Below are 57,504 nucleotides of genomic sequence, written 5' to 3'. Positions count from 1 at the left end.
GCAGCGGGTGGCGTGTGCGCGGGCGCTGGTGGGCAAGCCGGAGATCATCTTCGGCGACGAGCCAACGGGCAACCTGGATTCGCATTCCTCGGGTGAGGTGCTGTCGATCCTGCGCGCCTCGGTCGACGAGTTCAACCAGACCGTGGTGATCGTGACCCACGATCCGCGCGCGGCCGCCTATGCCGACCGGGTCGTGTTCCTCGCCGATGGCCGGATCGTGGATGAGCTGCGTGCGCCGACTCAGGATTCGATCCTCGACCGGATGAAGGCGCTGGAAGCCCGATGAGTAACCCGATGCGCAAGGTCGCCTTGCGTAACCTCGCCGCGCACAAGGTGCGCTTGGCATTGACCCTGTTGTCGGTGGTGCTCGGCACCGCCTTCATCTCCGGATCGTTCGTCTTCACCGACACTTTGCAGCGCACTTTTGATGGGATTTTCGAAGGCCAGGCACGCGGCGTGGACGTGCGCGTGGGCCCTTCGGATCGCCAATCACTGGGTCTACCAACCAATATCGTCGACGCGCTGGCCAAGACCGAGGGTGTCGAACGGGTCGCGCCCGCGGTGAACGGCCCGGTCGTGTTGCTGGAACCCGACGGCAAGAAAGCCGTACAGACCGGTGGCGCACCGAGTTTCGGCCTGTCCTATATGCCGCCGGAGAAGGCTGTCGAAGCGCCGGACAAGTTCGTGGCGGGCGCGGCACCCATCCAGACCAACGAGATCGCGCTCAACACCGGCGGTGCCGAGAAGGCCGGACTGAAGGTCGGCGACAAGACCAAGGTGCTGATTCCGTCCAAGGGTGACCCGTTCGAGGTGACCCTGACCGGCATCTACGAGATGGCCGGGACCGACGGCGGCGGTCTGGTCGCGGTGATGTTCACCGAACCGCAGGCGCGGCAGCTGTTCACCGACGGCTCGCACGTCGCGTACGCGGATATCGCGGCCGCGCCGGGCATTTCGGCCGACGACCTGCGCGACCAGCTGGCCGCGGGCCTGCCCGATTACAAGGTGCAGAACTCCGAGCAGGTCCGCGAGGACATGAAGAAGCAGATCTCCGACGCGCTCACCTTCATCAATTACTTCCTGCTCGCCTTCGGCGCGATCGCACTGATCGTGGGCACGTTCATCATCTACAACACCTTCTCGATGATCGTGGCGCAGCGACTGCGCGAACTCGCGCTGCTGCGCGCGATCGGCGCCAGCCGTGCGCAAGTCGGACGGTCGGTGGTCGGTGAGGCCATCGTGATCGGTTTGATCGGCAGTGCACTCGGGTTGGCCGCGGGTATCGGGTTGGCGTACGGGTTGTCGGCGTTGCTCAACGCGTTCGATCTTGGGCTGCCCACCGGTTCGTTGACGGTGCTGCCGCGTACCGCGATCGTCGCGCTGGCCGTGGGTTTGATCGTGACCGTGGCCAGTGCGTACGCACCTGCCCGTCGCGCTTCGAAGGTGCCGCCGGTCGAGGCGATGCGGTCCGAATTCGCCAGTGCCGGTGACTCTTTGCGTGTCCGTACCGCGATCGGCGCGGTCATGGCCGTTGCCGGTGGCGTGCTCGTGTACGTGGGTGCGCAGGGCACCGGCAAGGGCGCGGCGGTGACCGTCGGTGTCGGCGCGCTGGCCCTGATTCTGGCGGTGCTGCTGGCCGCGCCCGCGTTGTCGCGGCCGATGGTGCTCGTGCTCGGTGTGCTCACCCGGCCGTTCGGTCCGATCGGGCAGATGGCGCGCAACAACGCCACCCGCAACCCACGTCGCACCGCCGCCACCGCGTTCGCGCTCACGCTGGGCCTGATGCTGGTCTCGGCGATCGGCATCTTCGGCGCCTCGGCGAAAACCAGCGTCGGTGAGCTCATCGACAAGGGCGTGAAGGCCGAATATGTGCTCGCCGGACCGCAGATGATCGGTGCGCCGATCGGCGCGGTCGAAGCGGTGCGCACCCAGGTGCCGGGGATCGGCGATGTCACCGGGGTCAGGGCCGTCGCGTTCAAGGTCGGCGACGACCAGACCATGGCTACCTCACCGGACGGTCCGATCGACCCGGTGATGGACATCGACATGATCAGCGGCACCAGCACCATCCCCGCGGGTGGCACGCTCGTCAGCGAGACCGAGGCCACCGATCGTGGGTGGAAGGTGGGCGACAAGGTCGGCATCACCAGCCTGGACAAGAAGCAGCTCGAGCTCACCGTGTCGGGCATCTACGCCGACTCGCAGCTGCTGGGCCCGATGGTCGTGGATCCCGGCGTCTACGAGCAGTTGATGCCACAGAGCCTGCGCACCAACATCTACGTATTGGTCAAGGCCGAGGCGGGCGCGGACCTCACGGCGATGCGGGCGAACCTGGAGAAGGCCACCGAACCGTTCGTGGTGGTGCAGGTCCAAGACCACGAGCAGTTCAAGGGCGCACAGGGCAAACAGATCGACACCCTGCTCGCCATTCTGTATGGCCTGCTCGCACTGGCCGTGGTGATCGCGGTGCTCGGCATCATCAACACCCTGGCCCTGTCGGTGGTGGAGCGTCGCCGCGAAATCGGCATGCTGCGCGCGGTCGGCACCCAGCGTGCCCAGGTGCGCCGCACGATCTACCTGGAATCCATGCTGATCGCCATCTTCGGCGCGATCGTCGGACTGGTGCTGGGCATCGCGCTGGGCGTCGGATTCCTGCGTACCTTGCGCGATATGGGCATCAACGAGATCACCATTCCGTGGTCGCAGTTGCTGATCGTGTTGGTCGCGTCCGGTGTGGTGGGTGTGCTGGCGGCGGTGTGGCCGGGTGTGCGGGCCGCGCGAACGCCTCCGCTGGCGGCTATCGCTGACCTGTAGTTCCGTTGAGACCGGCGTCATCGCACACTTCGCGGCCCGATAGTCAGAATTCTGACTGGGAGCCGACGAAGTGTGCGATTACGCCGGTTCTTCTATGCGGGGTAGCGGTCGTACCAGGTCTTGGTCGGCTGGCCGTTGGTCGTCGGTGGGGTGAGGCCGAATTCGGTGCAGTAGTCGGTGGCCAGCAGGTCGAGGATGCGGCGGGCGTCGACGGTGTGGGCCCAGGTTCGGGGCAGGGCGGAGTGGCCGTAGCGGGCGCCGAGCAGGCTGCCGGTGATCGAGCCGGTGGCGTCGCTGTCACCGGAGTGATTGACCGACAACAGCAGTCCGGTGCGGACGATGTCGTGCGGTGTACCGCCCAGGCCCTCGGCGGCCAGGGTCGCGAAGACGGCGATCGACAGGGCTTCGGGGCCGATCCAGCCTTGACCTAGGGTTTCGACGTCTTCCGCAGTGGGATAGCGTCTTTCGCGTTCGATGCGGGTGGCCAGTCGGTGTGCCGCGTTGAGGGCGGCCGCGGTTTCCTCGTGGCCGGGGTAATTCGCCAGTTCGATTCGGGCGCGCGACAACGCGGTGGCGGTGTCGGTGCCGCGCGACAGTTGGTAGATCAGCGCGGACAGCGTCCCCGCCGGGAGCCAGCCGCTGGGGTGGCCGTGCGTGAGAGCTGCTGCATCGCAACCCAATTCGAAGATCGCGTCGGTGACCGCACCGGAACGGTCTGCGGCGTAACCGAATCCGCACGGGGCCGCGCGCATCACCGCGCCACTGCCCTTGGAGTGGTTGATGGGCTGGTCGCGGGTGCCCAGCGGACTCGTCGGCGCTTGCCGGGCGGCCGCCTGACGCAGCGCGGAGTGGACCGAATCGGCCACGCCGCGTTGCTCGATCAGCTCGGGGTAGGCGCGCAGGGCGCTGTAGAGCGGGTTCGGTTGGTCCGGAAAGTCGGTGATCTGCCCGCGCAACCACACGAGCAGACCCTGCTGCAGCAGACCCATCGTGCCGCCGACGCCGGTCGCCCTGGCTCGCACCGAACCTCGGATGAGCGCTTCCACGGTGAAAGCCGTGAGCTGCGTTTCCTCGGAGATACGCAGCGGGTCCACGTCGGTGAGCCCGGCACGGCCGTAGACGTCTCTGATCTGGTGCAGTGCCATGGTTTCGATCGGGGCGCCAAGGGCGTCACCGATCGCGCCGCCGAGCAGACAACCGCTGACCCGCTGTGCCCACATCGATTCGGCCGTCGCCTGGCGCGGGGCATTGCCGTTGCGGACTTCCGAGCGCGACCCGGCGCTGGTCGGCAGGGGAGCCGAGGTCGTTGATCGCGGGGCACGGGTTTCGGGCTCGGTCTGCACACGGTGGATCGACGGCACCGGTTCACGTCCCGAGGACGGGCGTCGGCGCAGGGCGTCGGTGAGTGCGGTGGCGAAGGCGGTGCAGGTGGGGAAGCGGTGTTCGCGGTCTTTGGCCATGGCTTTGGACAGCACGGCGTCGACTGCGGTGGGCAGGGCGGTGCGGCGGCTGCTCGCCGCGGGTGGTGGGTTGTTGAGGTGGCCGAGCATGACCGTGGCGGGGTTGGCGGCGTCGAAGGGGCCGGTGCCGGTGAGCAGACGAAACACCGTGCAGGCCAAGGAGTATTGGTCACCACGGCCATCGAGCGGGGCGCTGCTGAGTTGTTCGGGGGAGGCGTAGGCGATGGTGGCGGTGAATTGGCCGGTGCGGGTCAGGCCGCCGGTGTCGCCGAGCAGTTTCGCGATGCCGAAGTCGGTGAGCACGACCCGTTCGTCGAAGCCGGCACCCACGCCCGCGGTGCGCGAGAGCAGGATGTTGGCGGGCTTCACGTCACGGTGCAGGACGCCCTGGCGGTGGGCGTAGTCCAGGGCGCTCGCGGTCTGGGTGACGATCTGGGCGATGCGGTCGATGCCGAACTGCTGCACCGGAACTGCCGAGGCGTCGGTGCCGTCGACGAACTGCATGGCGATCCACAGGCGTTCCTCGTCGACGCCGCGGTCGTAGACGGTGATGATGTTGGGGTGATCGAGCTGGGCGATCAGGTCGGCTTCGCGTTCGAATCTGGCCCGGATCTCCATGTCGGAGAACAGGTCTCGGTGCATGAGCTTCAACGCAGTCAGGCGCGGCAGCCTGCGGTCCCTGGCCGCGTACACCGCACCCATCCCCCCGCGCCCCAGTTCCCGTTCGATGACGAAACCGGCGAACACCGACCCGCGCCGCAACATCGCCCCACCCCGTTCATCGAACCTATCGTTGGCAGCCTAGTAGGCGCAGGCGCTGAACGCGTCCTAGTCTCGCGCACCCGGTCGTAGCGGACACCGGCCGCAGTCGTCGAGCGCGCGTGGTCAGCGCGGCCCGCTGAGGTGGCCCAGCGCCCGCGAGATCCGCGAGCTCACAGGATCGGCCGATGAACGTCGGCTACACCGCCGGGGCGTGGGTGTCGGCCCAGCGGGTGATGTCGCCGCGGTCCAGGGCCGTGGCCAGTAAGTCGGGGAACTTGTCCGGGGTGCAGGCGAAGGCGGGGATGCCGAGGGCTGCCAGGGCGGCGGCGTTGTCGTGGTCGTAGGCGGGGGCGCCTTCGTCGGACAGGGCGAGCAGGACCACTACCTGCACGCCTGCCTCTTTCATCGCGTTGCAGCGGCGCAGCATCTCGTTGCGGACGCCGCCCTCGTAGAGGTCGGAGATGAGCACGAACAGGGTGTCGGTGGGGCGGGTGATCAGGGTTTGGGAGTAGGCGATGGCGCGGTTGATGTCGGTGCCGCCGCCCAATTGGGTGCCGAACAGGACGTCGACGGGGTCGCTGAGTTTGTCGGTGAGGTCGACGATCTCGGTGTCGAACACGACCAGCGAGGTCTTCAACGACCGCATCGACGCCAGCACGGCGCCGAACACCGAGGCGTACACGACGCTGGCCGCCATCGAACCGGATTGGTCGATGGCCAGGACCACATCGCGCTGGATCGACTGCGATTTGCGGCCGTAGCCGACCAGGCGTTCGGGCACGATGGTGCGGTGTTCGGGCAGGTAGTTGGCCAGATTCTTGCGGATGGTGCGGTTGAAATCGATATCGCGCAGCTTCGGGCGGTGGGTGCGGGCGGCGCGGTTGATGGCGCCGGAGACCGCGGCCACGGTCTTGGCGGCGATGCGCTGCTCGATCTCGCGCACCACCTTCTCCACCACCATGCGCGCGGTGGCCTTGGTGGTTTCGGGCATCACGCTGTTGAGGCTGAGCAGGGTGCCCACCAGGTGCACGTCGGGTTCCACCGACTCCAGCAGTTCGGGTTCCAGCAGCAGTTGGGTGAGGTTCAGGCGGTCGACGGCGTCGCGCTGCATCACCTCGACCACGGTCGCGGGGAAGTAGTTGCGGATGTCGCCGAGCCAGCGGGCCACGCGGGGCGCTGAACTGCCCAGTCCGCCAGAGCGTTTCGACGACGCGCCGCCCTCGCCGGTGTTGTAGAGGGCTCCCAGTGCCTGGTCCATCGACTGGTCGGCGCCGGAGGACAGGCCGCCGAGTTGGTCTTCGGCTGCGGACCCGAGCACGAGACGCCAACGGCGAGACTGGGTTTCGTCGGGTGCGGTCATCGGTGCTCCTAGTTGTCGAGCGAGAGATCTGGATGCGGTGCCGGGCGCTGGGCCGCCCGCGATTCGCGGTGCGCGACCCTCCGTGGCGCTATGGGCCACTGGATTCGAAGTCGCGCATGGCCGGGCCACAGGTGAGGCGTCAGGTGGCTGCGGAGGCATGTCACCCTGCTGCTCCGAGGATTGCGGTCGCCGCGCGCAGTGCAAGTTGCCCGCGGATCGGGTCGATTGCAGCGGGTGAGGCGGCGGTGATCGATGCTGAGCCGGTATCTCGCAGGGACTGGCTGATGGCTCGGCGTTCGCCGGATTCGAAGGAGCCGAAGGTGCGGCGCAGCAGCGGGAGGGTGGCGACGAACTGGTCCTCGTCGAGGGCCCGAAGCCATTCGTCGATGCGGCGCAACAACTCTCGGTCGTGGACTAACAACAGCCCACGTCCGCCGAGGAAGCCGTCGATCCAGGCGGCCTTGGCGGCGGGGGTGTTGCCGATGGACAGGGCGGCGGCGAGGCGGCGGGCGGAGTCGGCGTCGTCGATGCGTTCGGCGTCGCACAGCAGGCGCACCGCGCGGCCGCCGATCGCGCCGTGGACGTCGTCGCGGTCGGCGATGCGCTGCAGGGTGGCCAGCCATTCGGTGGTGGCGTGCTCGTCGTCGCGGGTGCTGATGGCGGTGTGCGCGGCGTCGATCTGGGTGCGCAGGGCTTGCGCGGCGTCGGTGTCCAGGCCGGTGACCGCGCCGGGCAGACCCGCGCAGATCCGGACCAGCAGGCCGTCGGCGACGTGGATGAGTGCCTTGGTGTCGGTGCCGCGGACGTCGCCGTAGCGCAGGGTGCGGGTGAGGCCGGGCAGGGCGCTGAGCAGGTGGGTGACGTCGTGGTCGAGGGCGGCGGCCGCGTCGAGTCTGGTGATCAAACCGTCGGTGGCACCGCCCAAGTCGGCGAGTAGTGCGGTTTCCAGTGCGTCGGCCAGTTCGGTGACGGTGACGCCGTCGCGGCCGGCGGTGTCGAGGATTTTCGTTTCCGCCGCGGTGCGCAGGGTGGTTCCCCAGATCGCGGCTTCGACGATGCTGACCTCGAATTCGGGTTCCCAGCGCAGGGTCCAGCTCTCGCGGAACGTGCCGGTGCTGCGGACTTCGCCGACGGTCGGTGTGCCCCAGCCGATGCCGAGCAGGCGCAGGCGATGCAGCAGGTGCGAACGTTCGACGTCGCGTTCCTTGCGCAGGTCCAGGTCGAGATTGCGGGCAAGCGCCTCCTGCTTGAGCCGCAGGGTTTTGCTGCGCGCCCGCAGATCCGCCGCCAGCGGGACCGTCGGGGTGTCCTCGGGGACGCCCCCCAGTGTTTCGCCGACAACGAGTTCGTCGATGACCAGCCGCAGCATGGTCTCGTCGCCACCGCACATCACCGACCGCACAGCCTCGGTGACCTCGGACAAGCCGGGTAGTGGCCGCTCGCGCAACGCCGCCAGGGTGTCCGCCAGCCGCACCGCCTCGATGATGTGCGCGCTGGACACCGGCAGATCGTGCCTGCGCAACACCCCGGCGACCTTGGTCAGCCAGCGCGCCACCGGCCGCTCGGTCTCGGTGAACAGGTGGTGGTACCAGCCGGGCGAGGTGACACCCGCCCCGTAGCCGGAGCCCGCCGCCAGTCGCGAATGGGTCCACGGCACCCAGGTGAGTGCCGCCTTGGTCTTCGGTAGGCCCTTGAGCAGGCGCATATCCGGCGCGGCTGGGCCGAGTGGGCCGGTCAGCGCGGGTGCGTGCCACGCGCCGCACACCACTGCCAACCGCTTCGCACCGCCCTTGAGGACCTGTCGCATCACCTGCCGCATATGCGCCTCGCGCACCAAGGTGTGCTGATCGACGATCAGTGGTGCGAGGGTGGCAGCGTCTTCGTCCGATGGCATCGGGAGTTCGAATCCAGCTGTAGCTGAAGATGTTTCGAGCTGAGGCGTCGCCCCGCTCGACGGTGCCGCGCTGCCCGGCTGAACCGGGCCGCCTAGCTGCGTCGCATCGCCCGGCGGGGCAGCGTCGCGTGGCTGCGTTGCATCGCCCGGCTGTGTCGCGCTGCCGGGTGATTCCGTGTGGATGGCATCTTCGCGTAGTGCTGCCATTGCTTCGGTGATGGCGTCGAAAGCCGTGCTGTCGGGGACGGATTCGACGACGGCGTCCCACCAGCGTTCGGCGTCGTCGTAGCCTGCGGCGGCGGCCAGGGCGGCGAGAGGGTCGCCGCTGTTTGTGCGGGTGTCGTCTTCGGCGGCGAGGACGGTGGTGGCCGGGAGGTCGCAGAAGCGGACCGGGACGGCGTGGTCGACGCCGTAGCGCATGGCCTGCCATTCGGGGGAGAACACCGCGAACGGCCAGAAGGCGGCGCGTGCGGGGGAATCCGGGACGTAGGCGAGCAGGGCCACCGGTGGGGTCATCGTGTCGGCGGCCACGAACCCGACCAGGGGGTCGGCGTCGGAGGGGCCCTCGATGAGGATCGCGTCGGGGCGGAACTCCTCGAGCGCGTGGCGCAGCGAGCGCGCGGATCCCGGCCCGTGGTGGCGGATGCCGAACACCCGCGTCACGGGCGCCCCCTCGGTGTCTGGGCGGACGCCGTTGTCGGCTGCCGATGCGTCGGCGTCTGGCACCGATCGGGCGTGGCCGGTGTGTTCACTCATCGAAATCCCCATGTGCGCTGTGTGTTCCGTCCTCCCTCGGCGTCGGTTCTCAGTTCGAGATCTCGCGGCAGGCCCGGTAGAAGTCGGCCCAGTCGGGGCGTTCCCGGACTACGGCTTCGAGGTATTCGGTCCAGACGACCGAGTCCGCTACCGGGTCCTTGATGACCGAGCCCAGGACCGCGCCCGCGATGTCGGAGGCGCGTAGGACGCCGTCGCCGAAGTGGGCGGACAGGGCCAGTCCGTTGGTGATCACCGAGATCGCCTCGGCGGTGGACAGGGTGCCCGACGGGGATTTGAGTTTGGTGCGGCCGTCGGCGGTGATGCCGGATCGCAGTTCGCGGAACACTCGCACCACGCGGCGGACTTCCTCGGCGGCGGCGGGCACCGAGGGCAATTCCAGTGCGGCGCCGAGCTGTTCGACGCGGCGGCTGACGATGGCGACCTCGGAGTCCTCGTCGGCGGGCAGCGGCAGCACCACGGTGTTGAAGCGGCGGCGCAGCGCCGAGGACAGGTCGTTCACGCCGCGGTCGCGGTCGTTGGCGGTGGCGATCACGTTGAAACCCTTGGCGGCCTGCACTTCTCCGCCCAGTTCGGGGACCGGCAGGGTCTTCTCGGACAGGATGGTGATCAGCGCATCCTGCACGTCGGAGGGGATGCGGGTGAGTTCTTCGATGCGGGCGATGGCGCCGGTGCGCATGGCGGTCATGACCGGGGAGGGGACAAGGGCGGCGTCGCTGGGTCCTTCGGCGAGCAGGCGGGCGTAGTTCCAGCCGTAGCGGATCGCCTCCTCGGCGGTGCCGGAGGTGCCCTGCACCAGCAGGGTGGACTCGCCACTGATCGCGGCGGAAAGATGTTCCGATACCCAGGTTTTCGCCGTGCCGGGCACACCGAGCAACAGCAACGCCCGGTCGGTGGCCAGGGTGGCGACCGCGACCTCCATCAGCCGACGCGGACCGACGTACTTGGGCGTGATCACGGTGCCGTCGTCGAGGGTGCCCCCGAGGATATAGGTGACCACCGCCCACGGCGACAGCTTCCATGACGGCGGTCGGACGCGGTCGTCGACGCGAGCCAGGGCAGCCAGTTCGTCGGCGAAGGCCTGTTCGGCGTGCGGGCGCAGCAGGGTGGTGGACGGTTCGGTGGTGGTCATCGCAGCTCCTCGAGCATGGTGGCGCGGTCGGTGAGATCGTGGGCTAGCCGGTGGAAGGCCTGTTGCCAGGCGGGATCCTCGGTGGTGTCGGCCATGGCGGTGATGCGTTCGGCCAGGTCGATGGGCAGGTGCACGCTGGCCGCGGTGAGCAGCGCGCGGTCGGTGTAGACGCCCGCGCCGGCGTGCGGTTGGCGGGCAGTGGTGCGGGCGCGTTCGCTGAGGAGGCGCAGCACGTGGGCGGCCACGGGTTCGGGCCATGGGTGATCCAGGCCGGGCAGGATCGCGTGGAGTTCGTTGAGTTGGTGGGCGTCCAGGTCGAGGACGTGGTCGATCCGGTCGGCTGTATCGAGCAGGGTGAACAGTTCGCGACGGCGTAATACGGCCTGTTCGGTGGGGGTCGCGTGGGCGAATAGTGCACGGGCCCAGGCGGTGTCACGTTGGGCGAGGGTGCCGTCGACCCAGCCGTCCACGATCGCCTTGGCGTAGCGGGGTGGCAGGGACAGGCTCAACGCGGTGGTCGCGGTGGTGTCGCCGGTGGCGTGGACGATCGGTGCCCAAGCGCCCAGTGGCGTCGCGGCTATCGTTTGGTGGAGGGTCTTGATAGTCGAATCGGGTGTGTCCCAGCGCATTTTCGGCTGATCGGTGCCGTCGGTGATGCCGTCGCGGCGGGCCTGCGCATCGACCTCGGCGGGCACGGTTACTTCGACAGTGCCGTCGTCGTCCACTCGAATCCAGGACGCCACCAGGGTCGCCATCCGTGCGCCGAACGCTGCGTCGGGGAGCTTGTTCAGCAAGGTGGTGGCCGTGCGCCGGACATCGCCGCGTCGATCGTCCAGTGCCCGCTCGAGCAGGTCTTCGTCCGCGCGGCTGAGCCCGTCCTCGAGCAACGCCAGCAGCTCCGCCTTGACCGGGCCTGACTCCTTCGGCCACGCCGCCGTCAGCACGGCGAGTGCGGCAGCCGGGTCGGCCCGGCGGGTGCGCGCGAACCAGTCCTTGCGCTCACCGGCGGTGCCGAACAGCCAAACATCGTGTGCTGCAGGTGTTCCCGCATCAGCGCCCCCCGTCTCGGGCACTGGGTGGTCGGTCGACACATCCGAAAGGGACGTGGATGTGTCGCTGGGGAACTCGTCGACCAGTTTCGCCCAGGCGGGGTTGTGGGCGGCGAGCCAGCGGCCGCGGCGGCCTGCCAGGCGCAGCAGTGGTGCTCGCAGGGACGTGTCGGAGGCGGCGGCGAGTGCCTGCACGCACAGCACGTCAGGGAGTCGGAAGTCGAACGGTGTCGCCGCCGCGAACCATTCGGGCAGGAAGGGGGACTTCGCGGCCAGGAGGCGGCTGAGGCGGTCGGCGGCGGGGCGCGGGAGTAGTGGGCGCGGATCATCCACTGCCGGTTGGGGTTTCGAAGCGGTTCGGGGGAGTTGGCCGCCGCGTAGGTAGAGGTCTTGTAGCGCGGCGGTGTGGAGCAGGCGGGTGGCCGGTTCGCCCGCGTGCTGGGGTACGGCGGTCGCGACCGCGGAGTCGACAGCGATGTTGTCGGCGCTGCGGCGGGCGGTGCCCAGCAGGGCTACGGAAACGAGTTCAGCCAGTGCGGGGGTAGCGGTGGTTTCGGTGGGGAACTCGGTTTCCAGATCGCTCACCTCACCAGCGCTGAACACCGAGATCGGGTCGAACCCATCGGCTCGCCACTCCCCGCAGACCGTCACGGGGTGGCCGCCGGCGACCGCGATCAACCGCCACGGGTGCACGCCCGCGGGCAACGGCAGCGCGGTGCCGTCGGCGGCGACGAGCTGCCAGCCGGTGTCGTCGAGCACCGGCACGACATCGGCCAGCAGCGCGGGCCAGGATCGCAACCACGGATCTCGGCTCAGCGCGTCGGCGTACGCATCCAGTGCCGCATCGATCGTCGTGCCGCCGACCGCGGGGATGGTTGTGAAAGGTTCGGGTACGCCGTGGCGAGTGCCCCAGTGTGCGCGCAGGGATGCCGCGCCGGGGTAGTAGTGCAGGTCGGCATCCACCTCGTGGCCGGGCGCGGGCACTTCGCCGGTGAAATTCGGTGTGGCGAAAGAATGTTCGATCAGCAGCGCCCACCGACCGCTGGTTCGTCCGCGTAGCCAGGTGCGGCGGGTGTGCAGGCGTTCCTCCTCGCTCGCCCGCATCCCGAGCACCAGCCAGTGATCGCGCACCGCGGGCTCGGTCAGCACCGATTCGGCGGGGGTCGGGTACCCGATATGGGTTCGGATGCCCGCTTGCAACGGCTCGGGCAGCGCGTCGAGCCTGCGATGGGCCAACACCAGCAGGTGCAGGCGGGCGTACTCGCGCAGCAGCAGCTCGGGCCAGTGTTCAGTGGTGACCACGGCAGCCGGCAGCCTGCGCAGAGCTTCCGCGATGCGGGGCGCCTGCGCATCGACCATGCGTGCCGCGATCGACTCGTAGGCGGCGAACGAACGGTCGGTCTGAGCCAACCCCGTGCGGATCTGATCGGTCAACCAGACCTCGAGCTCGGTCAACCCGGCCGCCACCCGGGTGCGCCGCTGTTCGACGGTGGCCTGCGACGGCACTGCCTTGGCCTTCGGCGCAGGGGCGGCTTTCACAGCCCGCCCAGCCAACCACTCGGCCGCGAAATCGGCCGGCGCACGCAGCACAGGCACCTGCCCGCTCGACCACGACAGCAACAGCGACAACGTGTGCTTACACGGGAACTTTCGGCTCGGGCACGAGCACTTGTACGCGGGCCCGTCCAGATCGACGATCGCCTGATACGGCTTCGCGCCACTGCCCTGACACAGCCCCCACACCGCGTTGTCGGCGGTACCGCACTCGCGCCAGCGACCGGCCAGCTTGCGCGCGGCAGCCAGCGAGCTCGCATCGGGCGCCAGCGCACGGACCTGTTCCTCGGTCCACGGCGTGCGTTGCTCGGTCATCGGTTCCCCCGTTCTCTGTTGCCGAAATATCTACCGCAACCCACCGACAACAAACGGTGCCGACGACAAAACTCCTGGAAAACACTGCCGCAGCGATATTTTCACGCACCAGGGCTTGCCGTGCACGTCAACATCTGGCATTCTGACCTGTTCGGCTCGCCCGGACCGCCCGCGCTGCTCGACGCAGCGTATCGCGGGTGTGAACACCGCATCGAGCTGCCCGTAGGGGTGGGCGAGGGGTGGACATCGAGGGCCCGGCGCGGCAGCACGATGACCATTCCACTCCCGCGGGCAGATTCGTGCGGGACACTGCGCATCCCCTGGGCGAACGCCCGGCGATCGGGTAGCGTTTGCTCCCAGGATCGCCGCGTTGTGCGCGGGCGCGAAGGGGGATGCCGCAAGTGTGCTCGGATCGGATCGCGGAGGTGGTCGCGCGCGAGCTCGCCGCCGACCCGGCTGTGGAGGAACGGGTCGGCGACTGCGTGCTCGCCGCACTCACCGCTGTCGACAGTGGCACGGCCGCAACGGATTCCGGCGACACCGGGGTGTTCCTGCGGTCGATCACCGTGCAGGGTTTTCGCGGGATCGGGCCTGCGGCGACGCTGCGCTTGAACCCGGGGCCCGGACTGACCCTGGTGGTCGGTCGCAACGGCAGCGGGAAATCCAGTTTCGCCGAAGCCGCGGAGTTCGCGTTGACCGGCGGGAATCGGCGGTGGGACGGACGGTCGATCGCCTGGCGGGAAGGGTGGCGCAACCTGCACGAACCCGAGGACACCCGGATCGACGTCGAACTGCTCACCGCGGGCGAGCAACCCCAGCTCACCGTGAGTACCAGCTGGGACGCCAATGCTGAACTGGCACAGGCACAATGGATGGAGCAGCGAGGCCAGGAGTCGGCCACCTCGGTGGACCCGCGTGCCCGCAGACAACAGCTGGACCTGTACCGGCCCTTCCTGTCCTACAGCGAACTCGGCGCACTGGTCGACGGGAAGCCGAGCGACCTGTTCGACGCGCTGCACCGACTGCTCGGCCTCGACGAATTATCCGATGCCGCAGAACAAATCAGGCTCAGAAAGCTGGAACTCGAACGCGCGGTGCGTGATTCGCGTCAATCTCGAGCTGATCTGCTGGTCGAACTCGATGAAGCCGACGATGATCGCGCCCGCAGCGTGGCCGAGCTGCTGCGTGCGCCGGAACCCGATCTCGACGCGGTCGCCAAGGCGGTGGACGACTCGGTCCTCGGCATCGACGGACCGGAGGGCCTACGCGCGATCCTGCGGCTGACATTGCCCGACACGGCGCAAGTAACCACCGCCGCCGACCGGCTCGCCGCTGCGTGCAGGGAGGTGGCTGTTCACGCAACCGCTGATAGCGATGCCGACTTGCGGGTGCTCGAATTGCTCACGCGCGCACGCGAACACGTCACAGCCTCGGGATCCTGCGCCTGTCCGGTGTGTGGTCGCGGCGATCTCGACATCGAGTGGATTACTTCCGCGGATCGCGAAATCGAGGACCGTGCAAGTGAACTCGCGGCGCTGCGTGCAGCCACGGCGGAACGCGGTGCGGCTCTCGTTGCGGCACGGGCCCTGCCATCGACAGTGCCGGACTCCCTGCACAAGCTGCGCGGCGCCGTGTGGCACCTGTGGTCGGAGTGGGCCGCGCTGGCCACGGCTGACTGCGACGATCAGTTTCCAGATCGCCTGCGCACGGTTCACGCCGAACTCAGCACCGAACTCGCTGCGTTGCAAGCAAATACACGCACAGAACTGGATCACCTGGACGCGGTGTGGTCGCCCTTGGTCCCCCGCATCCTTGCCTGGCTAGATCCCGCCCGAGCCGTCGCCGACCACGCCAGCGAGCTGCGCATCGTCAAGAAGGCCGCCGACTGGCTCAAGTCCGCCACGGCGACGATCCGTGGCCAGCGGATGCAGCCCTTGGAGACCACTGCCCGCTGGGTGTGGGGCACCCTCCGCCAGCACAGCAATGTGGAGCTCGGAGCGATCCGCTTGCAGGGCAGTGCGGGCACGGCGCGACGGGTACTGCTCGATGTCACCGTCGACGAGGTGGACGGTGCCGCACTCGGAGTGATGAGCCAGGGCGAACTGCACGCGCTCGGGCTGTCGCTGTTCCTGCCACGGGCAACGGTGGCGGACAGTCCATTTCGGTTCTTGATGATCGATGACCCGGTGCAGGCGATGGACCCCGCGAAGGTCGACGGACTCGCGAGGGTGCTCGCGGAGGTTGCGGCCTCACGGCAGGTGGTGGTGTTCACCCATGACGAGCGGCTCGCCGAAGCGGTGCGGCGGATGCAACTCGACGCGACCGTGCTCGAAGTCCAGCGTCGCGAACGGTCGATCGTCGAGGTGCGCGTGACCGGCGACCCGGTACGCCGCTACCTCGACGATGCCCGATCCCTTTTGCGCACACCACAACTCCCGCCCGCCATCGCCGACGAACTCGTCGCGACCTGCTGCCGCTCGGCCATCGAAGCCGCCGGACTGGCGAAGGCACGCCAGGAACTCCTCGCCGCGGGTCTCGCGCACGGGGAAGTGGAACGGCGCGTGCGCAACGCCCACACCACCCGCGCGATGATCACCCTCGCCATCATGGGCGTCGGTGCGCGCGTGGACGACCTGAACAAGCACCTGAGCACAGTCGGCGGACGCTGGCTGGTCGGTGTGCTCAGGGACGCCACGGCGGGCGCGCACGTGCCGATCGACCGCCCGATGCGTGAATTGATCAGCGACACCGAACGATTCGTCACCTGGCTACGCGCACACGAGCCGAACGCGGTGCGTACGTGAACCGTCGAGGCAGGCCGTCGCGGGCGAAGTTCAGCCCGCGCCCCTCGGTGGCGGCCCGACTCGAAGCGGCCGAGAACTTGCTCGACGGCTCGGTGTCCGATGCCGGTGGCGTGTGGTCGCGGGCAGTGGCGTGGATTCTGCGATTGGCGCTCGAGCAGGCGGTGGACCAGTTGTGGGCACAGGTCGCGCCCGAGCTGATGCGCTGTCCGATGCGGGCGCAGCTGCTCGCGTTGCGCGTCTACGCCGGGCCGGAAACCGCTGGTCAGGTAGGTGCGGTGTGGGCAGCCCTGTCACGGGCGGCACATCACCTCGACTACGAGATGGCCCCCAGCGTCACCGACCTGCGGCGCTGGCGGGATCAGACCGCGGAGTTGGCGCGGGTGCTGGAACTGGCACCGCTGGCACACCAGCCGTTCGGATGATCTCCGCAGTGATAGTTTTGGGCCGCTACCTACTGATCACACGAGGACATGGGTAACTCCCCAACCACTTCCCGGCCGCCGCGCACTCGACGTCAGGCCGGGAGCCAACAATCGGGCTACTGAGCGCCCGCTGAATTCCCGGAGAGGCGGACCAGTGAAGGCGTGTCCGTGTCGACGCGGTGAGGCGTTCGAGGACTGCTGCGGACCGATCCTGGCGGGCGAGAAACCGGCACCGACCGCGGAAACGCTGATGCGCTCGCGCTACACCGCCTACGTCGTCGGCGATGTCGACTACCTGCGCCGCTCCTGGCACCCCAGCACCCGCCCCGCCGACCTCGAACTCGACGGCGACCAGCAGTGGCTGTTCCTCGAGATCGTCGGCACGCAGGCAGGCGGCCCGTTCGACGACAACGGCACCGTCGAATTCATCGCCCACTACAAACTCGACGGCGCGCGCGACGCCATGCACGAACTCAGCACCTTCGTGCGGGTCGACGGGGCGTGGGTCTACCTCGACGGGACCTTCCAGGCCTGAAACGGGGATACTGCAGAAGTGCCCCGCATCGCGATCGAATACTGCACCCAATGCCGCTGGCTGCTGCGTGCCGGCTGGATGGCGCAGGAACTGCTGACCACCTTCGCCACCGAGCTGGGCGAGGTCGCCCTGGTACCCGGCGAGGGCGGGATCTTCCGCATCACCCTCGACGGCGAACAGCTGTGGGAACGCAAAGCCGACGGCGGGTTCCCCGACATCGCCGTCCTCAAGCAGCGGGTACGTGACCGGATCGCGCCCGACCGCGACCTGGGGCACACCGACCGCCGCGAAGACGGAACCCAGCACATTCCCCGCTAACAATCGCGATGCCAACCCCTCCGAGGCTGGACGGCTAAGAGCCGGACCCGTCGAGCCCGCTGCACACCCCACCGTCGCCGCCGTGATGGGCGGCGATAACCACCGCCCACCTGTACCGCGGAGTAACTGTTACCTGCGGAAATGGTGCGTTGGGCGCGCGCATCCCCGGGTCACACGTACTCTCGTAGGAAGTCACCAGGTGCTACGACCGCCGGGAGCAAATGCTCAGGCACCCGCGCTGTCGTGCCGGCTAGGAGGTGTGCGATGAGCATGGAGACCGAACTCGACCACGATCTGCCCACGCGCGAGGCCGACCCACTGGCCGACACCGAGTACGGAACGGTCAGCGGAACCTGGGACGGACCGGTCGCGGTCTGGCGCAGCCTCCCCTACGCCGCCGCACCCGCGGGCCCCGCTCGCTTCGCCAAGCCGCAGCCGCCCAAACCATGGGACGGCGTGCGCGACTGCGTGGTCTTCGGCGACATCGCCCCCCAGGCCATGGGCGCGATGGTGCCCGTCGACTCGGACCTGCAGATGGGCGAGGACTGCCTGTGGCTCAACGTGTGGTCCCCGCGCCCCCAACCCTCCGACGACGAACCGCGCCCGGTGCTGGTGTGGATCCACGGCGGCGCCTACTGCCTCGGCACCGCCGCGCAGACCATCTACGACGGGCGCAAGCTCGCCGAGGCCGGCGACGCAGTGGTCGTGTCGGTGAACTACCGGCTCGGGGTGCTCGGATTCCTCGACCTGTCCAGCTTCGGCGAACAGTTCACCGCCAATCTCGGCCTGCACGACCAACTCTCGGCGCTGGCGTGGGTGCGCGACAACATCGCCGCGTTCGGCGGTGATCCGGGCAATGTGACGCTGTTCGGCGAGTCGTCGGGCGCGGGATGCGTTACGGCACTGCTCACTTCGCCCGCGGCGGCAGGTTTGTTCCACAAGGCGATTGCCCAGAGTCCGCCCGCTACTACCGTTTTCGGTCAAGAGCGCGCAGCGATTGTCGGGCAGCGCTATCTGGAACTGCTCGAACTCGGTGCGGGACACGCGAATCGACTGCTGGAGATGCCGATCGAACAGCTCGTCGAAGTCGGCGCGGTGCTGTTGGACGAGGTGCCGACCAAGGAACCCGGCAGGCTCGCGGCCGCGCCGGTGGTCGACGGAGATCTGTTGCCCGCGTACCCGATCGATCGATTCCAGCAGGGACGTTCGCATCGGGTGCCGTTGCTGATCGGCACCAATCGTGATGAGGCGTCGCTGTTTCGGGTATTGCGGTCACCGATCATGCCGGTGACACCCGACGCGGTGAACGCGATGCTGCGCGACGTGGCGGCCTCACACCCGGAGATGGCGCCGGAACGGATCGCCGAGATCACGTCGGCCTACCCGGATCTCACCAAAACCCGTGGGGCACTGGCGATGTCGACCGACGCGGCCTTCCGAATGCCCGCTGCCTGGGTAGCCGAAGGACACGCCCAGCATTCGCCGACCTGGATGTACCGCTTCGACTACGCGACCCCGATGTTGAAGGCCGCCAGGGTCGGAGCGGGTCACGCGACCGAATTGCCTTATGTCTTCGGCAATTTCGGCACATTCAACCACGACCCGACCTTCTGGCTCGGCGGTCGCAAGGCCTCGGTCGCGGTCTCGGGTCGTATGCAACGCCGGTGGTTGGCCTTCGCCGAACACGGTGTCCCCGCCGCCATCGACGGCTCCAAACACTGGCCGCACTATCGTCCCGCGGCGCGCACCACCCTGCTCATCGACACCATCGACCGCGTCGTGGACAACCCCGACGCCGACCTGCACAGCGCATGGGGAGATCAAGCCGTCGGCTTCAGCTAGAACAGCACAACGGCGGGCCACCAGCTGGTGACCCGCCGTGGCGAAGTGTCAGACGTCGGTCGAGAAGCGGATGCCGCCGTCAGGAATGACCACGCCCGGCCACACCCGCGCCCCACGCAACAGTTCACAGCGCGCACCCACATGGGCACCGTCGCCGATCACACCGTCACGCACCAGCGCACGCGGCCCGATCCGCGCACCGAACCCGATGATCGACCGCTCGACAGTCGCGCCCGCTTCGACCACAGCACCGTCGAAGATCACCGCACCGTCCAGCCGCGCGCCCGCACCGATCTCGGCACCACGTCCGACCACGGTCCCGCCGATCAGCAGGGCACCCGGCGCCACCCCGGCACCCGGATGCACCAGCGACTCACCACGCTGACCCGGCAGCGCGGGCGACGGAGCGATCCCGCGCACCAGGTCGGCGGAGCCACGCACGAAGTCCTCGGGAGTGCCCATGTCGCGCCAGTACGACGCGTCCACGTGACCCTGCACGCGCGCACCCTCGGCCAGCAGCGCGGGGAAGACCTCACGCTCGACCGACACCGGACGACCGGTCGGGATCTTCTCGATGTACTCGCGGCGGAACACGTAGCAACCCGCGTTGATCTGGTCGGTCGGCGGATCCTGGGTCTTCTCCAGGAACGCGGTGACCCGGCCGTTCTCGTCGGTGGGCACGCAACCGAACGCCCGCGGGTCGCTCACCCGCACCAGGTGCAGGGTGACGTCGGCGTTGGTCGACTCGTGGGTGTCCAGGATCGCGCCCAGATCGGTGCCGCCGAGCACGTCGCCGTTGAACACCATCACGTTGTCCGCGCGCAGCTTGGGCAGCACGTTGCGGATGCCGCCGCCGGTGCCCAGCGGCTCGGTCTCGGTCACGTACTCCAGGTCAAGACCCAGCTCGGAACCGTCACCGAAGTGCTCTTCGAAGACCTCGGCCTTGAACGACGTGCCCAGCACCACGTGGGTGATCCCGGCCTCGGCGATGCGCGCCAGCAGGTGCGTCAGGAACGGCAGCCCGGCCGTGGGCAGCATGGGCTTGGGCGCCGAGAGGGTCAGCGGACGCAGCCGCGTGCCCTGTCCGCCGACGAGAATGACCGCGTCGGTGCCTGCATTGCCTGCCATCGAGTTTCCCCTGTTCACAGTGATAAAGACGCCTGTTCAGGCGCCGGTTCGAGCTTGCTCACGCAGCGCCGATCGAACCGCAATCTTGGAGCGAACCGCAAGTCCGGCACGCAACGCGCCCCGAAGCGGTGCCTGCCACCAGTGTGGATGCCGGTCGGCCTGGAAGCGGTAGGCGCTGGCGTGGTGCGCGGGCAGCATGATCTCCGGGTGACGCCCCGCGGCATGACCCTTGGCGTGGGTCACCTCGGCGTCGGGGACGAACACATTGTGCCAGCCCGCCTTACCCATGCGGTCACCGAAGTCCACGTCCTCCATGTACATGAAGTAGCGCGAGTCGAAACCGTCGATGGTGTCGAACGCGGCGCGACGCACCAGCAGGCACGAACCCGACAGCCAACCGACCACCCGCTCGGAGATCTGCTCGTTCTCCTGACGGTAGCGCACCGACCAGGGGTTCTTCGGCCAGATCGAGCCGAGAATGGCGTGCCCGGCGCCATCGGCCAGGCCGGGAACCTGTCGTGCGGAGGGATAGATGCTGCCGTCGGGCTCGCGCACCATCGGCCCGATCGCGCCCGCGCGCGGCCAACGCTTGGCGGCCTCGAGCATCTTGTCGATGGAGTTCACGCCCCAGCGGATGTCCGGATTGGCCAGGATGACGAATTCGATCGACGGGTCGATCTCGGCCACAGCGCGGTTGATCGCACCGCCGTAGCCGATGTTGCCGCCGGTGTGCAGCAGCGTCACGTGTGAGTTGGCCTGCGCGACCAGTTCGGGCACGCCGTCGGTGGAACCGTTGTCGGCCAGGATCACCTGCGGCTTCTCGCTGGTGGCGTCGGCCAGGGTGGTGATGAAGTGGTCGAGGTGCTCGCCCGGCGAGTAGGTCACCGTGACCACGGCAAGGCCTGCGGGGGCTGGAGAATCGACTGCTTCGCTTGCGTTCACGACTGCGCAGCCTAGTCGGACAACCGTGCGAGTGCGTCGGTGAGTGCGATCCGCCAGGGGCGCAACGGGGTCAGACCCGCCGCGTTCCATGCCGCGGGTGACAGCACCGAATACGGCGGGCGGGGTGCCGGTCGGGGGAACGCGCTGGAAGGGCAGGGCAGCACGCGCGCGGGGTCGGCACCGAGGTCGGTGAAAACGGCCGCGGCGAGATCGAACCAGGTGGCGGTGCCGGAATTTGTGGCGTGCAGCACAGTCGGGGCATCGGGGCGGGTGCTCAATTCCAGCAGCGCGGCGGCCAGGTCGGCGGCGCTGGTGGGGGAGCCGAGTTGGTCGTTCACCACGGTGACGGTGTCGCGTTCGGCTTCCAGGCGGCGCATGGTCGCGACGAAATCCCCCTGGACACCGGAATACACCCAGGCGGTCCGCACGACATGCCCGCCCGCTTCGAGAACGGCCTGCTCACCGGCCAGTTTGGACTGCCCGTAGACCGTTTCGGGTCCGGTCCGGTCGTCGGGTTCATAAGGCGTGTGGGCGGTTCCGGGAAAGACGTAATCAGTGGAGACGTGAATCAGCCGCGCGCCCGCCTGCGCACACGCGGCCGCGAGCACGGCGGGTCCGGTCGCGTTCGCGGCGAAAGCGGCTTCTACGTCGGTTTCGGCGGCGTCGACCGCGGTGTAGGCCGCGCAGTTGATCACCACGGCACCCGGCGTGAGGACGGCATCGACAGCCGTCCGGTCGGTGATATCGAGTTCGGCCCTGCCCAAGCCACGCGCGGTGGGAGCCAGGCGCAGGATCTGGCGCCCCAGCAGACCGCGTGCGCCGGTTACGATCAAGGCAGCGGGGGCGGGGAAATCGGCGTTCACGCGGCCAGTTTGGCACGCCGGGGCACCTGCGGTGGTAACCATGCGTTAGCGTCTATCTCGAATTTCGTACTTCCCCGCCACCGACGCGGCAGAAGCTGGGGAATTTGAGTACATCACGACTGCCCGTAATACTTTGCAATGCTGTGGGTTTGACCGTGCCCCACACCGACGCTGCGTAGTGCAAGAACAATCTGTTTCTGTTTCACCCTGCGCGCGGTAGCGCTGCGGGACGCGAAATGCCCCGCGAAATTTCATCGCGGGGCATTTCGACAGTTCTACTTCGCTTCGACCGCCTGTGCTGGAACAGGTTTGGTGAGTTTGACTTGATCGATCTCGTGATCGTCGACCATCGTCTCCTCGTCGAACGGCAGTTCGCGATCGAGTACGCGCTTGGTCCGGTCGGCGTCCACCGTCTTGGTCCAAGTGCCGATCAGCAGCGTGGCCACGGCGTTGCCCGAGAAGTTGGTCAGGGCGCGGGCTTCGGACATGAAGCGGTCGATGCCGACGATCAGGCCGACCCCGTCGAGCAGGTCGGGCCGATGGCTTTGGAGGCCGCCTGCGAGGGTGGCAAGGCCTGCGCCGGTGACGCCCGCGGCACCCTTCGAGGCGATGATCATGAACAGCAGCAGGCCGATCTGTTCGCCCAGGTTCAGTGGTTTGCCCATGGCGTCGGCGATGAAGATCGAGGCCATGGTGAGGTAGATGGCGGTGCCGTCGAGGTTGAACGAATAACCGGTGGGCACAACAACTCCCACGGTCGTCTTCTCCACGCCCGCGTGTTCCATCTTCGCGATCAGTCGCGGCAGTGCCGATTCCGACGACGAGGTCGCCACGATCAGCAGGTACTCGCGCGACAGGTACCGGCACAGTTTCAGGATCGAAACACCCGACACCATCCGCAGGATCACGCCCAGCACACCGAACACGAACACCAGGCAGGTCAGGTAGAACGCGATCATCAGTGTCGCCAACTGCACCACCGCCGACCAGCCGGTGCGCCCGACCACGTTGGCGATCGCGCCGAACGCGCCGATCGGGGCCAGCCACAGGATCATCGACAGGATCCGGAACACCAGCTTCTGCATCAGCGAGACCGCGCGCAGGATCGGCGCGCCGACCTCGCCCATCGCCTGCACCGCGAACCCGACCAGCAGGGCCACGAACAGTGCCTGCAGCACGCTGCCCGCGGTCAACGAGGACACCAGTGTGGTGGGCACGATGTTCTGGATGAAGTCCCACGTGCCGCCGGCGCTGTGCGCTTGATCGGCGTACTTGGCCCCCACACCCGAGGCGCCGACGTTGAGCCCTTCGCCCGGATCGATCAGGTTGCCCACGACCAGGCCGATGCCCAGCGCCACGGTCGACATCACCAGGAAATAGCCGATGGCCAGGCCACCGACCTTGCCGACCGTGGCGGCGGCGCGCACCGAACCGATACCCAGGACTATCGTGCAGAAGATCACCGGCGCGATCATCATCTTGATCAGGTTCACGAATAGGGTGCCCAGCGGCGCCAGTGACTGACCGAACTCGGGTGCCACCCGGCCGACAATGACGCCGGCCACGACGGCGATGATCACCGCGATGTACAGCCAGTGGGTATGGTCGCGTTTCCGCGCTGCGGTGGTATCGCTCATGCGCACCAGCGTGAGCCACTATTGTGACGGCCGTCTCTTTGGTCCATAAGTTTCATTACGATGCATAACGTTCAATCAGATCCAGGTCGGAGGCAAGAGAGTGCGACGAGGACGACTGTCGCTCGCGGGACAGGCCTTCGTATGGCAGTTGGTGGTGTTGGCGCTGATGATCGCGGCCAGCACGCTGCTGGCTGTGCTCGATGCCAGGCGCGACCACGATGTGGCCGCGGAACTGCAGGTCAGGGACGTGGCAGTGACGGTGGCACGGTCGCCGTCGACCTTGGCCGCGGTGAACTCGCCGTACCCCAGCGGCCTGCTGCAACCGACCACCGAGCGGATCAGAGCCGCCACCGGCGTGGACTTCATCGTCGTGATGGCGCCCGACCGCACGCGCTACACCCACAGCAACCCTGACCTGATCGGCAAGCCGTTCGTCGGCAGCATCGACGGCGCGCTGGCCGGGCAGACCCTGACCGAGACGTTCACCGGCACGTTGGGCCCCTCGATCCGCGCGGTCACGCCGGTGTACGACAACGGCCGGGTGGTCGCGCTGGTCTCGGCCGGGGTCACCAGGTCCAAGATCAGCACGCAGGTCGCCTCCCAGTTGCCGCTGATCCTCGGGGTGGCTGCGGTGGGTCTGGCACTGGCCGCGCTGTCGGCGTTCCTGATCAGCCGCAGGCTGCGTAGGCAGACCCACGGACTCGCGCCCGACGAACTGCGGGCGATGTACGAGCACCACGACGCGGTTCTGCATTCGGTGCACGAGGGCCTGATGGTGTTCGGCGCGCAGTCCGAGGCGGCGGAGGTGGTCAACGACCAGGCCCGCACACTGCTCGACCTGCCCGACGGCCCCGTCTACCGCGGCGACCTGCCCGTGTCGTTGCAGCAGATGAGCGACGGTGTGGTGCGCGACGAGACGCACGTGACCACCGACCGGGTGCTGCTGGTGAACCAGGACCTGGTGAGCTGGGAGGGCCGCGAGATCGGCACCGTGCTCACCATCCGCGATCAGACCGAGTTGCGCGCGGTGCTGGGCGAGCTCGATTCGGTGCGCGGGTTCGCGGAGTCGCTGCGCGCGCAGGCCCACGAGGCGGCCAACCGGCTGCACACCGTGGTCACCATGGTCGAGCTGGGCCGCCCCGATGAAGCGGTGGCCTTCGCGACCGAGGAACTGCAACTGTCGCAGGTGCTGATCGACCGGCTGCTGGCCGCGGTCGGTGACGCGGCGCTGGCCGCGTTGCTGCTGGGCAAGGTCGACCAGGCCGCCGAGCGTGGGGTGAGCCTGGCGATCAGCGAGGACACCGCCCTGGACTCCACCGATCCGCTGTCGGCGCACGAGACGGTCACCCTGATGGGCAACCTGGTCGACAATGCGATCGATGCCGCGTCGGGCACGGTCGACAAGCGCGTGGAGGTGTCGGTGTGTCACCGTGACGGCGCGCTGTGGGTGCGGGTGTCCGACAGCGGGCCCGGCATGTCCGCGCAGATGTTCTCCCGCGCCGCCGAGCGCGGCTACACCACCAAGTCCGATCACGCGGGCCTCGGCCTCGCACTGGTGCACCGCCTCGTCGATCGACATGGCGGCACCATCACCACCACGGCCGCACCACACAGCGCGGTCATCGTTCGCATTCCGTTGAGGGAGAAGTCTTAGCCCTTCCCAAGACCGAAGTCGCAGGATTCCCAGCTCGGACCGCACCACACGCACCCAAAGGAGGAGGCGAGCAGTGTCTTACGTCGTCACCACTGACACGGTCGAGTTCTACCGTGGCCAGGATTACCCTGGCAGCGTTGCGGTCGCGATCTGCGGTGTGCCCACAGTGCTCGCACCGAAAGATCCTTTCGCCCAACGCAAGCCGCTGCTTGGCTCTCGCAGAACAGCTTGCGCAGGTCATAGTCGTAAATGCAGGCGGCACCAACACCACTCTCCGGGCCGCCCGCGTACCGCGTTCGATCAGTTCGCGTTTCGCTGCCCCAATCGCCGCATCGGCGGCCTTCTTTGCCATCGTCGACCGTGCAAGGAACCGAGGTTTGAAATCCTCGACCGCGATCGTGTGATGGTTAGCAACAACCGCGCGCGCCCACACTCGCGCTGCATGCGTGTTCTGCCTGGCAGCCTTCTTGTGCAGGCGGGCGGCTTCCCGACGGGCTACGATGTATCCGCGCGATGCGGCTTGGCCACGAGGACCACGGCGGCGAGCCATCTTCCGTTGTGCGCGAGCGAGTTCCGCCGCACATCGATGCCGGTGTCCTGGATACGCCAGATCAAAAGCGGGGTTTGTGGTCGTTGCGGTGGTTGCAACACCCCAGTCAATACCGATCGAACCCGTCGCGGAAGCAGCGGGACTGAGTGGGCGGCGGGTGACAAACGACGCATACCAGTGACCCAAGGAATCCTTGAATACGCGAACAGAGGTCGGCGGCGACGGCAGTTTCCGCGACCACACCACCGGGATGGAAACCTTATTCGGCAACCGCAATCTGCCGTCTCGGACGGTGAACCCACGCGTGGTGTACTCCATCGACGGCAACGAAGTCTTGCGAGACTTGACCTTTGGTCTGCGCGTTCCTTTCACCTTGAACGATCGATCCAGGGCAGCAGCGTAGGTTCTCAGCGTCTGCTGTTGAGCGACTTGAGATCCTTCCCGCAACCACGGTGTGCGGGAACGTATTTCGGTGAGCATTTTCGACAGTCGCACGAATGTCGGCCTGGAGCCGCTTCGCTGCTGATGCACGGCTTCGTTCCACAGAAATCGGCATCGGTGCCATTCAGCCTCGAGCGTCCGCGTCGCCTGCACGCCGGGGCGCAAGCGATAGGTGTAGCGCACAATCTCGTCCACACCGTGAACTATACAGCTGCATGCTATATAGTCAATGTGTGGATGGGATCCAATCGAACAATCATGTCGTCTACCGCTGCATCTACGACGTCATCTGGTGCCCGAAATACCGACGACCAGTCATCAGCGGACCAGTGGAACAACGTCTCGCACAGATCGTCGAAGAGGTATGCGCCGAGCGCGCTGGTTCGATCGTCAGACTCGAAACCATGCCCGACCAAGTCCACCTTCGAGTCGGATGCGATCCCCAGTACGGCATTCACCGACTCGTCAAACAGATCAAGAGCCGCTCCTCACGGCTCCTGCGCGACGAATTTCCAACACTCAAATCCCGGCTCCCCACCTTGTGGACCAACTCCTATTTTGTCGCCACCGTCGGCGGCGCGACCCCGGAAGAAGCTGCACATTATGTCGAGAATCAACGAACCGCGTGAGTCTCACACCCCACGCCCATTGGTGCAGGTCCGACCAGGGCAATCCCGATGATCCGGGTCCTTATCGTCGAGGACGAGCCGTTGATCGCCCAGGCACATCGGGCGTATCTGGAACGGCTCGACGGGTTCGTCACCGGCGGGGTGGTCCACAACGGCCGTGACGCGTTGCGGATCGCCGCCGACGCGATCGCGCAGGGCACGCCGTTCCACCTGGTGCTGATGGATATCGGGCTGCCCGATATCAGCGGTCTCGATGTGGCCGCGGCGTTGAACGGGTTGCAGCCGCGTCCCGATGTCATCGCGATCACCTCCGCGCGCGAGCTGAACATGGTGCGCAGCGCCGTGGCGCACGGTGTGGTGTTGTACCTGCTCAAGCCGTTCACCTTCGCCGCCTTCCGCGAAAAGCTGGAACGCTACCGCGATTTCGACACCGCCCTGCCCGCGGGCGAGGCGGCGCTGTCGCAGTACGACATCGACCGCGCCCTGGGTGCCCTGCGCACCGCCGACCAGAAGGCCGGCGCGCCCAAAGGCGTTGTGCAGCACACTCTCGAGGAGGTCTCGCGCGCGGTGCGCTCGGCCGAAGCCGGCATCACCGCCACCGATGCCGCTGCCGCAGTGGGGGTTTCACGAATCACCGCGTGGCGGTACCTCGAGAAGCTGGCCGACGACGGTTTGGCCGAGCGCCGCGCCGACTACGGCCGCGCAGGCCGTCCGAAGACCCGCTACCGCTGGCGCGCGAGCACCCCACTCACGCCGGACGCGTAGCACCGGCCAGGTCGTCGGGGGCCTGCGTGCGCGCGACCGGTCCGAGGTCGACCGGCATGTGCTCGAAACCGTGCAGCGTGAACAGGTTTCGACGCACCGGTTCGCCGCGTAATCGCAGGTTCGGGTAGCGGGTGTAGAGCGCGCGCAGGGCGTGCACGGCTTCCATTCTGGCCAGGCTCGCGCCCAGGCACGCGTGGATGCCGCTGCTGAACGCCACGTGCTCTTTGACATTGGGACGGTCGATATCGAACCGGTGCGGCTCGGGGAAGACGGCCGGATCACGGTTGGCCCCGGCCAGCGACAGGATGACCGTGCTCATCGACCGCAACCGCACCCCGTCGATCTCGATGTCCTCGAGCGCCTGCCGCGAGGTGGTCTGCACGGGCGGATCGAACCGCAACGTCTCCTCCACCACATCGGGCCACCGTTGCGGGTCGTCGCAGGCCAGGGTGAGCTGGTCCGGGTTCGCCGACAGTGCCGCCACCGCGTTGCCAATCAGGTTGACCGTGGTCTCGAAACCCGCGCCCATGAGCAGACTCGCGCCCGCCTGCAGTTCCGGCAGACTCAGGTCGCCCGAACCGACCAGGGTCGACAGGATGTCCTCGCCCGGTGCGCGGCGCAGGGTCGCGATGTGGTCGGCGAGGAAGTCGTCCATGTCCTGGATCGCGCTCATCGCGGCGCGGTAGGACTTCCATGATGTGCCGATGTCGAGCAACGGGGTCACCTTGTCGCCCCAGTCGAGGAATCGGTCACGGTCCGCGGGCGGGAAGCCGAGCATTTCCGCGATGATGGCGATCGGCACCTTGGCCGCGAAATCGGTGATCAGGTCCACCGATCCGTGCGCGGGCATGGCGTCGAGCAGTTCTGCGGTGACCACTTCCACCCGATCGCGCAGCCTGGCGATGGCACGCGGGGTGAACGCCGAGGCCACCGGTTTGCGCATTCGCGTGTGTTCGGGCGGGTTGATCACCAGCATCGACGGCGCCTCGACCGGGTTGGGCGGCACCGTGACTCGCTCGGCGAGTTTACGCCACGGGGCGGGCAGATCGGTGCCAAGGGCCGGTCGCACCCCGAACCTGGGGTCGCGCAGGATGGCCCGAACGTGCGCGTGATCGAACGTCGCGTAGGTCAGCGACGTCCTGATCACGCCCCCCGGCTTCCGCAGTTCGTCGATCAGCGGATAGGGATCGTGCAGCCCCTGCTCACCGTTGAGCAAGGTCGCGAACGGGTCACCGCGACGTACCTGTCGTCGCAGGATCATTCGCGGCGCCCCGTGTTCGGCCGACCAGCGCACCCAGTACTTCGCGTTCATCGCCACCCCTTCGTCGAAGACTTGCTTCCACAGTACGGGCGGGGTGTGACAGACAACACGTACTCGGGGTGGACCCGAACCGATACCCAGGTAGGAGCTAGCGGCGAACGGTCACCTTCTCGGTGACCACCCGATGTTCCACGGCGGCGGGATCGGGATTGACCACCTGCACCAGCGAGGCCCCCGCGAACAGCACCGCGACGAACCCGTCGATCAGCTCCTCCACGGTCTCCCACGGCGTACTCGACAACACCCGATCACCGGCGGAAAACCCTTGCAGCGCAGCGGATTTGCGCGCCATGGCGAGCACCTGATCCACCGAGAGACCGTCGATGGCCGCGCGAAAACCGCCGGGCAGGAACTGATCTCCGTGCACCCGCACCGCGGTCGCAAAATCGGTGACGCCCACGGGCAGGTCGCGCACGGGCGTGCCCATCGCGTCCAGCGACAGCACCGCCACCTCGCCGACGCCGTCGGCATCGTCGATCCGGTCGGGGGTCACCAGCGCGAGATCGGCGTCGGGGTCGGGCTGCAGCACCACTTCTGTTCCCGCCCACCAGCATCCGAGCAGCACCGCGGCGGTCTGCCAGTGCGCGGGCAGCAGCACCGCGACCCTGGCGCCGGGGGTGAGCGCGAACTCGTCGCGGATCAGGTTGGCGGTCTTGGCGGCCCAGTTGGCCAACGTCAGGCCCGACAGTTCGATCCGGGCACCGGTGGCGTCGTCGTACCAGGTGACGCGCGGTCCGGCGGGATCGCGTTCCAGGATCGGGTCGAGCAGGGCGTCGGTCAGGGTCGAATTCGGCTCACGCATGGGTCAATTCACACATTTCGGTCCGTTCTGGCCTGCGTCGATCGGCGGGGCGGGCGGTATCGGGGAGGCGGTCGCCGAGGATGTCTGGTCGAGATCGAACATGCCTGCCGCGGCCGAGCCCGGACCAGAGTAGTCGCTTGCCACGACCACGCTCACCGTATCCGCCGACAGTGTCGGATCCGCGACCACGGTGAGTCCGCCCAGTGCCTCCGCGACGGCCGCCGCTTTCGGGTTGTCGGTGTCGGCGGCCAGCACGCGACTGGAGTTCACGCTGCCGCCGGTGTAGTTGCCGACGGTGCCTTCGGCGAAACCCTTGCCGGTCAAGGCCGCTGACACCTTGCCCGCGAGACCGGTGGCGCCGCCCGCGTTGAACACGCTGACCGTCACCGTCGAGTGGTCGAACTTCGGCGCGTCGTCGGCGGGTGCCGGTTCCTTCTTCTCCCCGACCAGATCCGCGACGAAACTCTGCACGGCCTTCGGGTCGACCTTGACCACCGATTCCCCGTCGGAGGTCATGCTGTTGAGATCGGCCACCGGGATGGTCTCGAATTCGACCTTGCCGCCGGACAAATCCTTGAGCTGCTGCAGGAAGGCCAGCACGTCCCAGTCCTCGTCGAGCACCACCGTGCGCCCGACCGCCTCGCTGATCTCGCTGAGCTTGCCGGGGTTGGCCAGTGTTTTGGCATTGAGCAGCTGACCGACCAGTTGCGCCATGAATACCTGCTGACGCACGATCCGGTCGATGTCGCCGCGCTCGAGATTGTGCCGCTGCCGCACGAAACTCAGCGCTTCCTGCCCGTCCAAACGTTGCTGCCCGGCGGGAAAGTCCGCGCCCGACATCGGTTCGTCCACCGCCTGATTCAGGCACACCTCGACGCCGCCGACCGAGTCGGTGAGCAGCACGAAGCCCAGCAGACTCACCTCGGCGTAGTGGTCGACGGTGATGCCGGTCAGGTTGGCCACGGATTTGATCAGTGCCTGCCTGCCCGCGGCGGTCGATTCCTTCTCTGCCTCGGCTTCGGACTTGCCGTCTTCGAGCAACTCGGCGCGTTCGGTCTCCTTGGTCGAGCCGTAGGCAGAGTTGATCTTGGCCTTACCCTGGCCGCCGATGTCGACGTAGGCGTCGCGCGGGATGGAGATCGCGGTGGCCGAGCGGCCGTCGTTGGGCACGCGGATCAGCACGATGGTGTCGGTGTTGGTGCCCACTTCGTCGCCCGCGTGCAGCATGGCTTTTTCGGCGCTGGTGAGCGGGTTTCCGTGCGCGTCGGTGCGGCTGTCCACGCCGACCAGCAGGATGTCGACGGCGCCGTCGCGGCCACCACCGAGGCCGAGTCCGCCGATCCGGTCGATGTTGGCGATCAGGTTGTCCACACTGCGCCACGCGAATCCGGTGAGGCACAGCACCAGCACCGCCGAGATCGCCACCATGAGTTTGGCCGGGCCGAAGGCGCCCGCAGGCGTGCTGACCGGTCTTGTCGACTCTCGCACTCGTGCATCCTCTCGACGAACTCCGCGCCCGGTCCGCTACTCCCCGGCAAACACCGCCCTTGAGGTTACCCCGAGCTCGCCCGCAGACGCCGATCGTGATCGGCGTGGATGCCGGGATTACGACCCTGTACACGCGTTCGCCTGCGGAGATGGTGTGAGACCGCCCCGCAGCTGATCTCGGGAAGGCAATTGTCTGTGAAACAGGACTACCCTGCCTTGGGGCAGGGAATCTCCGTTTGTCGGGGGCTGGGTTAAATCAAGATCGCACTTGTCATCTTCATTTGATGCGAATCGGCTGGGCGGGTTGAACTTTCGACCGCGTGCCGCTGACCAGTACGAACGATGGATCTGACCGCCGTCAACAGCCGCTGACCCAGACGAAGGGTCCGGGTGCTCGGCGCGTCGAACCTCGAACAAGTAGCCGAATCCAGCGTGCGCGGGTGCCTACAGTGTGAGCCGCGGTCCAAGCGCCGCGATTGCCCCTTCGCGATACGATCCCGAGTGCTGCCGAGGGTGTGGGGCCGCATCAGCGCCGGGGCCACCGGTATCCGGGGGAGGGAGTATCGGGCGTGGATCCGAATCAGATTAAGGCGATTCATCAAACATGGGAGTCGGTACCCGCCGAACTCGACGCGGCGACACAGGTCGTCGCCGGAATCGAGGATTCCACGGCAAAAGGGTGGGGAGGCGACGCTGCGGGCGTGTCCACTCTGGCGCTCGCGGGGTTCTTGTTGTCCGCGCGGAACCTGGTTGATCAGGCCGCACAGGTCACCGTACCGGCGAAGCTGACCCGCACCGCGATCGAAAGCGCCCATGGAGCAGGTCGGGAGAATTGATCGCGAATCGAGGGAACCGAAGCACAGCTGGGCGCGTCCAAGATAGTAGAAGGAACTTCTCGGCTCGGATCGAAGGTGGCGTAGTGGAGCGAAGTGCAGTTACCGCAGCAGTGGCTGCGCTGGCAGTGTTCACCGCCGGATGCAGCTCCGTGGGCGACACTCCAGCCCCGGAAAGTACCTCCACTGCAACATCATTGGCTGCAGAGGTGCCCATCGGGTACAACCCGTGTACAGACGTGCCTGCAGCGGTCATGGCCGCCGAACGGCAGGAGTCCACCGGTCGCGCTGACGCTGACGCTCCGAACGGCGTCAAGTGGCGGGGCTGCGGCTGGGTGATGAACACCGGAAGCGGCTACGGCGTGCGCATTCGAACGACGAACCTCACGCTGTCCATGGTCCGTGACCGAAACCTCCCAGACACTCACGAGTTCGCGATCGAGTCCCGCCAGGCGGTGTCGACTCGGCGGGAGAACGATGACACCGGGTGCTGGGTGAACGTCGAGATGAAGGGCGGCACTCTCGAGTTCTTGATCGATAACCCGAAGTCCAACAAGGACACCGGGCAAATCGATGCGTGCCAGATCGCGAAGGATCTGGCAGTGAAGGTCGTACCGTCCATACCAGCCAGTGCCTGAGCGCGAGCATTACGAAGTTGACAACCGGGAGGGAAACCGCACATGGCCGAGCAGAGCCCGTTGGCGAATCTGATCACCGAGAGCCGCAACGGCCAGTTGACAGTTCGGATGGACCCGGAGGAGTTCGCGAGGGTGGACCGCGAATGCGCCAACTTCCAGAAGGTGATACGCGACGTCCAGACCACCATGAAGGAGGTCGCGGATATCTCTACTTGGGGATTCGGTGACCATCAGGGCTCCAATTTGACTTCGGCGCAGACCATCGCCGACCGCTTCCGCAAGAAGTCCATGGGCGGAGAGAACAACTTCCACGCCATCTTGGAAGAGCACTGGCTCGTTGTCCAAGATATCCGGGAGCTCCACGTCGCGATACGTGATCAGTTCATGGAAGCAGACGAGTCCTTCGCCGCGCGGTTCCGAGCTGAAGCCGAAAGGATCGCGCCCCTTACAGATCCGAACGGGCAACCAGGTGTGACGGGCTTGCCGCGATGACCGCCACCGAGGATCCGCAGATCCCGCCGCGCACGGAAAATCCGTACTCGGCGACGTGGGAGCATCCCACGATCAAGAAGACCTTCGACCAGATTCAGACCGAGCAGGCGAACGACGCAGCGGCGAAATACGTTCAGGCCAAAGAGAAATGGGAAACCGGTCTTGAGACCTTCCGGCGGCGGATGAACACCGTTATCGCCGAATCCTGGGAAGGCCAATCCGCGGAGGCGTCCAAATCCGCGATCGCCCGCTACACCTCCAGTGGTAGTTCGCTCACGGATGCTCTCGGCGCGATGGCGACCCAGATCACCGCCGCCGCTGACGCGGCGACGAGGACCAAGAACGCGATGCCCGCTCCGTATGAAACGGTGGGTTTCACACTCGACCACATGCCGTGGAACTCCAAGGTCCGCGAGGGCCAGCGACGCGAAGCCGAGGACGAAGCGCGCGAGAAGATGGAGCTCAACTACGTCAAACCGTTTGCGTCCGTTGATGGTTCGCTTCCGGCTCTTGCAAGTCCCGTCAGCGCGACAAAACCTGTCGATATCGCTACCCCAGTCCTGCCTGAGGAAAATCCCGACTCGTCGAGCGTTCGAGACCCGAACACTTCGGGCGACAACTCTGCCAAGCCCGAGCAGGGGAACGAACCCGAGTCGTTGCAAGAGCCGACCTCCGGTGAGCCCACCAGGGATGATTCCGGCGACGCATCGGACAGCCCGACGCAGAACCTACTCAGCGATACAGACTCCACACCTGCCAGCACAAACCCGGCTGCCACAGTCCCGGCGGGTACTGTTCCCGCGGCGACCGTGCCGACTTCGCCCACGATGGGGAGTCCAACCAGTGCGGCGCCCCACGTTGGCGCTCCGGCAAATCCCGCAATCGCTGGCGGCCCAGGAGCACCCGGTACAGCGCCGGTGCCGGGGCGGACGGTTCAAGGCGTACCGCTACCGGCTGTCGGCAACCCGGCAGGTTTGGCGGCGACGACAGCGTCAGGGGCTGGTGGGAGATCTGGCATGCCGGGGATGATGGCTCCGGGCATTGGCGGAGCGAGAGGCAAAGACGATCAGGCTGGAGAGCACAAGCGGGCCGACTACCTCGTCAACCGGCACAACACGGCCGAACTTCTCGGTACGGCTACGAATCCGCCAGTGAGTCCAGCCGTGTTCGGTGGCGACGCACTGGCCGCCAGGACGCGCGCACCAGAGGACTCCACGCCAGCACGGGCCCAGCCGAACACCGAGGACACCCGCCCGGCAGCTATCCGGCAAGATCTTGAGCAATCCCGACCGGCTGATCGGCGGTTATCGACAATCCCCAGCTCAAGTGCTGGGGGTCCGAGTCCCGCTGCCTCCCAACGAATTCCCGAGGATCGACGGCCGGCAGGTCCAGACAAGGCACCGCCGCCCGCGGAGGAATCGCGACTCGCACAGATGCGGCGCAGTGTGGACGGGCCTCGGCCGGTGGGCCCGCTGCGGCGACGGTCGATGGGGACACCAAATGGGGAGTAGATGGACGACGTTGACGCCGGATGACTTCGCGGCCCTATGGTTCTCTGCCGCCAACGACCGGTTCCCTCCGCTGCTTCGCTACAACAGTCGGTTCGAGTACAAAGAACAGTACGAGGCCCACCGTGCGAGAGTGAGCGAAGGTCTCTCGGACGACGAAATGGACAAAATCCGGCACGCGTTCCACACCGTCGCGACGGGCGATGTGCGAATCGAAATTCTCGGCGGTAGACGTAGAGGTCGCACCGGTACTGGAGATATCCACGAGTACCGGGTGCTCGGTGTCCGCACCGCATCCCACGCCGTGATCCTCGTGCAGGCAGCCGTCGGAGGCATAGACGGGTCGATCAGCATTTTGACGTGTCAACCTGAATCCCTCGGCGGCATGTTGGCGAAGGCCATACCGCCTTTGAACCAGGGACAGCGCCGGCCAGCGACTTTCCACCACCAAGACTTACGGTCGACGACGGACGAACATTTTCGCGATGCGAAGCGCGAATCCGCTCGCACGGAGTTCAAGCGACTTCTCCGTCGCCCTATCGACGGTGGTGGTTGCGCGGAGGTGTTCGTGGGCACGATCAGTGATCGCAACGGTGCGTGGGATTCGATCCAGTGGCACGACGTCAGCGAAGACGGGCGATACACGGAGCGGCACACCGACGACCACATCGAGGTCCGGCCTGCAACTCCACAGGAGTTGGCCAGAAACTTCACATTGTGGGTCGAGGATTCGGAAAAGTGGCTGCGGGAAGACCGCGAAACAGCTTGGAATTAACCAGATCAAAAATTGAGGAACTGACCATGAATGACGAAATTCTGGGCCGAGCTGCGCAATATCGCGCATACGCGCAGGAGACCCAACGCATATTTGCCGAGGCGGTGACTCCACTTGCGCGGAAGGTGCGCGGGACGGACTCCACTAAAATGGTTTACGTGACCTTGGGTTCACGGAATGAGTTTCTCAGGGCCGAAATATCCGAAGCTTGGGAGCAGCGCATCCACGCCTCCGATCTTGGCATGGCCGTGATCGAGGCGGCAGAGGACGCCGAGCACTCCCGCTCTGCCGCCGACTGTGACACCGTTGTCAACACAGGCATTCTCAGCCACCTGGATTCGTTGAGGGTGGAGGACTTCCCGACAGTACCGGCCGTGCTTCCCCAACAGGATTCCAACGTTCGTGGACTGTCGCTAGACCGAATAATGAGCGACGTTTTTAGCCTTTCCGAGGCTGCCAAGGAGTCGCGCGAGCACGCTGAAGTGATCGGTGGCAGCGAGGGGGCGGACGGCTGGGTAACGGTCACACTGGATCCGAACGGCTCGATTGTCGATTGCACTATCGGTGAACAGTGGGCGGCCGGGCGCAGTGGCGCAGCGATTTCATGGGCGTTGGACGACGCGGCGGCCCACGCGCGTCAAATCCTGACAAGGGGCGCAGGTTCAGCCGACCTCTCGTCGCAAGCGGATCAGGCCATCGCGAATGCAATAGCATATCTTGCGGAGCTCAATCAAGAAACGGGGAAATAGAAGGTGTCACGACCCAGTGCTGGAGAAATAAAGGTAGCGACGAACGACCTTCGTGCCGAGGCGACGGTGTGGACTCAAGGGTCTGAAACGTTGACCGGTTTGGCGAGCAAAATTGAAGAGCTGAAATTCAACCGGGTCGAAGCCGGTCTCTTTCAGGCGCTCGTGACGACACACTCCGAACTTGTCGAAGATGCCGCAAAGCGGTGCACGGAAGGTGCCCCTGCTTTCGCAAATACCGGAACCACGCTGAAGTTCGTAGCAGACAAGTACGACGAGGAAGATCAGGTGTATGCAGACCAGCTCAAAAATATCTGGTAGGCCAACCATATCCAGGGAAGCGGCATGACTGAATTCAGCGTTGAACAGTTCGAAGGCGTCATCAGCGAAATCGAGCGCAGAATCGGGGAAATCGGGAAGCAGATGGACTCGGTTCCAGGGATTGTCGCGAACGCCGTCGACAACTGGTGGGTCACCGAGGGAATGGAGTCCGCTGTCAGATGGACTGGAAATAAGATAGTCGAGTTCGCGAAGTGGCTCATTGAGACGGTCACGGACCTCCTGAAGGGCGTCGCGGCACCTGTGTACATGGCCATGTGCGCCTGGGACTGGTTTCAGATTCGCGAGGATGCATCCCAACTAGCGGCCAATGTTGATCCCTCCCTTTTGAAGTCGAGTAGCGAATGGAAGGGCGATGCGCAATGGGCGTACCGGAACGCCGCGGCTGCACATAACGCTGCTGCGAAAAGGATCAGCGATGTGGGGAAGGAAGCAACTGCCGCGCTCGGAACTTCAGCAGCAGGAGGATTGGTCTTCTATGGAGCCATTCTCGGCATCGTTATCAAGGCCGGAATCGCTATGACCGGTGGTCTGACGGCAATTGCCTCCGTCATCTTCTCGTGGGAAGGCGCGGGCCTGATTCTACTGGAAGCGGCTTCGGACTCCGCCTGTATCGTGGCGGCCATCGCAGCAGTAACGGCGCTGATCAGCGCGCAATTGAAGACGATGTTAGATCTCAAGACCGCCGCAACTGATCTTTCTGTGTTTCCGCAGGGAAAATGGCCCGATGCTAATACCGGCACGTTCGATAACGCAACACGGTTGGATGGTACCGCTGAGTGGTCGATAAGGACCGGATAATGGATGTTCCGACGCGCGCTCGGCGAGCCGAGGCTACAGTATACGCGCTCTTCATTGCTGTCATCGCTGGAATGCTGGGACTCCTGACCTGGGCGATGAGCAGTGCCGAGGAAGGTGCTCCGACGTGGGCGCAGATGGTTTTCGTAACGATTTCCTCGGTCACTGTTGCAGTATCAATCTTCAGTGTCGTTGTATTGTGGGCGGGGCACCGAATGAAGCCGCTTGTTCGAACCGTCGCATTGTCGATATTAGTGCTGAATTCAGTGGTGTTCGTGATTTCTGCCAGCTGGTTGGCGCTCGAAACAGAAGGCCAAGGCATCAGCTATCTTCTCATCCTTGTGTTGCCGATCGGAATGGGGATGGCCAGGGTGATCTATTGCGTACCGGCTGCCGCACGGTGATGTTCGACTGCCATAGAGTGGGATCTTCGAATGAAGACCGCTACTTGCGCTATTGAACCGTGCCGCAACGTTGAACTGAGAGGCAGTCAGTGAAAGGCCTAGGCAGAGAAATGGATGCCTCGCCGAGGCGCGAGCGGATTGTGCCTGTCGCGGCGTCGATATCGGCGTTGATCCTATCCATCGTCACCGGTGGCTTCGTTCTTGTTACCGCATTCATGATCACCGGCTACGAACGATACGTGAGCGGGCATACTTCTGGATGGGTCGAGGCCGTGGCAGTGGTTCTGTTGTGTCCATCGTTGGCTATGGGTGCCGGTTCGATCCTGATGTTGCGGCGGCGAAATTTCGGCAGAGTCGTGGTCGCGGTGATCGCATTGTTCGGGACTGTGACGGTCGGGCTGATAGCCGCTGCTCAAGCGGTTGACGGCGAAATCGCCGTGGCGGTGAGGGTTGCGGCAGTCGCGGCTGCCCCAGGGGTTGTGCTGATTTTGTCCACAAACCGAGCGTCGAAGAAATGGACCGAACGAACGCAAGGTCGACGGCCAAAATGATGCGCCGACGGGGGACATGCAGTAAGAAGGCCGAAAGGTCCCGCGACGAGAATTCGCGGGACCTTTCGTTGGTACTGGGCTAAATTCTGGCCCACTTGCCGGGGTTGAGGTGGAACTGGACCAGGGCGGTGGCGTGGCCGTGGCCCATGCCGTGTTCGGCTTTCAGCCAGGTGACCAGGGCGGTGTGGCCGGTGGGTTCGGCTGTGGCGAGGAGGGTGAACCACTCGTCGACGGGGCGGCCGTACTTGGTTTCGATGGTGGGGAAGTAGGACGCGGGGCCGTGTGGTGTGTTCGCCATGTGGTTCCTCCTCGGGGGGTTGCTCGTTATCGGTGAAGACGGGGTGGCGGGGCGGAATTCATCGCTATGCGGTGACGAGCTCGCGTTCGGTCGAGCTCACGCGGCGCTCGCGGATCAGCAGCACGCCGGCCAGTGCTACCAGGATCGCGGTGAAGCCGTGGACGCCGAGGGCGGTGGCGGTGGAACCGTTCCAGCTCAGGATGGTGGTCATGTCGCCGAACGGGGTGAGGGCGGTGGCCAGCATGGCGATGCCGAGGGCGAAGCGCTGCTTGAAGGCCAGCAGGCCCAGGATCACCAGGCCGCTGACGATGTCGCGCACGCCCTTGATGTTCAGGAAGGCCACCGCGTCGCCTTCGGGAACTGCGGGCAGTCCGAAGCCCGCGGCCGTGGCCTCGGGGACGATCAGGTAGCTGAGGCCGACGTAGATGATGAACAGGCCGCCGAGCAGGGAGAGGGCGGTGGCGATGCGCGAGGTGGTCATGAGGTGCTCCTTGGATCTTGTTGCTTGCTCTGAAATCTAGCGGCGCTAGGTGTTGATAGGAACGATAGCCCACTCTCGCTATCTTGTCTAGCGCTGCTAGAATTTCGAGCATGAGCACCCAGCAGCGCAAGGAACGTGAACTGGCGCAACGGCATCAACGGATCATCGATGCCGCGCGCGACATGGCCGAGGCGGAAGGGTGGGAGGCGGTCACCATCCGAAAACTGGCCGACAGCATCGAATACAGCCAGCCCGTGCTCTACGGCCACTTCGCCAACAAGGCGGCGATCGTCGGCGCTGTTGCCCTGCAGGGTTGCATCGACCTCGCCGAGCGGTTGAAGTCCGCGCGTGAGGCGGCCACGACGCATTCCGAGGTGATCGCGAACGTCGCTCGCGCCTACCTCGACTTCGCCACCGCGCACCCGGCCGTCTACGACGCCATCTTCGGGCAGAAGACCGACCTCAACTTCGGCCTCGAAGCGCCGGAGCCGCTTCGCGACGCCTTCGGGGGGCTCGAGGCGATGTTCGCGCCGTACGCGGAGGGGGATGATCTCGGCGCGCGCACCGAGGTCGCCTGGGCTTCCCTGCACGGCTTGGCCACGCTCGATCGCGCCGGACGTCTGCGCCCCGAACTGCGCGAACGGCGAATCAACTTGCTGGTCGACGGCACCAGCGAGGTGGTGGAAGGCTCGGCGTGACCATCCGTGCGCGACCAGTGAATGCTCAGCGCGGTGAGCGAGCACTCGTCGGCATCACCGTCGCGCCCGCGTAGGTTGGAGGTGACGACGCAAGTCGACACAGGTCGAAGGGACGGCGGCAATGGCGGAAGTCGTAGTAGTCGGTTCGGGGCCCAACGGGCTGGCCGCCGCGGTGATCGCGGCGCGCGCCGGATTGTCGGTGCGGGTCCTGGAAGCGCAGGAACAGGCGGGCGGCGGATCACGCACCGCCGAACTCACGCTGCCGGGTTTCTATCATGATGTCTGTGCCGGTGCGCATCCAATGGCGTTGGCATCTCCCTTCTTTCGCGCCTTCGACCTCGAAGCGCATGGCGTCGAACTGCTCACCCCGACCGTCTCCTACGCCCACCCTCTGGACGGCGGCATCGCCGGATTGGCTTGGCGCAACCTCGAATCCACCGTCGCCGACCTCGGCCGCGACGGCCCGGCCTGGCGAGAACTGTTCGGCCCGCTGGTGCAACGCTGGACCGACGTGGTCGACCTGGCCATGTGCGATCTGCGACATCCCCCGCTACATTTCGCCGCGGGCGCCGAGTTCGCGACTCGCCTGCTCGCACAAGCATCTCCCTTGGCCAACAAGGGTTTTCACGGCCAAGTGGCTCCCGCGATGTTCACCGGCGTCGCCGCCCACGCCATCACCTCGCCGCGCGCGTTCCCCGCGGTCGGCGCCGCCCTGCTGCTGGGCACCCTCGCGCACGCGGGCGGCTGGGTGATTCCGCGCGGCGGCAGCCAGGCCATCCCGAACGCGATGATCGCCGAAATCGAAAGTCTCGGTGGGGAAGTCATCACCGGACATCGAGTCGACGACTTCGCCGAACTCGCCACCGCGCGCGCCGTGCTGTTCGACACCTCACCCGCGGAACTGCTGCGCGTGGCCGGTGACCGGCTGCCGACCCGATACCGCAACAGCCTCGGCCGTTTCCAATACGGCAACGCCGCCTGCAAGGTCGACTTCGCCCTGTCGGGTCCGGTGCCATGGGCCGCGCCGGGTGCCGACCTGGCGGGCACCCTGCACGTGATCGGTGACGCCGCGGAATCCCGGCGCGCCGAAGACGAAGTCAACGCAGGCAGATTCGCGAAACGCCCCTACGTGCTCGCCATCCAACCCGGCGTCGTCGACCCGACCAGAGCCCCCGCGGGGATGCAGACCTTCTACACCTACGCCCACGTCCCCAACGGCACCGACCGCGACATCAGCGAACAGGTGATCGACCAGATCGAACGCTTCGCCCCCGGCTTCCGCGACCTGATCCTGGCGAAACACGTGACCCCCGCGGCCTTCATGCCCGCCCACAACGCCAACTACATCGGCGGCGACATCTCCGCGGGCGCAATGACCACCCGCCAGACCATCTTTCGGCCACTGGCGCGCTGGAACCCTTACAGCACACCGATTCCCGGCACCTACCTGTGCTCGTCCTCGACCCCGCCGGGCCCCGGCGTACACGGCATGTCCGGCCTACACGCCGCCCACCACCTGCTACGCAACCGCTTCGGCATCGTCACCGACCCTCTCGACCTGCTACGCGGCGCGGCGCCTGCCTACCGCTAGGTCTTCTTCGACGGTGCGTCGTGGACGAGATCGGGCTTGAACACGTCGGGTTCGAGATAGATCGTGCAGGAGTTGGGGACCGCGGCGTGGATGCGGTCGCCCGCGGCGTCGATGGCCTCGCCGACCTGGGTGATGTCCAGGCCCGCGTGCATCGCGATCTTCGCGTTGATCAGTAGGTCTTGGGGGCCCAGGTACTGGGTCTGCATGCGGATCACGCGTTCGATGCGGGGATCGGACAGCAGCGCCGAGCGAATCGCGGTGTCGTCCTTGGCCGTTGCGCCTTCGCCGATCAGCAGGCTCTTGGTCTCCACGATCAGGATCGTGGCGTTGCAGCCGAGCAGGATGCCGATCAGCAGGGTGCCGATGCCGTCCCAGATCGGGTTGCCGGTGATCATCGACATGCTCACGCCGCCGAGGGCGAACAGCAGACCCAAGATCGCGCCGGCGTCTTCCAGCAGCACCACGGGCAGTTCAGGATTGCGCGTGTTGCGGATGAAATACCACCAGGAGTTCTTGCCCTTCAGCGGCTCCGACTGTTTGCGCGCGGTGAGGAAACTGCTGCCCTCTAGCACCATCGACACACCGAGAATCCCGATCGCGACCCACGGCGAGCTGATTTCCTCGGGGAACCGGATCTTGTGGATCGCCTCGTTGATCGCGAACAGGCTGCCCATGATGAACAGCACCAGTGCCACGACGAACGAATAGAAATACCGGTTGCGCGAGTAGCCGAACGGGTGCAGCTTGTCCGGTGGCTGGTCGGCGCGGTTGTGGCCGACCAGCAGCAGCGCCTCGTTGCCGGTATCGGCCACCGAGTGCACCGCCTCGGCCAGCATCGACGACGAACCGGTGATGAACGCACCGATGAACTTCGCCACCATGATGCCCGCGTTCGCCCCGAGTGCGGCGAGGATCGCGATCTTGCTGTCTCCACCTTGCTCGGCCATACCGGCAGGCTACCGGCAGTTTCTGCCCCTGCCGCCGACCTGCGGCCCGTGTCGGCTACTTCCGGTACAGGTCCGGCTCCAAGTAGATCAGGCGCGCGGTCGGGACCGCGGTGCGCACGCGCATCTCCGCGGCGTCGATGGCCTCGGCGACCTCGGCGATGTCCAGATGCGGGGCCAGCGCGACCTTGGCGGCGACCAGCATCTCGTCGGGGCCCAGGTACTCGGTCTTCATGTGGATCACCGAGACGATCTTCGAACCGTCGACCAGCTTCTCGCGAATGATCCGGCCCTGTTCGGGCGTGGCGCCTTCGCCGATGAGCAGGCTCTTCATCTCCACGATCAGCACGATCGCGATGATGCCCAGCAGGATGCCGATGGACAGGGTGCCGATGCCGTCGAAGACCGGGTCGTCGGTGGCCATGGTCAGGCCGACACCGCCCAGTGCCAGCACCAGACCGATCAGCGCGCCGGTGTCCTCCAGCAGCACCACCGGCAGTTCGGGGCTGCGCGAGTTGCGGATGAACCGCCACCAGGTCGCGTTGCCCTTCAACGGGCGGGACTCGCGCACCGCGGTCAGGAAGCTGAAGGTCTCCAGGCCGATCGCGATCACCAGGATCACGATCGCCACGATCGGCTGACTGAGCTCCTCGGGATGTTGGATCTTGTGGATGCCCTCGTAGATCGCGAACACCGAACCCAAGGTGAACAGCACCAGGGCCACGACGAACGAATAGAAGTAGCGGTTGCGGCCGTAGCCGAACTGGTGAAGCTCGTCGGCGTCCTTGGCCGCGGCGCGCTGACCGAACAGCAGCAGACCCTGGTTCGACGTGTCGGCCACCGAGTGCACACCCTCGGCCATCATCGACGCCGATCCGGTGATGAACGCACCGATGAACTTCGCCACCGCGATGCCGGCATTGGCCGTCAACGCCGCGATGATCGCCTTCTTGCCACCACTAGCCGACATGCCGGCCCGCCCTTCTGTTCGCTGAACACGACTGGCCACAGCCTAGTGGGGGACAGGGCGAAAAGTACGCGTCGGTATCAGTTGCCGTCGCCGACGCAGGCACTGAACAGTTGCGCGGGTCCGCGCACCGCGCGTGCCTTGATGTCGGTGTCGGCGGCGGAGATCCAGGCCGCGCTGCCGCGTTCGATGGTCAGGGTGCGCCCGTTCTCCGACAGTTCCACCGTGCCCGCGGTGCACAGCACGATGCTGGGCCCGGCGTCGGCGAGCACGACCGGTTCGTCGTCGGTGTCCAGGTCGAACCGGCACAGCGCGAATTCCGGTGCGGGCGTGCGGTATCGGACGCTGCCGTCGCCGCCGGGTTCGGGTTCGATCACCGGCAGGTCGATGGGTTCGAAGTCCAACACGTGCAGCAGTTCCGGCACGTCGACGTGTTTGGGGGTCAGGCCGCCGCGTAATACGTTGTCGGAGTTGGCCATGATCTCCACGCCGACCCCGCGCAGGTAGGCGTGCAGGTTGCCTGCCGCCAGGAACAGTGCCTGGCCCGGTTCCAGGGTCAGGCGGTTGAGCAGCAGTGCGGCCAGGACTCCCGCGTCACCGGGGTAGACCTCGGCCAGTTCCAGCGCGGTGCGCACCTCGGCACCGAACTCGTGCTCGCCCTTGGTGGACAGGTACCGCACGCAGCCCTCGAGCACCGCGGGCAGCAGTTTCGCCAGCGCCGCGGGCGGCAGCGTGATCCAGGTGGTGAACAGTGTGCGCAGACCGGCCGAATCGGGTTGGGCGGCAAGCAGTTCGGCGTAAACGTTCAGGCCGGGTACGTCCAGCGCGCGCAACAGGTCCACGGTGCGGTGCGGGTCGCGGAACCCGGCCAGCGCCTCGAAACGTTCCAGTGCCACAACCAGTTCGGGCTTGTGGCTGTCGTCGCGGTAGTTGCGCAGCGGCGAATCCAAGGCGACACCGAGCCGGTTCTCGCGTTCGAAACCGGTCTTGGCCTGCGCCGAACTGGGATGCGCCTGCAGCGACAACGGCTCTTCCGCGGCCAGGATCTTCAGCAGAAACGGCAGCCGGGTGCCGAAAGAATTTGCCACCGAACCTAATTCGCGCACAGGATCGTCGGCCAACACCTCGACCAGCGAGCGGGTAGCACCTTCGTGCACCACATGCGCGGGATCGGCCGGGTGCGCGCCGAACCAGAGTTCGGCCTCGGGATGCGCCGACGGCACCGGCCGACCGCACAGCTGAGCCAGAGCGGTGCGCGACCCCCACGCGTAAGAACGCAGCGCACCAACAAGTTCCCGCACTAGTAGCGTCCCCCGTCGTATCGATCCGGTTCGGGCGCGGCGGCACCGCGCGCACCGGTCAGTCGAAGATAAGCCGCGGCCATGTCCAGCCGCAGCGCGAGCACAGCCAGCTGCTCGAGTTCGCTGCCGTGTCCGCCCCCTGCGGCGGACATGGCAGCGGCCTGTTCGGTACTGGGCGCGGCGCCGGGGTCGGCCAGCTGCGACTGCAGCACGTCGACATCGGCGTGCACCAGTTCGGCGTCGACCAGGCCACCGCCCGCTCCGTCGAACACCGCCAGCTTGCGCCGCACCGCCGCTTGATCGGCACGCACGCTCAATGCCAGCACCCGCACCCGTTCCACCGGCGCGGGTCCGTCGAGTTCCTCGTCGTGGAACAGCGGATCGAAGGCGGGCGCGGCACCGGCGGTGGCCTGCGACAGGCGTCCCACCGAGGCCACGGCATCGGACAGATCCGCCGCCGACGCGAGCCTGCCCGCCGACTGCAACAGCACCTCGGACCCGTGGCCCGCCAGTTCGATCGCGGCCGGGGAATCGCCCGCGAGCACGACGCCGACCCCGTGCATCCGGGAAGCGAGGGTTTTGGCCGGGTTGCGGAAGACCTCGGTGTGCGGGCCGTCGCGCAACGCCTCGGCGTCGAGCATGTCGGCCAGGGCGGTCAGATCCGGCATGGCCGCGCCGCTGCGTTGCGGGTCGATCCCGCGCAGCACCGCGATGCCGACGGCGAGGAAGCGCAGCAGCCGGTTGTGGTCGAGCACGGGCACTCGCGGTTCGAGCACGATCGCGCGACCGGCGGCCGCGGACCGCAACGGGCCCTCGTGGGGTGCGGCGACCACGACTTCGGCGTTGCGGCGCACGGCCCGGTCCACGGCGTCGATCAGGCGCGGATCGCCCGCGTCGTCGCCGGCCACCAGGACCACGTCCAACGCGCCGACCCAGGGCGGCAGCGACGTGACGGCCACGATCGGCAGCCCGGCCCGATCACCGAGCGAGGCCACCAGCAGCCCGGCCGCGCGCGCGGCGCGACCCGAACCGGTGACCAACACCAGGCTGCGCGGGCTCAGACCCGACAGGCGTTCGATGAGTCCGGTCTCCGCGACCGCGGCGGCCGTGGCACGCACCTGGGCGCCGCCCGAGGCCGCCGAGCGCAGGGCGCCGCCGGTGTCGGCCGCTTCCAGCGACTCGGCATCGTCGAGGTCGAATAGCGGTGTTCCAGCGATCATCGCCGAACCCACCTCCCCTCATCGCGCTGTGTCGTGCGTGACTCCACTATTCCAGTCGTGCATCGGCAAAGCTGCTGATCCGCGGTCACCGAATACCGGGCATCCACTGGTACTGGTTTCATCTTCCCAGTCAGACGCGGACGATGCTCAAGATCTCGGTCACGAGTGCGTTTACTTCGGCCTGCGATCCGGCCTCGACGTTGAGTCGAAGCAGCGGTTCGGTATTCGAGGCGCGCAGATTGAACCAGGCGTGGTTACCCAGATCCACGGTCACCCCGTCCATGCGGTCCACCGATTCGGTGCGGTCGGCGAACGCGGCCAACACCGCGGCGGTGCGATCGGCGGCATCGGCCACGGTCGAGTTGATCTCGCCCGACGCCGAATACACGTCGTAGGCGGCCATCAGGTCCGAGACTGTGCGGTCACTTTCGCCCAGTGCGGCCAGCACGTGCATCGCGGCCAACATGCCCGAATCGGCGCCCCAGAAATCGCGGAAGTAGTAGTGCGCGGAGTGCTCGCCGCCGAACACCGCGCCCGTGGCGGCCATCTCCTGCTTGATGAACGAGTGACCAACGCGCGTGCGCACCGGCTTGCCGCCCAGCTCCTCGACCAGTTCGGGCACCGCGCGCGAGGTGATCAGGTTGTGGATCACCGTGGCACCGGGGTCCTTGGCCAGCTCGCGCTGGGCCACGATCGCGGTGATCGCCGACGGGGACACCGGTTCGCCGCGCTCGTCGACCACGAAGCAGCGGTCGGCGTCACCGTCGAAGGCCAGGCCGATGTCGGCGCCGCTGGCACGCACCAGCGCCTGCAGGTCGACCAGGTTCTTCGGGTCCAGCGGGTTGGCTTCGTGGTTGGGGAACGAGCCGTCCAGTTCGAAGTACAGCGGCACGATGGTGATCGGGCCCAGCGTGCCCAGCACGGCCGGCACGGTGTGCCCGCCCATGCCGTTGCCGGCGTCGACCGCGATGGTGAGCGGACGGATCCCGTCCAGGTTCACCAGTTCGCGCAGGTAGGTGGCGTAATCGGCGAGCAGATCGGTGCTGGTGGCGGTGCCGGACGCGCCGTCGAAGGCGGGCACGCCCTCGATGACCTCGGCGGAGATGGTCGCGAGGCCGGTGTCCTGGCCCACGGGCAGCGCGTTCGCGCGGCACAGCTTGATGCCGTTGTACTTGGCCGGGTTGTGGCTGGCAGTGAACATGGCGCCGGGGCAGCCCAGCTTGCCCGAGGCGAAGTAGAGCTGGTCGGTGGAGGCCAGGCCGATGTGCACCACATCCAGGCCCTGCGCCTGCACGCCCTGCGCGAAAGCTTCCGACAGTGCGGGGGAGGACTCACGCATGTCGTGGCCGATCACCACGCGGGTGGCACCTTCCTCGCGCATCAGGCGGGCGAAGGACGCGCCGACGTCGTGCACGAACGCCTCGTCGATCTGCTCGCCCACCACCCCGCGGACGTCATAAGCCTTGATCACGGCATTCACGAGTTCGCCAGAGCGCGCGAGGGTCGTCATGAGTAGTTACCCTAGCGGGCTCCACCGACAATCCGGGATCGTGGCCGCACTAGCTACGGATCGGGCAGGACCCGGAGGTGCCCGCGGCGGCCGGTTCGCGCGGTGCGCGGGGCGGCGGGGGCGTTGTCACGCAGGCCCGGTTGGTCGGCTTCCGCGGCGGTGGCCGGGCGGCGACGCAGGCCCGCTTCGCGTACGGCTTCGGCCAACGCGGTGAGATCGTCGTCATCGGGCGTGCTCGAGGAGAAGCCGCCTTCGTGCCGGACCAGCTCCCACCCCTTGGGTGCGGTGATGCGGCAGGCGTGGGTTTCGCACAGATCCCAGGAATGCGGTTCGGCGACGGTGGCAAGGGGGCCCACGACCGCGGTCGAGTCGGAGTACACATACGTCAGCGTCGCTACTGCCGGATTCTTGCAGCCTGGTCGGCAGCAACGACGCATAGGGATCACGACGTCGAGATTAGCCCTCCACCGTCGGAAAGTGGAGACGGACACGCCCTAAACGGGCACAGTCGCGACAGCAGTTGTTTCGTCTACTCGGGTTCCGGATCGATCAGATCGGGGTCTACACCGAGGTAGGTGGCGATCTGTTGCACCAGCACCTCGCGCAACAACTCGACCAGATCGTCGGGATCGGCCGCGCGCAGTTCCAGTGGCTTGCGGAACAACACCACCCTGGCGCGCGTGGCCGCACCGTGGCGGTCCACGCCCGCGGGGATCAGCCGCGACAGCGGTACCGGTCCGTCGGCGACGACCTCATCGGGCCAGGTGACCGAATCAGGATGCAGCGGACGGATTTTCGGCACATCGTCGACGGCGATATCGAGCTTGGTGAGTCGATCGTGCCAGCGGGTGTCCAACGGAGCGAACGCCTCGAGCACGAGCCGATCGAACTTCTGTCCCCTGGTGCGCCACGCGGGTACCGTCGGCGGGAGCATGGGGCCACGGACACCTCGGCCGCGGCGGGTCACCGAACGAGCGGTGGGTGCCGTGGGATGACGCCGGGAACGTGCCATGGGTGGTTCACCTCTCTCGCCTGCACCGAAGATAAAGGGCGTTCGCCCGGAGACACCGACGTACTGCGCCTGCGTGGCTCCGGGCCAGGCCTGGAGAGAGTCTACTTTCGAACAGTCACTTAACCGATTCCGCGCTTCAGCCTGCGACGCTCTCGTTCCGAGAGACCGCCCCAGATTCCGAAGCGTTCATCATGTGCCAGTGCGTATTCCAAGCACTGGTCACGTACTTCACAGCCCAAGCAGATTCGCTTTGCCTCACGTGTCGAGCCGCCCTTCTCGGGGAAGAACGCCTCGGGGTCGGTCTGAGCGCACAGTGCTCGTTCTTGCCACTGCTCTTCGATCGACTCGAACATTTCATCGAAGCCCGTGACGACCAGACTCAGCCGGGGAGCCGCGACTTCGCTTACCACGTCCGGTTCCTGCCAGCTCATTTCAGCGCAGACAGCGTGAGCTGCGCCTGCTGTGGAATCGGTCGGCGAGACCAGATCTTCGGTCATCGTTCCGCCTCCTCACTATGTGTTAGCGCAGAATGATTCTTTCCGTCGGATCTACAGATAAATCCCGACGGCCCAACACCGCGACGTAGTCTCGCGGGCTTCCCCGAAGCCTGCCTTCCGAACGAGACTGAAACCCTCTCGCAAACGCCCCCGCGCTATGCCCTCTCGCGGTGACCGGAATGACATGTCTGTGATTAGACACGCCGCACTTGCCGGTGGTCAACCCGCCGTCACCCTTCCGTTACACTCCGGCCCCGCCTTTCGTGTTGATCTTGTTATGTGCCGTGGCAAATGACCAGCAACTTCGCTGGACATCGGTGTGAAATCGCCGGGCAACCGTTGGTCACTAGGCTGTGACCTTGTGACTGCACAACACGCGGTGCGCGTGCCCAAGATCGCCGTACTCGTCGGCGGCGTCGGCGGTGCCCGGTTCCTCCAGGGTCTTCGTCAGCTGCTGCCCGAAGCCGACATCGCCGCCATCGTCAACGTCGGCGACGACGTGTGGATGCACGGGCTTCGCATCTGCCCCGACCTCGACACCTGCATGTACACCCTCGGCGGTGGCATCGACACCGAGCGTGGCTGGGGCCACGCCGACGAAACCTGGCACGCGAAAGAGGAGCTGGCCAAGTACAACGCCCAGCCCGATTGGTTCGGACTGGGCGACCGCGACATCGCCACCCACCTCATTCGCACCGAGATGCTGCGCGCCGGATACCCGCTGTCCGCGGTCACCGAAGCGCTGTGCAATCGGTGGCAGCCGGGCGTGAAGCTGATCCCGGCTACCGACGATCGCTGCGAAACCCACGTCGTGGTCAGCGATCCCGACAATGCTGGCGAACGTCGCGCGATCCACTTCCAGGAATGGTGGGTGCGGTACCGCGCGGCGCTGCCGACTCACGGATTTGCCTCGATCGGCGCCGAGCAAGCCTCTCCGGCCCCGAATGTGACCGAAATCATAGCTGCCGCAGACGCTGTGCTGCTGGCCCCGTCGAACCCCGTGGTGAGCATCGGCGCGATCCTCGCGGTGCCCGGAATCCGCGGCGCGCTGCGCACCACCGACGCGAAGGTGATCGGGCTGTCGCCGGTGATCGACGGAAAGCCGTTGCGCGGCATGGCAGATGAGTGCCTGTCCGCGATCGGCGTCGAGTCCACCGCCGAGGCGATCGGACGGCACTACGGTGCGCGTTCGGCGACCGGCATCCTCGACGGGTGGTTGGTGCACTCCACCGATTCCGCCGATGTGCCGGGTGTGGAAGTGCGCAGCGTGCCGCTGTTGATGACCGATCCCGACGCGACCGCCGAAATGGCGCGTGCGGCACTGGAATTGGCGGGAGTGAAGGCGTGAGCGTTGTGCCTGATCACGCGGCCGACGAGCTGCGCATCCTGCCGGTGAAAGGACTGCCGGAGTTCCGGCCCGGTGACGACATCGCCGAACACCTTGCGGCACAAGCGCCCTGGCTCACCGACGGGGACATTGTCGTGGTCACCAGCAAGATCGTGTCGAAGGTCGAAGGGCGCATCGTGACCGCCCCGACCGACCCCGACGAACGCGACGCCGCGCGCCGCACCCTCGTGCAGGACGAAGCCGTGCGCGTGCTCGCCCGCAAGGGCCGCACCCTGATCACCGAGAATCGCCTCGGCATCGTGCAGGCGGCCTCGGGCGTGGACGGTTCGAACGTGGCCGAAGGCGAATTGGTGCTGCTGCCTACCGATCCCGACGGCAGCGCGAAAACCCTGCGCACCGCCATCGCCGCGCGCCTCGGCGTTGACGTGGCCGTGGTCATCACCGACACGATGGGTCGCGCCTGGCGCAACGGGCAGATCGACGCGGCCATCGGGTCGGCCGGACTGCGCGTGCTGCACGACTACGACGGCGCAATCGACGGGCAGGGCAACGCACTTCACGTCACCCAGGTCGCCATCGCCGACGAACTCGCCGCGGCCGCGGACCTGGTCAAGGGCAAGCTCGGCGGGGTGCCGATCGCGGTGGTGCGCGGGCTGGACACCGACGACGACGGCTCCACCGCGGCGACGTTGTTGCGCGGCGGCGTCGACGACCTGTTCTGGCTCGGCACCGCCGAGGCGATCGAGCAGGGCCGCAAAGAGGCTGTGCCCCTGCGACGTTCGGTGCGCGCGTTCGCGAACGAACCGGTGGACCCCGAACGGATCCGCGCCGCGGTCGCCGTCGGCCTCACCGCGCCGGCCCCGCATCACACCCGCCCAGTGCGCTTCGTCTGGCTGCGCAAGGCGACCCTGCGGGCGCAGCTGCTGGACGCCATGGCCGAACAGTGGAGCGCCGACCTGACCGCCGACGGCCTCGACCCCGAACGTGTCGCGCGTCGAATCGCGCGCGGCCGCATCCTTTTCGAAGCCCCGGAAGTGATCATCCCGTTCTGCGTGCCCGACGGCGCGCACGACTATCCCGACGCTCGACGTCAGGCGGCCGAGCAGACGATGTTCACCGTGGCTGTCGGTGCGGCGGTGCAGGGCCTGCTGGTGGCGCTGGCTGCCGATGGTCTGGGCAGCTGCTGGATCGGTTCGACCATCTTCGCGCCCGAGATCGTGCGCGAGGTCCTGGGACTGGACGAGGACTGGATGCCGTTGGGCGCCATCGCCATCGGCATGCCCCTCGAAGAACCGACCCCGCGCACGATGGGATCGGCAGGCGCGGGACTGGTGGAACTGTGAACGCGACGAAGGGGCCTGCCCTGTGACCGCCGAATCTCTCCACGCGTCAGCGACGGAACTGCTCACCCGGTGGGAACCGCAGTCGCACGCGGATCACTCACTGCGCGAAGCGTTTCTGGCGTTCCTCGGCTCCGCACCTCGCGGTTGCCTGCGCGAACACGCCCCCGGCCACATCACCGCATCGGCGATCGTGCTGTCGCACGACCGTCGCGAAATCCTGCTGACCCTGCACCCGAAAGTGGGCCGCTGGATTCAACTCGGCGGTCACTGCGAACCCGACGACAAGACCGTGCAGGACGCGGCGCTGCGCGAAGCGGTGGAGGAATCCGGGATCCCTGACCTGGTCCTGACGCCCGGCCTGTATGGCGCGCAGGCGCACCCGATCACCTGCTCGCTTGGCGTGCCGACCCGGCATCTGGACCTGCTGTTCGAGGTCATCGCGCCACCGAACGCGGTACCTGTGCGCAGCAGTGAATCCACCGATCTGCGGTGGTGGCCGGTCGACGGGCTACCACCGGGCGCCGACGTGATCTTGCGGTCAGACGCATGATGTAAAGCCCCCTGAAAAGGTCTCTGACCTGTAACGACGACGGCCGTGTCCAGCTAGGACACGGCCGTTTTCGGCGTTTCCGAAGGTTGCGACTTTACAAATAGCGGATTTTGTCTAGACAGCCGACGGATCCGGACATATCGTCTGTGACAGAGAGTTACGCACATCACAGGTGTGAGATGTGCCTCGGGACTGGAGACGATGATGTCGACCGATGCCAACGCGTCGCAGCAGCGGGTTTCGCCGCCGCAGTGGCGAGATTCCAAACGCTATTTGTGGCTGTGGGGGCTGTTCGCTCCCACCGGCCTGTTCACGATCGCGATCCCGCTGATCTGGGGTCTGAACCAGCTCGGCTGGCACCGCATCGCCGAGATCCCGTTCTGGCTCGGCCCGGTGCTGGTCTACATCGTGATCCCGCTCGCCGACCTGTTCTTCGGCCCGGACGGCGACAACCCGCCCGACGAGGTGATGGAGTACCTGGAAAACGACAAGTACTACCGGTACCTGACCTACCTGTACCTGCCGTTCCAGTACGCGTCGCTGATCTTCGCCTGCTACATCATCACCGCGCCGAACCTGCACTGGCTGGGCTTCTCCGGTGGCGCCAACGTCGTGGACAAGATCGGTATCGCGATCAGCGTGGGCATGATCGGCGGCATCGGCATCAACACCGCGCACGAACTGGGCCACAAGAAGGTCGAACTCGAGCGCTGGCTGGCCCGCATCGCGCTGGCCCAGTCGTTCTACGGTCACTTCTACATCGAACACAACCGCGGTCACCACGTTCGCGTTGCCACCCCCGAGGATCCGGCGAGTTCGCGTCTGGGTGAATCGTTCTGGGCGTTCTGGCCCCGCACGGTCTGGGGCAGCCTGCGCTCGGCCTGGCATCTGGAGAAGGAACGTCTGGGCCGACTCGAGAAGAGTCCGTGGACGCTGCGCAACGACGTGCTCAACGCCTGGGCGATGTCGGTGGTGCTGTGGCTGGGCCTGATCGCGTTCTTCGGTGTCGAAGTGCTGCCGTATCTGGTCCTGCAGGCCGTGGTCGGTTTCAGCCTGCTGGAATCGGTGAACTACCTCGAGCACTACGGCCTGGTCCGGCAGAAGACCGCCAGCGGTCGCTACGAACGGCCCGCGCCCGAGCACAGCTGGAACAGCGACCACATCGTCACCAACATCTTCCTGTACCACCTGCAGCGCCACAGCGACCACCACGCCTACCCCACCCGTCGCTACCAGACGCTGCGCAGCTGGGACGGTGCGCCGAACCTGCCAAGCGGCTACGCCAGCATGATCCTGCTCGGCTACTTCCCGCCGATCTGGCGCAAGGTGATGGACAAGCGCGTGCTCGCCCACTACGGCGGCGACGTGACCAAGGCCAATATCGAACCCAAGCGCCGTGAGCAGGTGCTGGCACAGTACGAGACGGAGGACCGGTCGTGAGCGCTTACAAATGTCCGGTGTGCGATTTTGTCTACGACGAGGCCAAAGGCGCCCCCCGCGAGGGTTTCCCGCCTGGCACACTGTGGGCGGCCGTCCCCGACGAATGGTGCTGTCCAGACTGCGGGGTACGGGAGAAAATCGACTTCGAGGCGGTAGGAGTTTCGCAGTGACCGATTACAAGCTCTACCAGTGCGCGCAGTGCGGTTTCGAATACGACGAAGCCGTGGGCTGGCCCGACGACGGCCTGGCCCCCGGCACCCGCTGGGACGACATTCCCGACGACTGGACCTGCCCCGACTGTGGTGCGCAGAAGTCCGACTTCTTCATGGTCGAGATCGAACGTTCGTGAGCGTCGCGGGTCGCCCGCGCACCGGTGCGCGCATCCCGTACCAGGAGGCCGCGCGTGAACTACTGCGCAACACGGTCCTGGACGGGATGCGCGAGTTGCTCACCGAGCGTGACTGGTCCAAGGTCACCCTCGGTGACGTCGCGACCAGGGCCGGAGTGAGCAGACAGACCCTCTACAACGAGTTCGGTTCGCGCGCGGGCCTTTCGCAGGCCTACGCCCTTCGCCTGGCCGACGATCTGGTCGACCATGTGCGCGAGGCGCTGGACGCCAATGTCGGCGATGCCCGCGCCGCGATCCGGGTCGGGATGACCGGGTTCTTCCTCTCCGCGGCCGGCGACCCACTGGTCCGGTCGCTGCTGAGCGGGGAGATGAAACCCGACCTGCTCCGCCTGATCACCCTCGACGCGGCCCCGCTGCTCGAGCACGCCACCACGCGCCTGACTACGGTGTTCACCCACAGTTGGGTGGACGCCAGCGTTGCCGAGGCCGACGTGCTCGCGCACGCGCTGGTGCGCATCGCCCTGAGTTACATCCCCAACCCGCCGGTGCCGCAGCGTGATGCCGCCGCGGAGATGGCCGCGCTGCTGAGCCCGTACGTCGAGGCGATCGTGCAGGTCAGAGGTGTGCGCGCACCAACTGGTGACGTAGAGCACTGAGACACCTCACGAACTCTGAATCGCCATCGTGTAACCATCACCACGTTTGGGGATCTGCCGCTGTGTAACGCGCCTATGGTCTGTCAGTATTCACATCGGTCGGCGATTGGTCTCTTTACAGCGGAGCGAGTGTGCAAGCGGTTGGTAAACCGGGGGGTTTTCGTGATCCCAAACGGTATCTCTGGGCCCTGGGGCTGATCGCCCCGGCGTGCGCTCTGCTGCCCTCCCAACTTGTGTACTGGACCAAGGCGGAAGTGTTCTGGTGGATCGGCCCGGTGATCGTGCTGATCGCCATCCCCGTGCTGGACTGGATCGTGGGCGAGGACGGCAACAACCCGCGCGACGAGGACTACGCGGCGCTGTCGGCGGACCGGTACTACCGGTGGTGCACCTACCTGTTCCTGCCCATCCAGCTGATCAGTCTCGGCGTGGCCTGCCACATGTGGACCAGTCCCGAACTCGCGCTGATCGACAAGCTCGGCTTGGCCGCCACGGTCGGCTTCGTCAGCGGTATCGGCATCAACGCCGCCCACGAATTGGGCCACCGGGTCGAGAGTGCTGAGAAATTGCTGTCGAAGGTGGCGCTGGCCCAATCGGCGTACGGGCACTTCTTCGTCGAGCACAATCGCGGACACCACGCCCGCGTGGCCACCCCCGAGGATCCGGCCAGCGCGCGACTGGGCGAAACACTGTGGGAGTTCTTGCCGCGCAGCGTGATCGGCGGGTTCTCCTCGGCCGTGCAACTCGAGCGCGCCCGCCTGTTCCGGCAGGGGCGCGGCTGGTGGAGCACCCAGAACAACATCCTGCAGGCCTGGGCCATGACCGTGGTGCTGTTCGGTTCGCTGATGCTGGTTTTCGGTACGTCGATCCTGCCGTGGCTGGTCGTGCAGGCCGTGATCGGCGTTGCCCTGCTCGAGACCGTGAACTACGTCGAGCACTACGGACTGCTGCGCGCCCGCAAGCCCAACGGCCGCTACGAACGCTGCTCCCCGCGCGACAGCTGGAACTCCGATCGCCTGGTCACCAACATCTTCCTGTTCCATCTGCAGCGCCACAGCGACCACCACGCCAACCCCGGCCGGCGCTACCAAACCCTGCGCAGCACCGAAGACGCCCCGCAGCTGCCCGCCGGCTACGCCACCATGATCGTGCTGGCCGCGGTGCCGCCGCTGTGGCGTGCGGTGATGGACCCGCGCGTGGCGGCCCATTACGGCGGCGATCTGAGCCTGGCCAATGTCGCACCCGACAAGCCGCGACGGTTGCTGGCCCGATACCGCGCCGCGGCCTGAGACCGCACCTGGGCAGACCGGGGAACTGAGTCGGGCGCACCCGGTAACCTTGCCTGCGTGACGACCTCAGAACTCCCCGCGCGTACCGAGCTCACCCCCGACGTCCGCAACGGCATCGACTACAAGGTGGCAGACCTTTCGTTGGCCGAATTCGGCCGCAAGGAGATCCGCCTGGCCGAGCACGAGATGCCGGGCCTGATGGCGCTGCGCCGTGAATACCACGACGTCCAGCCCCTGAAGGGTGCGCGAATCTCCGGATCGCTGCACATGACGGTGCAGACCGCCGTGCTCATCGAAACCCTCACGGCCCTCGGCGCCGAAGTGCGTTGGGCCTCTTGCAACATCTTCTCCACCCAGGACCATGCCGCCGCCGCGATCGTGGTCGGCCCGCACGGCACCGTCGACGAGCCCGCGGGCGTTCCCGTGTTCGCCTGGAAGGGCGAGTCGCTCGAGGACTACTGGTGGGCCGCCGACCAGATGCTCACCTGGCCCGGCGAACCGGCCAACATGATCCTCGACGACGGTGGCGACGCGACCATGCTGGTGCTGCGCGGCGCGCAGTTCGAGAAGGCCGGCGTCGTCCCGCCCGAGGACGACGACCACTCCGCCGAGTACAAGGTGTTCCTGAACCTGCTGCGCGACAGCGTCGAAGCCGACAAGACCAAGTGGTCGACCATCGCGGAATCGGTCAAGGGCGTCACCGAGGAAACCACCACCGGTGTGCTGCGCCTGTACCAGTTCGCCGCCGCCGGTGAGCTGGTGTTCCCGGCCATCAACGTCAACGACTCGGTCACCAAGTCCAAGTTCGACAACAAGTACGGCACCCGCCACTCGCTCATCGACGGCATCAACCGCGGCACCGACGTGCTCATCGGCGGCAAGAAGGTGCTGATCTGCGGTTACGGCGACGTCGGCAAGGGCTGCGCGGAGTCGCTGGCAGGCCAGGGCGCGCGCGTGCAGGTCACCGAGATCGACCCGATCAACGCGCTGCAGGCGCTGATGGACGGCTACGACGTGGTCACCGTCGAGAAGGCGATCGGCGACGCCGACATCGTGATCACCTCCACCGGCAACAAGGACATCATCACCCTCGACCACATGAAGGCGATGAAGGATCACTCGATCCTGGGCAACATCGGCCACTTCGACAACGAGATCGACATGGCCGCGCTCGAGCGTTGCGGTGCCACCCGGATCAACATCAAGCCGCAGGTCGACGAGTGGACCTTCGACTCGGGCAAGTCGATCATCGTGCTGTCGGAAGGCCGCCTGCTCAACCTGGGCAACGCCACCGGCCACCCCTCGTTCGTGATGTCCAACAGCTTCTCCAACCAGGTCATCGCCCAGATCGAACTGTGGACCAAGCCACAGGAATACGACAACGAGGTCTACCGCCTGCCCAAGCACCTCGACGAAAAGGTCGCCAAGATCCACGTCGAAGCCCTGGGCGGCGAGCTCACCAAGCTCACCAAGGACCAGGCCGAGTACATCAACGTAGACGTCGAGGGCCCGTACAAGCCCGAGCACTACCGCTACTGAGCCTCAGATGACAGTGGGCCCGTAGGCCGATCGGGAGAAGGGGCCACTGTAGCGTGAAGGCGGTTTGAGCGGTGGGGATTAAACGCTATTAGGTGCGAATCCCGAACTGGTGGCCCGCGCGCCACTCACGCC

At 66.6% G+C, this 57,504-nt stretch carries 54 protein-coding genes (1 of these 54 running past the window's edge); 31 read left to right on the top strand and 23 right to left on the bottom strand.

All coding sequences use genetic code 11. From position 1 onward, the window contains the following. Together ACFWU5_RS04335 and ACFWU5_RS04330 are read left to right on the top strand one after the other, a co-directional pair. On the top strand, positions 1 to 286 hold the final stretch of the coding sequence (locus ACFWU5_RS04335; RefSeq protein WP_379240124.1) for an ABC transporter ATP-binding protein. It extends 491 nt beyond the left edge of the window; the window shows 286 of its 777 coding nt (coding positions 492-777); its start codon lies beyond the left edge, outside the window; the stop codon is at positions 284 to 286. Further along, complete coding sequence (locus tag ACFWU5_RS04330) at positions 283 to 2,814, top strand: ABC transporter permease (RefSeq protein ID WP_379266111.1); 2,532 nt, start codon at positions 283 to 285, stop codon at positions 2,812 to 2,814. Before ACFWU5_RS04335 ends, ACFWU5_RS04330 begins: the two co-directional genes overlap by 4 nt. A 92-nt stretch (positions 2,815 to 2,906) precedes the next feature. On the opposite strand, the gene ACFWU5_RS04325 is transcribed toward ACFWU5_RS04330, so the two are convergent. The 5 genes from ACFWU5_RS04325 to ACFWU5_RS04305 form a co-directional block, all read right to left on the bottom strand. Continuing rightward, positions 2,907 to 5,039: an ADP-ribosylglycohydrolase family protein gene (locus ACFWU5_RS04325; protein ID WP_379240126.1), complete on the bottom strand. Its 2,133-nt coding sequence runs from the start codon at positions 5,037 to 5,039 to the stop codon at positions 2,907 to 2,909. A 193-nt stretch (positions 5,040 to 5,232) separates the two neighbouring features. Continuing rightward, positions 5,233 to 6,396 (bottom strand): VWA domain-containing protein, encoded by a 1,164-nt coding sequence (locus ACFWU5_RS04320; protein ID WP_379240127.1) that lies wholly within the window; start codon positions 6,394 to 6,396, stop codon positions 5,233 to 5,235. 160 nt (positions 6,397 to 6,556) lie between these two features. Continuing rightward, positions 6,557 to 9,046, bottom strand: coding sequence for a DUF5682 family protein (locus tag ACFWU5_RS04315; RefSeq protein WP_379266110.1), 2,490 nt, complete (start codon positions 9,044 to 9,046; stop codon positions 6,557 to 6,559). Between the two features lie 49 nt (positions 9,047 to 9,095). Continuing rightward, positions 9,096 to 10,196 carry an AAA family ATPase gene (locus tag ACFWU5_RS04310; protein ID WP_379266109.1) on the bottom strand — a complete coding sequence of 367 codons (1,101 nt, stop codon included), beginning with the start codon at positions 10,194 to 10,196 and terminating at the stop codon, positions 9,096 to 9,098. After that, complete coding sequence (locus ACFWU5_RS04305) at positions 10,193 to 13,114, bottom strand: DUF5691 domain-containing protein (RefSeq protein ID WP_379266108.1); 2,922 nt, start codon at positions 13,112 to 13,114, stop codon at positions 10,193 to 10,195. The genes ACFWU5_RS04310 and ACFWU5_RS04305 overlap by 4 nt, the downstream gene beginning before the upstream one ends. Before the next feature lie 401 nt (positions 13,115 to 13,515). Here ACFWU5_RS04305 and ACFWU5_RS04300 point away from each other — a divergent pair, with 401 nt between their 5' ends. The 5 genes from ACFWU5_RS04300 (at position 13,516) to ACFWU5_RS04280 (ending at position 19,035) form a co-directional block, all read left to right on the top strand. Further along, positions 13,516 to 15,918 carry an AAA family ATPase gene (locus ACFWU5_RS04300; protein WP_379266107.1) on the top strand — a complete coding sequence of 801 codons (2,403 nt, stop codon included), beginning with the start codon at positions 13,516 to 13,518 and terminating at the stop codon, positions 15,916 to 15,918. After that, a complete protein-coding gene (locus tag ACFWU5_RS04295; protein ID WP_379240132.1) occupies positions 15,915 to 16,340 on the top strand; it encodes a hypothetical protein in 426 nt (141 codons plus the stop codon). Before ACFWU5_RS04300 ends, ACFWU5_RS04295 begins: the two co-directional genes overlap by 4 nt. 154 nt (positions 16,341 to 16,494) lie before the next feature. Beyond that, entirely contained in the window at positions 16,495 to 16,875 is a 381-nt protein-coding gene (locus ACFWU5_RS04290; RefSeq protein ID WP_379266106.1) for a YchJ family protein, read from the top strand. Positions 16,876 to 16,893: 18 nt separating this feature from the next. After that, positions 16,894 to 17,193, top strand: a complete 300-nt coding sequence (locus ACFWU5_RS04285; RefSeq protein ID WP_379266105.1) for a SelT/SelW/SelH family protein — start codon at positions 16,894 to 16,896, stop codon at positions 17,191 to 17,193. 270 nt (positions 17,194 to 17,463) lie between these two features. Further along, complete coding sequence (locus ACFWU5_RS04280; RefSeq protein ID WP_379266219.1) at positions 17,464 to 19,035, top strand: carboxylesterase/lipase family protein; 1,572 nt, start codon at positions 17,464 to 17,466, stop codon at positions 19,033 to 19,035. Between the two features lie 48 nt (positions 19,036 to 19,083). Here ACFWU5_RS04280 and ACFWU5_RS04275 read toward each other — a convergent pair whose 3' ends face one another. The 4 genes from ACFWU5_RS04275 to ACFWU5_RS04260 form a co-directional block, all read right to left on the bottom strand. Beyond that, a complete protein-coding gene (locus ACFWU5_RS04275) occupies positions 19,084 to 20,163 on the bottom strand; it encodes a sugar phosphate nucleotidyltransferase (RefSeq protein WP_379240135.1) in 1,080 nt (359 codons plus the stop codon). Between the two features lie 36 nt (positions 20,164 to 20,199). Then, entirely contained in the window at positions 20,200 to 21,105 is a 906-nt protein-coding gene (locus tag ACFWU5_RS04270) for a glycosyltransferase family 2 protein (protein WP_379266104.1), read from the bottom strand. 11 nt (positions 21,106 to 21,116) lie between these two features. Continuing rightward, positions 21,117 to 21,968, bottom strand: a complete 852-nt coding sequence (rfbD, locus tag ACFWU5_RS04265) for a dTDP-4-dehydrorhamnose reductase (protein WP_379266103.1) — start codon at positions 21,966 to 21,968, stop codon at positions 21,117 to 21,119. Between the two features lie 275 nt (positions 21,969 to 22,243). Further along, positions 22,244 to 23,605 (bottom strand): cation:dicarboxylate symporter family transporter, encoded by a 1,362-nt coding sequence (locus ACFWU5_RS04260; protein ID WP_379240138.1) that lies wholly within the window; start codon positions 23,603 to 23,605, stop codon positions 22,244 to 22,246. Positions 23,606 to 23,771: 166 nt separating this feature from the next. On the opposite strand from ACFWU5_RS04260, the gene ACFWU5_RS04255 reads away from it, so the two are divergent. Further along, a complete protein-coding gene (locus ACFWU5_RS04255; protein ID WP_379266218.1) occupies positions 23,772 to 25,259 on the top strand; it encodes an ATP-binding protein in 1,488 nt (495 codons plus the stop codon). On the opposite strand, the gene ACFWU5_RS04250 is transcribed toward ACFWU5_RS04255, so the two are convergent. After that, positions 25,225 to 26,433: an RNA-guided endonuclease InsQ/TnpB family protein gene (locus tag ACFWU5_RS04250; protein ID WP_379266217.1), complete on the bottom strand. Its 1,209-nt coding sequence runs from the start codon at positions 26,431 to 26,433 to the stop codon at positions 25,225 to 25,227. The genes ACFWU5_RS04255 and ACFWU5_RS04250 overlap by 35 nt on opposite strands. A 50-nt stretch (positions 26,434 to 26,483) precedes the next feature. On the opposite strand from ACFWU5_RS04250, the gene tnpA reads away from it, so the two are divergent. Continuing rightward, positions 26,484 to 26,879 (top strand): IS200/IS605 family transposase, encoded by a 396-nt coding sequence (tnpA, locus tag ACFWU5_RS04245; protein ID WP_379240140.1) that lies wholly within the window; start codon positions 26,484 to 26,486, stop codon positions 26,877 to 26,879. Positions 26,880 to 26,927: 48 nt separating this feature from the next. Continuing rightward, positions 26,928 to 27,644, top strand: a complete 717-nt coding sequence (locus ACFWU5_RS04240; protein ID WP_379240141.1) for a response regulator — start codon at positions 26,928 to 26,930, stop codon at positions 27,642 to 27,644. Here ACFWU5_RS04240 and ACFWU5_RS04235 read toward each other — a convergent pair. The 3 genes from ACFWU5_RS04235 to ACFWU5_RS04225 form a co-directional block, all read right to left on the bottom strand. Next, positions 27,628 to 28,956 (bottom strand): cytochrome P450, encoded by a 1,329-nt coding sequence (locus ACFWU5_RS04235; RefSeq protein WP_379266102.1) that lies wholly within the window; start codon positions 28,954 to 28,956, stop codon positions 27,628 to 27,630. The genes ACFWU5_RS04240 and ACFWU5_RS04235 overlap by 17 nt on opposite strands. 97 nt (positions 28,957 to 29,053) lie before the next feature. Beyond that, a complete protein-coding gene (locus ACFWU5_RS04230; protein WP_379240143.1) occupies positions 29,054 to 29,767 on the bottom strand; it encodes a TIGR03089 family protein in 714 nt (237 codons plus the stop codon). A 3-nt stretch (positions 29,768 to 29,770) separates the two neighbouring features. Continuing rightward, entirely contained in the window at positions 29,771 to 31,195 is a 1,425-nt protein-coding gene (locus ACFWU5_RS04225; protein ID WP_379266216.1) for an LCP family protein, read from the bottom strand. Positions 31,196 to 31,824: 629 nt separating this feature from the next. On the opposite strand from ACFWU5_RS04225, the gene ACFWU5_RS04220 reads away from it, so the two are divergent. The 10 genes from ACFWU5_RS04220 (at position 31,825) to ACFWU5_RS04175 (ending at position 38,339) form a co-directional block, all read left to right on the top strand. Next, positions 31,825 to 32,091, top strand: coding sequence for a hypothetical protein (locus tag ACFWU5_RS04220; RefSeq protein WP_379266101.1), 267 nt, complete (start codon positions 31,825 to 31,827; stop codon positions 32,089 to 32,091). 83 nt (positions 32,092 to 32,174) lie between these two features. After that, on the top strand, positions 32,175 to 32,726 hold the full coding sequence (locus ACFWU5_RS04215) for a DUF3558 domain-containing protein (protein ID WP_379266100.1): 552 nt from the start codon (positions 32,175 to 32,177) through the stop codon (positions 32,724 to 32,726). A gap of 42 nt (positions 32,727 to 32,768) precedes the next feature. Further along, positions 32,769 to 33,218: a hypothetical protein gene (locus ACFWU5_RS04210; RefSeq protein WP_379240146.1), complete on the top strand. Its 450-nt coding sequence runs from the start codon at positions 32,769 to 32,771 to the stop codon at positions 33,216 to 33,218. Further along, positions 33,215 to 34,729, top strand: a complete 1,515-nt coding sequence (locus ACFWU5_RS04205; RefSeq protein ID WP_379266099.1) for a WXG100 family type VII secretion target — start codon at positions 33,215 to 33,217, stop codon at positions 34,727 to 34,729. Before ACFWU5_RS04210 ends, ACFWU5_RS04205 begins: the two co-directional genes overlap by 4 nt. Further along, positions 34,719 to 35,501, top strand: a complete 783-nt coding sequence (locus ACFWU5_RS04200; protein ID WP_379266098.1) for an ESX secretion-associated protein EspG — start codon at positions 34,719 to 34,721, stop codon at positions 35,499 to 35,501. The genes ACFWU5_RS04205 and ACFWU5_RS04200 overlap by 11 nt, the downstream gene beginning before the upstream one ends. Positions 35,502 to 35,527: 26 nt before the next feature. Further along, entirely contained in the window at positions 35,528 to 36,250 is a 723-nt protein-coding gene (locus ACFWU5_RS04195; protein ID WP_379266097.1) for a hypothetical protein, read from the top strand. Positions 36,251 to 36,253: 3 nt separating this feature from the next. Then, positions 36,254 to 36,568: a hypothetical protein gene (locus ACFWU5_RS04190; RefSeq protein ID WP_379240150.1), complete on the top strand. Its 315-nt coding sequence runs from the start codon at positions 36,254 to 36,256 to the stop codon at positions 36,566 to 36,568. Between the two features lie 24 nt (positions 36,569 to 36,592). Then, positions 36,593 to 37,387, top strand: coding sequence for a hypothetical protein (locus ACFWU5_RS04185; protein ID WP_379240151.1), 795 nt, complete (start codon positions 36,593 to 36,595; stop codon positions 37,385 to 37,387). Further along, entirely contained in the window at positions 37,387 to 37,788 is a 402-nt protein-coding gene (locus tag ACFWU5_RS04180; RefSeq protein ID WP_379240152.1) for a hypothetical protein, read from the top strand. Before ACFWU5_RS04185 ends, ACFWU5_RS04180 begins: the two co-directional genes overlap by 1 nt. 110 nt (positions 37,789 to 37,898) lie before the next feature. Next, positions 37,899 to 38,339: a hypothetical protein gene (locus ACFWU5_RS04175; protein ID WP_379240154.1), complete on the top strand. Its 441-nt coding sequence runs from the start codon at positions 37,899 to 37,901 to the stop codon at positions 38,337 to 38,339. 79 nt (positions 38,340 to 38,418) lie between these two features. On the opposite strand, the gene ACFWU5_RS04170 is transcribed toward ACFWU5_RS04175, so the two are convergent. Further along, positions 38,419 to 38,637, bottom strand: coding sequence for a DUF4287 domain-containing protein (locus ACFWU5_RS04170; RefSeq protein WP_379266096.1), 219 nt, complete (start codon positions 38,635 to 38,637; stop codon positions 38,419 to 38,421). Positions 38,638 to 38,701: 64 nt separating this feature from the next. Beyond that, positions 38,702 to 39,118 (bottom strand): DUF4267 domain-containing protein, encoded by a 417-nt coding sequence (locus tag ACFWU5_RS04165; protein ID WP_379240156.1) that lies wholly within the window; start codon positions 39,116 to 39,118, stop codon positions 38,702 to 38,704. A 110-nt stretch (positions 39,119 to 39,228) separates the two neighbouring features. On the opposite strand from ACFWU5_RS04165, the gene ACFWU5_RS04160 reads away from it, so the two are divergent. Both ACFWU5_RS04160 and ACFWU5_RS04155 read left to right on the top strand, forming a co-directional pair. Further along, entirely contained in the window at positions 39,229 to 39,816 is a 588-nt protein-coding gene (locus ACFWU5_RS04160) for a TetR/AcrR family transcriptional regulator (RefSeq protein WP_379240157.1), read from the top strand. A gap of 121 nt (positions 39,817 to 39,937) precedes the next feature. Beyond that, complete coding sequence (locus ACFWU5_RS04155) at positions 39,938 to 41,407, top strand: phytoene desaturase family protein (protein ID WP_379240158.1); 1,470 nt, start codon at positions 39,938 to 39,940, stop codon at positions 41,405 to 41,407. Here the strand turns inward: ACFWU5_RS04155 and ACFWU5_RS04150 are convergent. From ACFWU5_RS04150 to ACFWU5_RS04115, 8 genes are all read right to left on the bottom strand, one after another. Continuing rightward, positions 41,404 to 42,354, bottom strand: coding sequence for a cation diffusion facilitator family transporter (locus ACFWU5_RS04150; protein WP_379240159.1), 951 nt, complete (start codon positions 42,352 to 42,354; stop codon positions 41,404 to 41,406). The genes ACFWU5_RS04155 and ACFWU5_RS04150 overlap by 4 nt on opposite strands. Before the next feature lie 55 nt (positions 42,355 to 42,409). Beyond that, positions 42,410 to 43,321, bottom strand: a complete 912-nt coding sequence (locus ACFWU5_RS04145) for a cation diffusion facilitator family transporter (RefSeq protein WP_379266095.1) — start codon at positions 43,319 to 43,321, stop codon at positions 42,410 to 42,412. Between the two features lie 77 nt (positions 43,322 to 43,398). After that, a complete protein-coding gene (gene manA, locus ACFWU5_RS04140) occupies positions 43,399 to 44,619 on the bottom strand; it encodes a mannose-6-phosphate isomerase, class I (protein ID WP_379266094.1) in 1,221 nt (406 codons plus the stop codon). Continuing rightward, entirely contained in the window at positions 44,619 to 45,839 is a 1,221-nt protein-coding gene (locus ACFWU5_RS04135; protein ID WP_379240162.1) for a tobH protein, read from the bottom strand. Before ACFWU5_RS04135 ends, manA begins: the two co-directional genes overlap by 1 nt. Before the next feature lie 130 nt (positions 45,840 to 45,969). After that, positions 45,970 to 47,349, bottom strand: coding sequence for a phosphomannomutase/phosphoglucomutase (locus ACFWU5_RS04130; protein WP_379266093.1), 1,380 nt, complete (start codon positions 47,347 to 47,349; stop codon positions 45,970 to 45,972). Between the two features lie 53 nt (positions 47,350 to 47,402). Beyond that, positions 47,403 to 47,786: a DUF3499 domain-containing protein gene (locus ACFWU5_RS04125; RefSeq protein WP_379266215.1), complete on the bottom strand. Its 384-nt coding sequence runs from the start codon at positions 47,784 to 47,786 to the stop codon at positions 47,403 to 47,405. Positions 47,787 to 47,878: 92 nt separating this feature from the next. Further along, positions 47,879 to 48,361 (bottom strand): metallopeptidase family protein, encoded by a 483-nt coding sequence (locus ACFWU5_RS04120; protein WP_379240164.1) that lies wholly within the window; start codon positions 48,359 to 48,361, stop codon positions 47,879 to 47,881. A 119-nt stretch (positions 48,362 to 48,480) separates the two neighbouring features. Further along, on the bottom strand, positions 48,481 to 48,714 hold the full coding sequence (locus tag ACFWU5_RS04115; protein WP_133733920.1) for a WhiB family transcriptional regulator: 234 nt from the start codon (positions 48,712 to 48,714) through the stop codon (positions 48,481 to 48,483). A gap of 505 nt (positions 48,715 to 49,219) precedes the next feature. Here ACFWU5_RS04115 and cofD point away from each other — a divergent pair. From cofD to ahcY, 9 genes are all read left to right on the top strand, one after another. Continuing rightward, positions 49,220 to 50,206 carry a 2-phospho-L-lactate transferase gene (cofD, locus tag ACFWU5_RS04110; RefSeq protein WP_379266092.1) on the top strand — a complete coding sequence of 329 codons (987 nt, stop codon included), beginning with the start codon at positions 49,220 to 49,222 and terminating at the stop codon, positions 50,204 to 50,206. Beyond that, complete coding sequence (locus ACFWU5_RS04105; protein ID WP_379266091.1) at positions 50,203 to 51,549, top strand: coenzyme F420-0:L-glutamate ligase; 1,347 nt, start codon at positions 50,203 to 50,205, stop codon at positions 51,547 to 51,549. The genes cofD and ACFWU5_RS04105 overlap by 4 nt, the downstream gene beginning before the upstream one ends. A gap of 22 nt (positions 51,550 to 51,571) precedes the next feature. After that, positions 51,572 to 52,099, top strand: coding sequence for an NUDIX hydrolase (locus tag ACFWU5_RS04100; RefSeq protein WP_379240167.1), 528 nt, complete (start codon positions 51,572 to 51,574; stop codon positions 52,097 to 52,099). Positions 52,100 to 52,303: 204 nt separating this feature from the next. Then, positions 52,304 to 53,539 carry an alkane 1-monooxygenase gene (locus tag ACFWU5_RS04095; RefSeq protein ID WP_379266090.1) on the top strand — a complete coding sequence of 412 codons (1,236 nt, stop codon included), beginning with the start codon at positions 52,304 to 52,306 and terminating at the stop codon, positions 53,537 to 53,539. Beyond that, positions 53,536 to 53,709, top strand: coding sequence for a rubredoxin (locus ACFWU5_RS04090; protein WP_379240169.1), 174 nt, complete (start codon positions 53,536 to 53,538; stop codon positions 53,707 to 53,709). Before ACFWU5_RS04095 ends, ACFWU5_RS04090 begins: the two co-directional genes overlap by 4 nt. Further along, positions 53,706 to 53,888, top strand: coding sequence for a rubredoxin (locus tag ACFWU5_RS04085; RefSeq protein ID WP_379240170.1), 183 nt, complete (start codon positions 53,706 to 53,708; stop codon positions 53,886 to 53,888). Before ACFWU5_RS04090 ends, ACFWU5_RS04085 begins: the two co-directional genes overlap by 4 nt. Further along, on the top strand, positions 53,885 to 54,544 hold the full coding sequence (locus tag ACFWU5_RS04080; protein ID WP_379266089.1) for a TetR family transcriptional regulator: 660 nt from the start codon (positions 53,885 to 53,887) through the stop codon (positions 54,542 to 54,544). Before ACFWU5_RS04085 ends, ACFWU5_RS04080 begins: the two co-directional genes overlap by 4 nt. 131 nt (positions 54,545 to 54,675) lie before the next feature. Further along, a complete protein-coding gene (locus ACFWU5_RS04075) occupies positions 54,676 to 55,833 on the top strand; it encodes an alkane 1-monooxygenase (protein ID WP_379266088.1) in 1,158 nt (385 codons plus the stop codon). A 57-nt stretch (positions 55,834 to 55,890) separates the two neighbouring features. Beyond that, a complete protein-coding gene (gene ahcY / locus ACFWU5_RS04070; RefSeq protein ID WP_379240173.1) occupies positions 55,891 to 57,372 on the top strand; it encodes an adenosylhomocysteinase in 1,482 nt (493 codons plus the stop codon). Positions 57,373 to 57,504 lie beyond the last annotated feature (132 nt).

Origin of the sequence: Nocardia sp. NPDC058640 (genome assembly GCF_042716995.1) — a bacterium.
Lineage (GTDB): Bacteria > Actinomycetota > Actinomycetes > Mycobacteriales > Mycobacteriaceae > Nocardia.
This window is presented reverse-complemented; position numbering and strand designations above follow the sequence as displayed.

Excerpts from the sequence above, each read along its gene's own strand:
- ACFWU5_RS04330 (WP_379266111.1), top strand. The coding sequence starts at position 283 with ATGAGTAACCCGATGCGCAAGGTCGCCTTGCGTAACCTCGCCGCGCAC.
- ACFWU5_RS04325 (WP_379240126.1), bottom strand. The coding sequence starts at position 5,039 with ATGTTGCGGCGCGGGTCGGTGTTCGCCGGTTTCGTCATCGAACGGGAA.
- ACFWU5_RS04320 (WP_379240127.1), bottom strand. The coding sequence starts at position 6,396 with ATGACCGCACCCGACGAAACCCAGTCTCGCCGTTGGCGTCTCGTGCTC.
- ACFWU5_RS04315 (WP_379266110.1), bottom strand. The coding sequence starts at position 9,046 with ATGAGTGAACACACCGGCCACGCCCGATCGGTGCCAGACGCCGACGCA.
- ACFWU5_RS04310 (WP_379266109.1), bottom strand. The coding sequence starts at position 10,196 with ATGACCACCACCGAACCGTCCACCACCCTGCTGCGCCCGCACGCCGAA.
- ACFWU5_RS04305 (WP_379266108.1), bottom strand. The coding sequence starts at position 13,114 with ATGACCGAGCAACGCACGCCGTGGACCGAGGAACAGGTCCGTGCGCTG.
- ACFWU5_RS04280 (WP_379266219.1), top strand. The coding sequence starts at position 17,464 with ATGGAGACCGAACTCGACCACGATCTGCCCACGCGCGAGGCCGACCCA.
- ACFWU5_RS04275 (WP_379240135.1), bottom strand. The coding sequence starts at position 20,163 with ATGGCAGGCAATGCAGGCACCGACGCGGTCATTCTCGTCGGCGGACAG.
- ACFWU5_RS04260 (WP_379240138.1), bottom strand. The coding sequence starts at position 23,605 with ATGAGCGATACCACCGCAGCGCGGAAACGCGACCATACCCACTGGCTG.
- ACFWU5_RS04255 (WP_379266218.1), top strand. The coding sequence starts at position 23,772 with ATGATCGCGGCCAGCACGCTGCTGGCTGTGCTCGATGCCAGGCGCGAC.
- ACFWU5_RS04240 (WP_379240141.1), top strand. The coding sequence starts at position 26,928 with ATGATCCGGGTCCTTATCGTCGAGGACGAGCCGTTGATCGCCCAGGCA.
- ACFWU5_RS04235 (WP_379266102.1), bottom strand. The coding sequence starts at position 28,956 with ATGAACGCGAAGTACTGGGTGCGCTGGTCGGCCGAACACGGGGCGCCG.
- ACFWU5_RS04230 (WP_379240143.1), bottom strand. The coding sequence starts at position 29,767 with ATGCGTGAGCCGAATTCGACCCTGACCGACGCCCTGCTCGACCCGATC.
- ACFWU5_RS04225 (WP_379266216.1), bottom strand. The coding sequence starts at position 31,195 with ATGGTGGCGATCTCGGCGGTGCTGGTGCTGTGCCTCACCGGATTCGCG.
- ACFWU5_RS04210 (WP_379240146.1), top strand. The coding sequence starts at position 32,769 with ATGGCCGAGCAGAGCCCGTTGGCGAATCTGATCACCGAGAGCCGCAAC.
- ACFWU5_RS04205 (WP_379266099.1), top strand. The coding sequence starts at position 33,215 with ATGACCGCCACCGAGGATCCGCAGATCCCGCCGCGCACGGAAAATCCG.
- ACFWU5_RS04200 (WP_379266098.1), top strand. The coding sequence starts at position 34,719 with ATGGGGAGTAGATGGACGACGTTGACGCCGGATGACTTCGCGGCCCTA.
- ACFWU5_RS04195 (WP_379266097.1), top strand. The coding sequence starts at position 35,528 with ATGAATGACGAAATTCTGGGCCGAGCTGCGCAATATCGCGCATACGCG.
- ACFWU5_RS04185 (WP_379240151.1), top strand. The coding sequence starts at position 36,593 with ATGACTGAATTCAGCGTTGAACAGTTCGAAGGCGTCATCAGCGAAATC.
- ACFWU5_RS04180 (WP_379240152.1), top strand. The coding sequence starts at position 37,387 with ATGGATGTTCCGACGCGCGCTCGGCGAGCCGAGGCTACAGTATACGCG.
- ACFWU5_RS04175 (WP_379240154.1), top strand. The coding sequence starts at position 37,899 with ATGGATGCCTCGCCGAGGCGCGAGCGGATTGTGCCTGTCGCGGCGTCG.
- ACFWU5_RS04170 (WP_379266096.1), bottom strand. The coding sequence starts at position 38,637 with ATGGCGAACACACCACACGGCCCCGCGTCCTACTTCCCCACCATCGAA.
- ACFWU5_RS04165 (WP_379240156.1), bottom strand. The coding sequence starts at position 39,118 with ATGACCACCTCGCGCATCGCCACCGCCCTCTCCCTGCTCGGCGGCCTG.
- ACFWU5_RS04160 (WP_379240157.1), top strand. The coding sequence starts at position 39,229 with ATGAGCACCCAGCAGCGCAAGGAACGTGAACTGGCGCAACGGCATCAA.
- ACFWU5_RS04155 (WP_379240158.1), top strand. The coding sequence starts at position 39,938 with ATGGCGGAAGTCGTAGTAGTCGGTTCGGGGCCCAACGGGCTGGCCGCC.
- ACFWU5_RS04150 (WP_379240159.1), bottom strand. The coding sequence starts at position 42,354 with ATGGCCGAGCAAGGTGGAGACAGCAAGATCGCGATCCTCGCCGCACTC.
- ACFWU5_RS04145 (WP_379266095.1), bottom strand. The coding sequence starts at position 43,321 with ATGTCGGCTAGTGGTGGCAAGAAGGCGATCATCGCGGCGTTGACGGCC.
- ACFWU5_RS04135 (WP_379240162.1), bottom strand. The coding sequence starts at position 45,839 with ATGATCGCTGGAACACCGCTATTCGACCTCGACGATGCCGAGTCGCTG.
- ACFWU5_RS04130 (WP_379266093.1), bottom strand. The coding sequence starts at position 47,349 with ATGACGACCCTCGCGCGCTCTGGCGAACTCGTGAATGCCGTGATCAAG.
- ACFWU5_RS04125 (WP_379266215.1), bottom strand. The coding sequence starts at position 47,786 with ATGCGTCGTTGCTGCCGACCAGGCTGCAAGAATCCGGCAGTAGCGACG.
- ACFWU5_RS04120 (WP_379240164.1), bottom strand. The coding sequence starts at position 48,361 with ATGGCACGTTCCCGGCGTCATCCCACGGCACCCACCGCTCGTTCGGTG.
- ACFWU5_RS04115 (WP_133733920.1), bottom strand. The coding sequence starts at position 48,714 with ATGTTCGAGTCGATCGAAGAGCAGTGGCAAGAACGAGCACTGTGCGCT.
- ACFWU5_RS04095 (WP_379266090.1), top strand. The coding sequence starts at position 52,304 with ATGTCGACCGATGCCAACGCGTCGCAGCAGCGGGTTTCGCCGCCGCAG.